Source organism: Bacillus sp. C28GYM-DRY-1 (genome assembly GCF_030519405.1).
Lineage (GTDB): Bacteria > Bacillota > Bacilli > Bacillales > Bacillaceae > Bacillus > Bacillus spizizenii_A.
This window is the reverse complement of record NZ_JAUMKF010000021.1, coordinates 1-57,671: the sequence shown is the minus strand read 5'-3', so window position 1 is coordinate 57,671 and position 57,671 is coordinate 1. Positions and strand designations below refer to the sequence as shown.

61 protein-coding genes, 2 pseudogenes and 1 other annotated feature (1 of these 64 running past the window's edge) are annotated in these 57,671 nt (G+C 43.6%); of the genes and pseudogenes, 49 read left to right on the top strand and 14 right to left on the bottom strand.

The window, feature by feature from the left end; translation table 11 throughout:
• On the bottom strand, positions 1-5 hold the 5' portion of the coding sequence (locus Q3W56_RS17200; RefSeq protein ID WP_019716135.1) for a GlsB/YeaQ/YmgE family stress response membrane protein. 241 nt of this gene lie to the left of the window's left edge; the window shows 5 of its 246 coding nt (coding positions 1-5); it begins with the start codon at positions 3-5; its stop codon lies beyond the left edge, outside the window.
• A gap of 512 nt (positions 6-517) precedes the next feature.
• On the opposite strand from Q3W56_RS17200, the gene qoxA reads away from it, so the two are divergent.
• From qoxA to qoxD, 4 genes are read left to right on the top strand one after another with little or no spacing between them, the layout of a single operon-like run.
• A complete protein-coding gene (gene qoxA, locus Q3W56_RS17195) occupies positions 518-1,483 on the top strand; it encodes a cytochrome aa3 quinol oxidase subunit II (RefSeq protein ID WP_302896287.1) in 966 nt (321 codons plus the stop codon).
• 27 nt (positions 1,484-1,510) lie between these two features.
• Entirely contained in the window at positions 1,511-3,460 is a 1,950-nt protein-coding gene (qoxB, locus tag Q3W56_RS17190; RefSeq protein WP_302896286.1) for a cytochrome aa3 quinol oxidase subunit I, read from the top strand.
• A 13-nt stretch (positions 3,461-3,473) separates the two neighbouring features.
• Complete coding sequence (gene qoxC, locus Q3W56_RS17185) at positions 3,474-4,088, top strand: cytochrome aa3 quinol oxidase subunit III (protein ID WP_302896285.1); 615 nt, start codon at positions 3,474-3,476, stop codon at positions 4,086-4,088.
• A 1-nt stretch (position 4,089) separates the two neighbouring features.
• Positions 4,090-4,464 carry a cytochrome aa3 quinol oxidase subunit IV gene (gene qoxD, locus Q3W56_RS17180; RefSeq protein ID WP_302896284.1) on the top strand — a complete coding sequence of 125 codons (375 nt, stop codon included), beginning with the start codon at positions 4,090-4,092 and terminating at the stop codon, positions 4,462-4,464.
• A gap of 254 nt (positions 4,465-4,718) precedes the next feature.
• Here the strand turns inward: qoxD and ywcE are convergent, their stop codons facing one another.
• Positions 4,719-4,985, bottom strand: coding sequence for a spore morphogenesis/germination protein YwcE (gene ywcE, locus Q3W56_RS17175; protein ID WP_080010364.1), 267 nt, complete (start codon positions 4,983-4,985; stop codon positions 4,719-4,721).
• A 508-nt stretch (positions 4,986-5,493) separates the two neighbouring features.
• Between ywcE and rodA the strand changes: the two genes are divergently transcribed.
• From rodA to Q3W56_RS17160, 3 genes are all read left to right on the top strand, one after another.
• On the top strand, positions 5,494-6,672 hold the full coding sequence (rodA, locus tag Q3W56_RS17170; protein WP_302896283.1) for a cell shape-determining peptidoglycan glycosyltransferase RodA: 1,179 nt from the start codon (positions 5,494-5,496) through the stop codon (positions 6,670-6,672).
• Between the two features lie 105 nt (positions 6,673-6,777).
• Positions 6,778-7,527 (top strand): oxygen-insensitive NADPH nitroreductase, encoded by a 750-nt coding sequence (gene nfsA, locus Q3W56_RS17165; RefSeq protein WP_302896282.1) that lies wholly within the window; start codon positions 6,778-6,780, stop codon positions 7,525-7,527.
• Positions 7,528-7,702: 175 nt separating this feature from the next.
• The gene (locus Q3W56_RS17160; RefSeq protein WP_302896281.1) at positions 7,703-8,704 is read left to right on the top strand and encodes an LLM class flavin-dependent oxidoreductase; all 1,002 of its coding nucleotides are present in this window, start codon (positions 7,703-7,705) and stop codon (positions 8,702-8,704) included.
• Positions 8,705-8,741: 37 nt separating this feature from the next.
• Here the strand turns inward: Q3W56_RS17160 and vpr are convergent, their stop codons facing one another.
• Entirely contained in the window at positions 8,742-11,162 is a 2,421-nt protein-coding gene (gene vpr, locus Q3W56_RS17155) for a serine protease Vpr (protein ID WP_302896280.1), read from the bottom strand.
• Between the two features lie 529 nt (positions 11,163-11,691).
• On the opposite strand from vpr, the gene Q3W56_RS17150 reads away from it, so the two are divergent.
• A complete protein-coding gene (locus Q3W56_RS17150) occupies positions 11,692-11,994 on the top strand; it encodes a hypothetical protein (protein ID WP_029317142.1) in 303 nt (100 codons plus the stop codon).
• 39 nt (positions 11,995-12,033) lie between these two features.
• Positions 12,034-12,864, top strand: a complete 831-nt coding sequence (sacT, locus tag Q3W56_RS17145; RefSeq protein ID WP_302896279.1) for a sac operon transcriptional antiterminator SacT — start codon at positions 12,034-12,036, stop codon at positions 12,862-12,864.
• Between the two features lie 39 nt (positions 12,865-12,903).
• On the opposite strand, the gene Q3W56_RS17140 is transcribed toward sacT, so the two are convergent.
• A complete protein-coding gene (locus Q3W56_RS17140) occupies positions 12,904-13,674 on the bottom strand; it encodes a formate/nitrite transporter family protein (RefSeq protein WP_302896278.1) in 771 nt (256 codons plus the stop codon).
• 300 nt (positions 13,675-13,974) lie between these two features.
• Between Q3W56_RS17140 and scrA the strand changes: the two genes are divergently transcribed.
• From scrA to Q3W56_RS17125, 3 genes are all read left to right on the top strand, one after another.
• On the top strand, positions 13,975-15,360 hold the full coding sequence (gene scrA / locus Q3W56_RS17135; RefSeq protein ID WP_019716124.1) for a PTS system sucrose transporter subunit IIBC: 1,386 nt from the start codon (positions 13,975-13,977) through the stop codon (positions 15,358-15,360).
• Positions 15,357-16,796 (top strand): sucrose-6-phosphate hydrolase, encoded by a 1,440-nt coding sequence (gene sacA, locus Q3W56_RS17130; protein WP_302896277.1) that lies wholly within the window; start codon positions 15,357-15,359, stop codon positions 16,794-16,796. Before scrA ends, sacA begins: the two co-directional genes overlap by 4 nt.
• A gap of 93 nt (positions 16,797-16,889) precedes the next feature.
• A complete protein-coding gene (locus Q3W56_RS17125; RefSeq protein WP_019716122.1) occupies positions 16,890-17,138 on the top strand; it encodes a hypothetical protein in 249 nt (82 codons plus the stop codon).
• A 34-nt stretch (positions 17,139-17,172) separates the two neighbouring features.
• Here Q3W56_RS17125 and Q3W56_RS17120 read toward each other — a convergent pair whose 3' ends face one another.
• Positions 17,173-17,988, bottom strand: coding sequence for a bifunctional hydroxymethylpyrimidine kinase/phosphomethylpyrimidine kinase (locus tag Q3W56_RS17120; protein ID WP_302896276.1), 816 nt, complete (start codon positions 17,986-17,988; stop codon positions 17,173-17,175).
• Between the two features lie 143 nt (positions 17,989-18,131).
• Between Q3W56_RS17120 and Q3W56_RS17115 the strand changes: the two genes are divergently transcribed.
• From Q3W56_RS17115 to Q3W56_RS17095, 5 genes and pseudogenes are all read left to right on the top strand, one after another.
• Positions 18,132-18,470, top strand: a complete 339-nt coding sequence (locus tag Q3W56_RS17115; RefSeq protein WP_010329020.1) for a PadR family transcriptional regulator — start codon at positions 18,132-18,134, stop codon at positions 18,468-18,470.
• Positions 18,463-19,097 (top strand): annotated as a pseudogene (locus Q3W56_RS17110) (permease prefix domain 1-containing protein). The gene Q3W56_RS17115 and the pseudogene Q3W56_RS17110 overlap by 8 nt, the downstream one beginning before the upstream one ends.
• Before the next feature lie 47 nt (positions 19,098-19,144).
• Positions 19,145-19,678 (top strand): hypothetical protein, encoded by a 534-nt coding sequence (locus Q3W56_RS17105; protein ID WP_302896275.1) that lies wholly within the window; start codon positions 19,145-19,147, stop codon positions 19,676-19,678.
• An 89-nt stretch (positions 19,679-19,767) separates the two neighbouring features.
• Positions 19,768-20,574 carry a glycosyltransferase family 2 protein gene (locus tag Q3W56_RS17100; protein WP_302896274.1) on the top strand — a complete coding sequence of 269 codons (807 nt, stop codon included), beginning with the start codon at positions 19,768-19,770 and terminating at the stop codon, positions 20,572-20,574.
• Between the two features lie 14 nt (positions 20,575-20,588).
• A complete protein-coding gene (locus Q3W56_RS17095) occupies positions 20,589-21,266 on the top strand; it encodes a uracil-DNA glycosylase (protein WP_019716116.1) in 678 nt (225 codons plus the stop codon).
• Between the two features lie 26 nt (positions 21,267-21,292).
• On the opposite strand, the gene Q3W56_RS17090 is transcribed toward Q3W56_RS17095, so the two are convergent.
• Positions 21,293-22,663: an aldehyde dehydrogenase gene (locus tag Q3W56_RS17090; RefSeq protein ID WP_302896273.1), complete on the bottom strand. Its 1,371-nt coding sequence runs from the start codon at positions 22,661-22,663 to the stop codon at positions 21,293-21,295.
• A gap of 168 nt (positions 22,664-22,831) precedes the next feature.
• Here Q3W56_RS17090 and Q3W56_RS17085 point away from each other — a divergent pair, with 168 nt between their 5' ends.
• The 3 genes from Q3W56_RS17085 to Q3W56_RS17075 all read left to right on the top strand — a co-directional run bounded on the left by Q3W56_RS17085 (position 22,832) and on the right by Q3W56_RS17075 (position 24,923).
• Positions 22,832-23,149, top strand: coding sequence for a YwdI family protein (locus Q3W56_RS17085; RefSeq protein ID WP_302896272.1), 318 nt, complete (start codon positions 22,832-22,834; stop codon positions 23,147-23,149).
• Positions 23,150-23,167: 18 nt separating this feature from the next.
• On the top strand, positions 23,168-24,475 hold the full coding sequence (locus tag Q3W56_RS17080; RefSeq protein WP_302896271.1) for a purine/pyrimidine permease: 1,308 nt from the start codon (positions 23,168-23,170) through the stop codon (positions 24,473-24,475).
• A gap of 76 nt (positions 24,476-24,551) precedes the next feature.
• Entirely contained in the window at positions 24,552-24,923 is a 372-nt protein-coding gene (locus Q3W56_RS17075) for a DUF423 domain-containing protein (RefSeq protein ID WP_268399656.1), read from the top strand.
• Positions 24,924-24,966: 43 nt separating this feature from the next.
• On the opposite strand, the gene gerQ is transcribed toward Q3W56_RS17075, so the two are convergent.
• Positions 24,967-25,515: a spore coat protein GerQ gene (gerQ, locus tag Q3W56_RS17070; RefSeq protein ID WP_302896270.1), complete on the bottom strand. Its 549-nt coding sequence runs from the start codon at positions 25,513-25,515 to the stop codon at positions 24,967-24,969.
• Between the two features lie 319 nt (positions 25,516-25,834).
• Between gerQ and spsA the strand changes: the two genes are divergently transcribed.
• From spsA to Q3W56_RS21055, 17 genes and pseudogenes are all read left to right on the top strand, one after another.
• Positions 25,835-26,605: a spore coat dTDP-glycosyltransferase SpsA gene (spsA, locus tag Q3W56_RS17065; RefSeq protein ID WP_302896269.1), complete on the top strand. Its 771-nt coding sequence runs from the start codon at positions 25,835-25,837 to the stop codon at positions 26,603-26,605.
• A 4-nt stretch (positions 26,606-26,609) separates the two neighbouring features.
• Positions 26,610-28,022, top strand: coding sequence for a CDP-glycerol glycerophosphotransferase family protein (locus tag Q3W56_RS17060; protein WP_302896268.1), 1,413 nt, complete (start codon positions 26,610-26,612; stop codon positions 28,020-28,022).
• A gap of 32 nt (positions 28,023-28,054) precedes the next feature.
• A complete protein-coding gene (locus Q3W56_RS17055) occupies positions 28,055-29,224 on the top strand; it encodes a DegT/DnrJ/EryC1/StrS family aminotransferase (protein ID WP_302896267.1) in 1,170 nt (389 codons plus the stop codon).
• Positions 29,225-30,127, top strand: coding sequence for a GNAT family N-acetyltransferase (locus Q3W56_RS17050; protein WP_302896266.1), 903 nt, complete (start codon positions 29,225-29,227; stop codon positions 30,125-30,127).
• Positions 30,094-31,215, top strand: coding sequence for an N-acetylneuraminate synthase family protein (locus Q3W56_RS17045; RefSeq protein ID WP_302896265.1), 1,122 nt, complete (start codon positions 30,094-30,096; stop codon positions 31,213-31,215). The genes Q3W56_RS17050 and Q3W56_RS17045 overlap by 34 nt, the downstream gene beginning before the upstream one ends.
• Positions 31,208-31,930, top strand: coding sequence for a glycosyltransferase family protein (locus tag Q3W56_RS17040; protein ID WP_302896264.1), 723 nt, complete (start codon positions 31,208-31,210; stop codon positions 31,928-31,930). The genes Q3W56_RS17045 and Q3W56_RS17040 overlap by 8 nt, the downstream gene beginning before the upstream one ends.
• Before the next feature lie 2 nt (positions 31,931-31,932).
• Positions 31,933-32,961 carry a PseG/SpsG family protein gene (locus Q3W56_RS17035; protein WP_302896263.1) on the top strand — a complete coding sequence of 343 codons (1,029 nt, stop codon included), beginning with the start codon at positions 31,933-31,935 and terminating at the stop codon, positions 32,959-32,961.
• A gap of 12 nt (positions 32,962-32,973) precedes the next feature.
• A complete protein-coding gene (locus Q3W56_RS17030; protein ID WP_302896262.1) occupies positions 32,974-33,714 on the top strand; it encodes a sugar phosphate nucleotidyltransferase in 741 nt (246 codons plus the stop codon).
• Entirely contained in the window at positions 33,714-34,661 is a 948-nt protein-coding gene (gene rfbB, locus Q3W56_RS17025; protein WP_302896261.1) for a dTDP-glucose 4,6-dehydratase, read from the top strand. The genes Q3W56_RS17030 and rfbB overlap by 1 nt, the downstream gene beginning before the upstream one ends.
• Positions 34,662-34,674: 13 nt before the next feature.
• Positions 34,675-35,526: a dTDP-4-dehydrorhamnose reductase gene (rfbD, locus tag Q3W56_RS17020; protein ID WP_302896260.1), complete on the top strand. Its 852-nt coding sequence runs from the start codon at positions 34,675-34,677 to the stop codon at positions 35,524-35,526.
• Entirely contained in the window at positions 35,519-35,974 is a 456-nt protein-coding gene (locus Q3W56_RS17015; protein ID WP_019716101.1) for a dTDP-4-dehydrorhamnose 3,5-epimerase family protein, read from the top strand. The genes rfbD and Q3W56_RS17015 overlap by 8 nt, the downstream gene beginning before the upstream one ends.
• A gap of 319 nt (positions 35,975-36,293) precedes the next feature.
• Positions 36,294-36,758, top strand: a complete 465-nt coding sequence (gene bslB, locus Q3W56_RS17010) for a biofilm surface layer hydrophobin BslB (protein ID WP_019716100.1) — start codon at positions 36,294-36,296, stop codon at positions 36,756-36,758.
• 176 nt (positions 36,759-36,934) lie between these two features.
• Complete coding sequence (gene rocG / locus Q3W56_RS17005; protein WP_302896259.1) at positions 36,935-38,209, top strand: glutamate dehydrogenase; 1,275 nt, start codon at positions 36,935-36,937, stop codon at positions 38,207-38,209.
• 238 nt (positions 38,210-38,447) lie between these two features.
• A complete protein-coding gene (gene pruA, locus Q3W56_RS17000; RefSeq protein WP_302896258.1) occupies positions 38,448-39,995 on the top strand; it encodes an L-glutamate gamma-semialdehyde dehydrogenase in 1,548 nt (515 codons plus the stop codon).
• A gap of 311 nt (positions 39,996-40,306) precedes the next feature.
• Positions 40,307-41,545 carry an MFS transporter gene (locus Q3W56_RS16995; protein ID WP_302896257.1) on the top strand — a complete coding sequence of 413 codons (1,239 nt, stop codon included), beginning with the start codon at positions 40,307-40,309 and terminating at the stop codon, positions 41,543-41,545.
• A 129-nt stretch (positions 41,546-41,674) separates the two neighbouring features.
• Positions 41,675-41,848, top strand: a pseudogene (locus Q3W56_RS16990) (transposase); the annotation flags it as partial.
• Positions 41,849-41,871: 23 nt separating this feature from the next.
• Complete coding sequence (locus Q3W56_RS21055) at positions 41,872-41,964, top strand: hypothetical protein (protein WP_368045776.1); 93 nt, start codon at positions 41,872-41,874, stop codon at positions 41,962-41,964.
• Positions 41,965-42,357: 393 nt separating this feature from the next.
• On the opposite strand, the gene Q3W56_RS16985 is transcribed toward Q3W56_RS21055, so the two are convergent.
• Together Q3W56_RS16985 and hemQ are read right to left on the bottom strand one after the other, a co-directional pair.
• On the bottom strand, positions 42,358-42,555 hold the full coding sequence (locus Q3W56_RS16985; RefSeq protein ID WP_302896256.1) for a helix-turn-helix transcriptional regulator: 198 nt from the start codon (positions 42,553-42,555) through the stop codon (positions 42,358-42,360).
• A gap of 147 nt (positions 42,556-42,702) precedes the next feature.
• Positions 42,703-43,467, bottom strand: coding sequence for a hydrogen peroxide-dependent heme synthase (gene hemQ, locus Q3W56_RS16980; RefSeq protein WP_302896255.1), 765 nt, complete (start codon positions 43,465-43,467; stop codon positions 42,703-42,705).
• A 273-nt stretch (positions 43,468-43,740) separates the two neighbouring features.
• On the opposite strand from hemQ, the gene pta reads away from it, so the two are divergent.
• The 8 genes from pta to Q3W56_RS16940 all read left to right on the top strand — a co-directional run bounded on the left by pta (position 43,741) and on the right by Q3W56_RS16940 (position 50,757).
• The gene (gene pta, locus Q3W56_RS16975; protein WP_019716094.1) at positions 43,741-44,712 is read left to right on the top strand and encodes a phosphate acetyltransferase; all 972 of its coding nucleotides are present in this window, start codon (positions 43,741-43,743) and stop codon (positions 44,710-44,712) included.
• Positions 44,713-44,857: 145 nt separating this feature from the next.
• Positions 44,858-45,757 (top strand): cysJI operon transcriptional regulator CysL, encoded by a 900-nt coding sequence (gene cysL, locus Q3W56_RS16970; protein WP_302896254.1) that lies wholly within the window; start codon positions 44,858-44,860, stop codon positions 45,755-45,757.
• A 47-nt stretch (positions 45,758-45,804) separates the two neighbouring features.
• Entirely contained in the window at positions 45,805-46,650 is an 846-nt protein-coding gene (gene ywfL, locus Q3W56_RS16965; protein WP_302896253.1) for an octanoyl-[GcvH]:protein N-octanoyltransferase, read from the top strand.
• Positions 46,651-46,818: 168 nt separating this feature from the next.
• The gene (locus Q3W56_RS16960) at positions 46,819-47,721 is read left to right on the top strand and encodes a carboxylate/amino acid/amine transporter (RefSeq protein WP_302896252.1); all 903 of its coding nucleotides are present in this window, start codon (positions 46,819-46,821) and stop codon (positions 47,719-47,721) included.
• Positions 47,722-48,007: 286 nt separating this feature from the next.
• Positions 48,008-48,190, top strand: coding sequence for a hypothetical protein (locus Q3W56_RS16955; RefSeq protein WP_302896251.1), 183 nt, complete (start codon positions 48,008-48,010; stop codon positions 48,188-48,190).
• Between the two features lie 51 nt (positions 48,191-48,241).
• Complete coding sequence (locus Q3W56_RS16950) at positions 48,242-49,186, top strand: DUF6895 family protein (RefSeq protein ID WP_302896250.1); 945 nt, start codon at positions 48,242-48,244, stop codon at positions 49,184-49,186.
• Complete coding sequence (locus Q3W56_RS16945; protein WP_302896249.1) at positions 49,161-49,925, top strand: hypothetical protein; 765 nt, start codon at positions 49,161-49,163, stop codon at positions 49,923-49,925. The genes Q3W56_RS16950 and Q3W56_RS16945 overlap by 26 nt, the downstream gene beginning before the upstream one ends.
• Entirely contained in the window at positions 49,915-50,757 is an 843-nt protein-coding gene (locus tag Q3W56_RS16940; protein ID WP_302896248.1) for a hypothetical protein, read from the top strand. Before Q3W56_RS16945 ends, Q3W56_RS16940 begins: the two co-directional genes overlap by 11 nt.
• A 20-nt stretch (positions 50,758-50,777) precedes the next feature.
• Here Q3W56_RS16940 and Q3W56_RS16935 read toward each other — a convergent pair whose 3' ends face one another.
• The 5 genes from Q3W56_RS16935 to zapB all read right to left on the bottom strand — a co-directional run bounded on the left by Q3W56_RS16935 (position 50,778) and on the right by zapB (position 54,560).
• A complete protein-coding gene (locus Q3W56_RS16935) occupies positions 50,778-51,731 on the bottom strand; it encodes an ABC transporter permease subunit (RefSeq protein WP_302896247.1) in 954 nt (317 codons plus the stop codon).
• Complete coding sequence (locus Q3W56_RS16930; RefSeq protein WP_302896246.1) at positions 51,728-52,657, bottom strand: ABC transporter ATP-binding protein; 930 nt, start codon at positions 52,655-52,657, stop codon at positions 51,728-51,730. The genes Q3W56_RS16935 and Q3W56_RS16930 overlap by 4 nt, the downstream gene beginning before the upstream one ends.
• Before the next feature lie 117 nt (positions 52,658-52,774).
• On the bottom strand, positions 52,775-53,314 hold the full coding sequence (locus Q3W56_RS16925) for a DUF1700 domain-containing protein (RefSeq protein WP_302896245.1): 540 nt from the start codon (positions 53,312-53,314) through the stop codon (positions 52,775-52,777).
• Positions 53,315-53,318: 4 nt separating this feature from the next.
• Entirely contained in the window at positions 53,319-53,627 is a 309-nt protein-coding gene (locus Q3W56_RS16920; protein WP_302896244.1) for a PadR family transcriptional regulator, read from the bottom strand.
• A 153-nt stretch (positions 53,628-53,780) separates the two neighbouring features.
• A complete protein-coding gene (zapB, locus tag Q3W56_RS16915) occupies positions 53,781-54,560 on the bottom strand; it encodes a cell division protein ZapB (RefSeq protein ID WP_302896243.1) in 780 nt (259 codons plus the stop codon).
• Between the two features lie 213 nt (positions 54,561-54,773).
• On the opposite strand from zapB, the gene Q3W56_RS16910 reads away from it, so the two are divergent.
• The 4 genes from Q3W56_RS16910 (at position 54,774) to Q3W56_RS16895 (ending at position 57,258) form a co-directional block, all read left to right on the top strand.
• Positions 54,774-54,998 (top strand): YuzB family protein, encoded by a 225-nt coding sequence (locus Q3W56_RS16910; protein WP_003222050.1) that lies wholly within the window; start codon positions 54,774-54,776, stop codon positions 54,996-54,998.
• Positions 54,999-55,159: 161 nt separating this feature from the next.
• Positions 55,160-56,461, top strand: a complete 1,302-nt coding sequence (locus Q3W56_RS16905; protein ID WP_019716089.1) for an HD domain-containing protein — start codon at positions 55,160-55,162, stop codon at positions 56,459-56,461.
• Positions 56,462-56,496: 35 nt separating this feature from the next.
• Positions 56,497-56,997, top strand: a complete 501-nt coding sequence (locus Q3W56_RS16900) for a YwgA family protein (RefSeq protein WP_019716088.1) — start codon at positions 56,497-56,499, stop codon at positions 56,995-56,997.
• A 138-nt stretch (positions 56,998-57,135) separates the two neighbouring features.
• Positions 57,136-57,258: a hypothetical protein gene (locus tag Q3W56_RS16895; protein WP_268399626.1), complete on the top strand. Its 123-nt coding sequence runs from the start codon at positions 57,136-57,138 to the stop codon at positions 57,256-57,258.
• A gap of 112 nt (positions 57,259-57,370) precedes the next feature.
• Positions 57,371-57,592, top strand: a binding site (T-box leader).
• Positions 57,593-57,671 lie beyond the last annotated feature (79 nt).

Here is a 57,671-nt window from a genome sequence, read left to right as displayed (position 1 = left end):
CTCATATACAACACATCCTATTTTATATTTATTTGCTTTTATCATTCCTCTTTTTTGTAGAGGATAAACAATTGGATGCTCTCATAAAAAAAGGGAACAGTTCAGAGCATATCGCCGCTCTATTAAGCCTTTTCTTTCAAAATTGGTTGCGTTAAAATGGTAGCCGTGTGAAAAGCTGCTAGACAAGGAAAAAATAATTCCTTACTAGAAAGTTTAACAAAATGAAACTTTTGATTGACCTAAGTTTTTTATTATGGTAAACCTTTATTTGTCAGAATTAGTTCTTCATCATCTTTCTTTACTTATATGCGGAAATAACTAGAAACTTTTCATCTTAAGCGATAGATGTGAATAAAGTTGGAGCGATTTTTGTCGATTTTATGACATTTAAGCGAAAATGGGATGAAGTTTATAAAAAAATAAAGCTAATAAGTGAACTTTTTGATAGCATAACAAAGTAGAGAAAAGATTTTGAGGAAGTATGCACTTCAGATTTATTACATCAATAGGAAGGATGGTGATCTTCTTGTTCAGAGCATTAAAACCATTACTTGTATTAGCGCTGTTAACTGTGGTTTTCGTCCTTGGGGGATGCAGCAATGCTTCAGTACTAGATCCGAAAGGGCCTGTAGCTCAACAGCAAACTGATTTAATCCTGTTATCTATCGGATTTATGCTGTTTATCGTTGGGGTCGTCTTTGTTCTATTTACCATTATTTTAGTAAAATACCGCGACCGTAAAGGCAAAGATAATGGATCTTATAACCCAAAAATTCACGGTAACACGTTTTTAGAAGTAGTCTGGACAGTGATCCCAATTTTAATCGTCATTGCACTTTCTGTGCCAACCGTACAGACGATATATTCGTTAGAAAAAGCTCCTGAAGCAACAAAGGACAAAGAGCCTCTTGTTGTTTATGCTACTTCGGTAGACTGGAAATGGGTATTCAGCTACCCTGAGCAGGATATTGAAACGGTCAACTATTTAAACATTCCTGTCGACCGCCCGATCTTGTTCAAAATTTCATCTGCAGATTCAATGGCTTCGCTTTGGATTCCTCAGCTTGGAGGACAAAAATACGCGATGGCAGGAATGCTGATGGATCAATACCTACAGGCTGATGAAGTAGGAACTTATAAAGGTCGCAACGCGAACTTCACAGGTGAACATTTTGCCGACCAAGTGTTTGATGTAAATGCAGTAACAGAAAAAGACTTTAACAGCTGGGTGAAAAAGACTCAAAATGAGGCTCCTAAGCTGACAAAAGAGAAGTATGATCAATTGATGCTTCCTGAAAATGTGGATGAATTAACATTCTCTTCTACTCACTTAAAATACGTTGATCACGGACAAGACGCAGAATACGCGATGGAGGCCCGTAAACGCCTTGGCTATCAAGCCGTTTCACCGCACTCTAAAACAGATCCGTTTGAAAACGTAAAAGAAAATGATTTTAAGAAGTCTGATGATACAGAAGAATGATATTGATCAGGAAAGGAGGAAGCCCGCATGAAATTCAAATGGGATGAATTTTTCGTAACAGGTGACCCATTAATTCTGGGCGCACAAGTTTCCATCGCTCTATCTACCATTGCCATCATATTTGTACTGACCTACTTCAAGAAGTGGAAATGGCTCTGGTCTGAATGGATAACAACTGTTGACCATAAAAAACTCGGAATCATGTATATTATTTCTGCTGTAATTATGCTATTCCGCGGCGGTGTCGACGGTCTGATGATGCGTGCCCAGCTAGCGCTTCCGAATAACAGTTTTTTAGACTCAAACCACTATAATGAAATTTTTACGACTCACGGTACGATCATGATTATCTTCATGGCGATGCCATTTTTAATCGGTCTTATTAACGTTGTTGTACCTCTTCAAATCGGTGCTCGAGACGTTGCATTTCCTTACTTGAACAACCTGAGCTTCTGGACGTTCTTTGTAGGGGCGATGCTTTTCAATATTTCTTTCGTAATCGGAGGTTCTCCGAACGCAGGCTGGACAAGTTACATGCCGCTTGCAAGTAATGATATGAGCCCTGGGCCGGGTGAGAACTACTACCTCCTCGGACTTCAGATTGCCGGTATCGGTACCCTGATGACAGGGATCAACTTTATGGTGACAATCTTAAAAATGAGAACAAAAGGCATGACATTAATGCGTATGCCAATGTTCACATGGACAACACTGATCACAATGGTTATTATCGTGTTTGCGTTCCCTGTACTTACAGTAGCTTTAGCACTTTTATCATTTGATCGTTTGTTCGGTGCTCACTTTTTCACATTGGAAGCAGGCGGTATGCCGATGCTTTGGGCTAACTTGTTCTGGATTTGGGGACATCCTGAAGTATATATCGTTATTCTTCCGGCATTCGGTATTTTCTCTGAGATTATCTCAAGCTTTGCAAGAAAACAATTGTTTGGTTACACAGCGATGGTTGGTTCTATTATCGCCATCTCCGTATTGAGTTTCCTAGTTTGGACTCACCACTTCTTCACAATGGGGAACAGTGCGTCCGTTAACTCTTTCTTCTCAATTACGACAATGGCTATCTCGATTCCGACCGGGGTTAAAATCTTTAACTGGCTCTTTACCATGTATAAAGGCCGAATTAGCTTTACAACGCCTATGCTGTGGGCGCTTGCGTTCATTCCTAACTTCGTAATCGGCGGAGTTACAGGGGTTATGCTTGCGATGGCAGCAGCGGATTATCAATACCATAATACGTACTTCCTTGTATCTCACTTCCACTATGTGTTGATTGCAGGTACTGTATTTGCTTGTTTCGCCGGATTTATTTTCTGGTATCCAAAAATGTTCGGCCACAAGCTGAACGAAAGAATCGGAAAATGGTTCTTCTGGATCTTTATGATCGGGTTCAATATTTGTTTCTTCCCGCAATATTTCTTGGGGCTTCAAGGCATGCCTCGCCGTATTTACACTTACGGACCGAATGACGGCTGGACAACATTGAACTTTATTTCAACTGTCGGAGCTTTCATGATGGGTGTAGGATTCTTAATCCTTTGCTATAACATCTACTACAGCTTCCGCTACTCAACTCGTGAAATCAGCGGAGATTCATGGGGTGTGGGACGCAGTCTTGATTGGGCGACTTCTTCTGCGATTCCGCCGCACTACAACTTTGCGGTGCTTCCTGAAGTCAAATCTAAGGATGCATTCCATCAAATGAAAGAAGAAAAAACCGAGTTATACCCTGAAAGCAAATTCAAGAAAATCCATATGCCAAGCAACTCTGGCAGACCGTTCTTAATGTCTGTTGCCTTCGGTATCGCCGGCTTTGGGCTTGTCTTTGAATGGTACTGGATGGGCGTAGTCGGATTGATCGGAGTCCTGCTCTGCATGGTTCTGCGTTCATTCGAGTACGACAATGGCTACTACATTAGTGTTGATGAAATAAAAGAGACGGAAAGAAAGATTTCCGAATAAGGAGGCGTGAGTTATGGAACATGCAGAACACGGCAATTCTAACGCGCCTATGGAATATCAATCCGAAACCGGCAGACTTAATATACTCGGGTTTTGGATCTTTTTAGGGGCAGAAATTGTGTTGTTCTCAACACTATTTGCAACCTTCTTCGTTCTTCAAAACAGAACAGCAGGAGGTGTCTTACCGGACGAACTGTTTGAAGTGAATCTGGTAATGATTATGACGTTCTTGCTGCTTATCAGCAGCTTTACCTGCGGGATCGCTGTTCATGAAATGCGCCGCGGAAGTTTAAAAGGCGTCGTCATTTGGACAATTATCACTCTTCTACTCGGCGCCGGCTTCGTCGCATGCGAGATCAACGAGTTTGTCCACTATGTACATGAAGGAGCATCTCTCGGTACAAGTGCGTTCTGGTCTGGATTCTTTGTTTTACTTGGAACTCACGGAACTCACGTAACAATCGGTATTTTCTGGATTACAGGCATCCTGATTCAGTTGAAGAAACGCGGCTTAACTCCGCAAACTTCATCTAAAATCTTTATCTCAAGCTTGTACTGGCACTTCTTAGATGTTGTATGGATTTTCATCTTTACAGGTGTCTATCTCATGGGATTGGGGGGTCTGTAAAATGGCAAACAAATCTGCTGAACACAGTCACTTTCCATGGAAGCACATTGTAGGTTTTGCACTTTCTATTGTTTTGACCCTGCTGGCTCTATGGGTTGCAGTGTATACTGAATTGAGTCCATCAGCAAAACTTTGGATCATTTTCGGCTTCGCCTTCATTCAGGCGGCGCTTCAGCTCCTCATGTTCATGCACATGACAGAGAGCGAAAACGGCAGTATCCAAGTCGGAAACACGCTGTTCGGATTCTTCGGCGCGATCGTTATCGTACTTGGTTCCATCTGGATTTTCGCAGCTCACTATCACCATGGTGACCATATGGACGGAAATCCTCCTGGAGGCGCTGAACACTCAGAGCATTCAGGCCACAACGAATAATACAAAAACCCTCTTCGTTAGAAGAGGGTTTTTAGTATAAGCTAAAATCCCGAAATGAAATTTTGTTTTTGAATTTTCATTGGACGAGCAGTGGAGCACTTTTCACAGGATGTGGTGATGGCGGTGTTTAAGGCCAAGACGCCTGGGCGATTAGCCATAACCCGTGAGCACCAACGCGCAGGACTGACAACGAATGCGCGGGCTTGTCGACACACTGAAACCCCTCTTCGTTAGAAGAGGGGTTTATGCTGTTTTCAGCTGTTGCTTCGCTTTCTGCGAAGATACGGAAGACCGTAAATGATAAACGCGGCGATATGAGCGACAATGACGTTGACGGCAAACAAGATAATCATGAGAGTGTGTCCTAGTGGAGAAAGGCTTTCTGTTGCGTAGAAGAAGAAGAATACCCACATTAAGATGATTGGCGGAATAGCAGAGAGTGCGACTTTTTTGTTATCAAGCCATATAAAGAGTGGTGTTGCGCTGGCAACCAATAAATAAGCAAAAAACATGTCCATCATACCCGTCTCCTTTCATTTTGTGATAACGTTTACAAAAATGAAATAGAGGAACTGAGTTGTGTCTGTTTTATGGTTGTTTTGTGAACATTCTGTTACAATTATTATACCATGTTTTCCAGAAATTGATACGTGTTTTTACAGAAATGGACTGGATCTATCGTCTTATTTTTTAGATTCATTTGCTAGGAGAAAATATAGAGATCGAGCTTAGGTATTTCTTTGAATTAAAATGATTTAAAGGAAACAGTAAGTTGTATGAGCGTTTTAGGAACGACACACATTTTTACATTCACTTTTAAAAACCCATTGGAATAGGGTTTTTTTATTTCGAAAGTTTTGTGTCAATCGAAACATTTCGGTTTATGATACGTCATATTTCGTGTAGCTGAAAAAGTGTCGTATGCGCGCAAAAAACATAAATGGAAGCGAGCTTCACGTGTCATCTTGAACGTGGTTCATGTATAATAAACATTAGTGATTTTCCGATGAAAATGTAAGGCGGGATAGAATGAGTCGATATAAGAAGCAGCAAAACCCCTTTTATCAGGGGGATTTGATTTTTATATTTGGTGTGTTTTTTATTATAAGCGTAGTATCAATTTATGCTGCTGGTCAATTTGGACAGTATGGGAACACGGATTGGATACAGCAAATTGTGTTTTATTTATTGGGAGCTGTTGCCATCACAGTGCTATTGTACTTTGATTTAGAACAGCTTGAAAAATTAAGTTTATATATTTTTATCATTGGTATTTTATCTTTGATTATTCTTAAGATCAGTCCTGAGTCCATCGCACCTGTCATTAAAGGCGCAAAAAGTTGGTTTAGGTTTGGGAGAATAACCATACAGCCGTCAGAGTTCATGAAGGTTGGTTTGATTATGATGCTAGCTTCAGTCATCGGAAAAGCCAATCCTAAAGGAGTCCGGACGCTTAGAGATGATATTCACCTGTTATTAAAGATTGCGGGTGTCGCAGTTATCCCTGTTGGTCTTATCCTGATGCAAGATGCTGGGACTGCGGGAATATGTATGTTTATCGTTCTTGTAATGGTTTTTATGTCAGGGATCAATTGGAAACTGATAACAATCATTGCTGGTTCAGGTATCTTACTCATTTCATTAATTTTATTAGTAATGATAAACTTTCCCGACGCTGCTAAATCAGTCGGAATACAGGAATATCAAATTAAGAGGGTTACTTCTTGGGTTTCTGATTCAAATGACACACAGAATGATGATAGCGGGTGGCAAGTTGATCAAGCTATCATGGCTATAGGATCTGGTGGCATTTTAGGAAATGGCATTTCTGATTTAAAGGTTTATGTTCCAGAAAGTACAACTGACTTCATCTTCTCTATAATAGGTGAATCCTTTGGATTTTTAGGCTGTGCCTTTGTCGTCATCATGTTCTTCTTCTTAATCTACAGGCTTGTCGTTCTGATTGACAAAATACATCCGTTTAACCGTTTCGCTTCTTTCTTTTGCGTTGGCTATACGGCGTTAATAGTGATTCACACATTCCAGAATATCGGAATGAACATCGGCATTATGCCTGTTACCGGGATTCCGTTGCTGTTTGTCAGCTACGGGGGAAGCTCTACACTTTCCACGCTGATCGGCTTCGGGATTGTGTATAATGCAAGTGTGCAGCTGACGAAATACAGAAGTTATCTCTTTAATTCATAATATGCAGACAGCCTTGAAAAAGGCTGTCTTTTTTATTAAAGAGCATTTCGCTTTTGAGTTGACTATTTTTCGGATATGATAAAAAGAGATAAGGAGGTTCTTGTGATGAATAACACAATCGAAACCATTTTAAATCATCGGTCGATCCGGTCTTTTACTGATCAGCTTTTGACAGCTGAAGAAATTGATATATTAGTGAAGAGTGCGCAGGCTGCGTCTACGTCCAGTTATGTTCAAGCGTATTCGATTATTGGGGTTTCCGATCCTGAGAAAAAACGTGAGCTGTCTGTGCTTGCCGGAAATCAGCCTTACGTTGAGAACAACGGGCACTTTTTTGTATTTTGCGCGGACTTGCACCGCCACCAAAAACTGGCTGAGGAAAAAGGCGAAAATATTTCTGAGCTGCTCGAAAATACGGAAATGTTTATGGTTAGCCTGATTGATGCGGCACTGGCAGCTCAAAACATGAGCATTGCCGCAGAATCAATGGGGCTTGGCATTTGTTATATCGGCGGCATTCGGAATGAATTGGACAAGGTGACAGAGGTGTTGCAAACGCCTGACCATGTGCTTCCGCTTTTCGGTCTGGCAGTAGGCCATCCTGCAAACCTATCCGGCAAAAAACCGAGATTGCCTAAGCAGGCTGTCTATCATGAGAATACGTATAATGTAAACGCAGATGATTTCCGCAAAACCATGAATGCGTATGATCAAACCATTTCTGATTATTATAGAGAAAGAACAAACGGACAGCGGGAAGAAACGTGGTCTGATCAGATTTTGAACTTTATGAAGCAGAAACCGCGTACCTATTTAAATGACTATGTAAAAGATAAAGGCTTTAATAAAAACTAAAGTAAACCTCTCCGCTTCGGAGAGGTTTTTATGTTTCACGTGTAACATATTCCGACAAATAGAGACATGGTATCACAAATAATTAGCGAATGATCGGGAAACACTGATAAGCAGTGTGAGCGGCTTCGGAGAAAAAATAAGGGATTAGTGATACGATGAGGATGAGGTGGTAGGGATGATTTCATTAAGTATATTAGATCAATCTCCAGTATCTGAGAAAAGTTCTGCAGAAACAGCCTTACAGCAAACCGTTGCGCTTGCGAAAGCTGCTGAGGACCTTGGATATAAGAGATTTTGGGTGTCTGAGCATCACTTTTCAAAGCGGCTGGCAGGATCAAGCCCTGAGGTGCTGATTAGTCATATAGCAGCGAAAACGGAGCGAATCCGTGTTGGATCAGGCGGAGTCATGCTGCCGCATTACAGCGCTTATAAAGTAGCAGAGAATTTCCGTGTGCTGGAGGGGCTGACACCGGGAAGAATTGATCTGGGGCTTGGCAGAGCACCAGGTGGAATGCCGATTGCATCATGGGCGCTCAATGACGGCGGGAAGCGCAATGCCGATCAGTATCCGCAGCAAATCAAGGAACTAACCATGTATTTGCATGATTTGGCGGATGACAAACATCGTTTTCCGAATCTGACGGCCGCGCCGCATATTTCCACCGCGCCGGATGTGTGGCTGCTTGGCTCATCTGGAGAAAGCGCGCTGCTCGCCGCTGATTCAGGCGCTGGCTATATGTTTGCCCACTTTATCAATGGAGAGGGCGGAGAGGATACTGTCAGACAGTATAAGAGACGATTTAAACCGTCTGTGTTAGGTGATACGGCCCGAGCGGCAGTTGCTGTTTTTGTTCTTTGTGCTGACACGGAGGATAAGGCAGAGGAGCTTGCAGCCGTGCTTGATTTTACGATATTGGCAGGGGAGCAGGGCATTCCTTTAGAAGGAGTTCCTTCGTATGAAGCTGTTCGGGAAAATACGTACTCCCCCTATGAACAGAGACGAATTGCGGATAACCGAAATCGAATGATTGTCGGCACGAAAGAACAGGTGAAGGAGCAACTGTTAGCTTTGAGTAAGGCGTATGGAACTGAGGAAATCATGGCGGTAACCATTACGCATAATTTTGAAGATAAGCTCCGTTCTTACCGCTTGTTGCAGGAGGCATTTGCGAATTAATCTGAAGAAAGCCCCGCCGATTCGGCAGGGCTTCTTATTATTCAACGATAAAAGGCTCTTCAGTCAGAACTTGGCTTGATTTGCCTTTGTTTGCGGCATAGGCGAGCAAGTAATATTCTCCGGCAGGAAGCTTGGTTCCGCCATTGATCGTGCCGTTCCAGTCAAAGTACTGGTAGCCCTTATCTTGATTTTTATAAATGCCGGCTTGGCCTGCAAAATCAAGGTTGCTGTCATAGACAAGGAATGCCAGCTCTTCTGCTCCTGCAGGAAGGTAGGTTTCAATCTGATAGGTGCCTTGTACAGACCCTTCGCTGACGGAGACAGATGTTACTCTCGGATAATCCGGCTCTTTAACAATTAGCAATGTAGGTACCTTGGCGACGGTTTTTCCGCCTTCTCTGACGATAACCGTTCCTTCATAGGTGCCAGCTTTTGTTTTCTTTTTATTGACCTTCACTTTTGCAGTGGCTTTTCCGGTTTTATGTGCCGGAATCACAACTCGGCTTGTGCCGGATGTGGAGATGCCGCTGTCGTTAAATGAGTATTCAAGTGTGTATGACTTTCTAATGGAAGATTGGTTTTCAATCGTAAACGTTTCTTTTTTCGTTTCGTTTTCGCTTTCCTTCAAGAACGTGCCGTATGAATAGCTTCCAGGTGAGACGAGCGAGTCGGCTTTGATCGCGTTCATGATTCTCGCGCTGCCTGCACCTTGGGCGTTATGCGGATACACTTCTCCGTCGCCATCCTTTAAGGTGACAGCAGTATTCATGATGGCGGCTTTGATCTGTTCAACGCTCCATTTTGGTTTGGCTTGTTTGATAACGGCAACCGCTCCGGCAATATGAGGAGAAGCCATGCTTGTTCCTTGTTTTGATCCGTACCCGTATGGGTTGTTAGGATCGTGTGTCGGAATGGTGCTGACGATATTGACGCCTGGTGCGGAAATATCAGGCTTAATCATCCATGTATCCATAACAGGGCCGCGTGATGAGAAATCAGCCACTTGCTCACCGAGCGATTTTGAGACACTTAGCCCGAATGTTGCTTTCGTTTCACCGGCTTTCACGGCGCTGACGAGTTTTTCACCGTCTTCTAATGAAAGCTTAATTGTTGGCACAGACATGCCTGGCACATCGGATTCAATTTCTCCAGAGAGGTTGTTATACACAACCATGCCGATGGCGCCGGCTTTTTTTGCATTATCGGCTTTATCCACAAACGAAATGCTGCCCCGTTTGACAACGGCGACTTTGCCTGTCAAATCTTTTCCTTCAAAATCCTTTTCTTCGCCGATTCCCGCTTCAACAAGCTCAACTTCTTTGTTATTAAGCGCTTTGACGTCGTCCTCTTTGTCATAGCCCATCACTTTTGCTGAAGCGTAGGAGCCGAAAGTGACGGCATATTCGTTGAGCGGCAGCTGGGTCGCACCGACGGAAATCGCTTCTCTTGATGTGCCAGGCGATCCGACTGTCCAGCCGTTCGGTCCGCTGTTGCCGTTTGACGTAACCGCGACAACGCCTTCTGACATGGCCCAGTCAAGCGCTGTGCTTGTCGCCCAGTCCGGGTTGTTTAAAGAGTTTCCAAGAGACAGGTTCATCACATCTGCTCCGTCCTGTACAGCACGTTCCACGCCGGCAATGACGTTTTCCGTTGTGCCGCTTCCGCCAGGGCCTAACACGCGGTAAGCGAGAAGTGTGGCATCAGGCGCAACCCCTTTAATCGTTCCGTTTGCGGCTACAGTTCCGGCTACGTGTGTTCCGTGGTCTGTTGCTCCGCCCCTCGGATCACCTGTTGGTGTTTCTTTTGGATCGTAATCATTGTCTACAAAATCGTATCCTTTATATTGTCCGAAGTTTTTCTTCAGATCAGGGTGATTGTATTCAACCCCGGTATCAATAATGGCTACCTTGACGCCTTTTCCTGTATAGCCTAAATCCCATGCATCGTTTGCTCCGATATACGGCGCGCTGTCATCCATTTGCGGAGATACGGCGTCCTCGGAGATCGTGACGTCTTTATCCTTCATATTGTCTGTTTTATACGTGACGTTCGGGTATACTGCCTTAACATCTTTTACCGCGAGAAGTTTTGGAATCTCATTAGCTGGGAGCTTCATAGAAAAGCCTGAGAATACCTGCTCATATTCCCGGTTTACTTTCCCGTTTTTCACCGCTTTGACGGCTTTGTTTTTTGCTTTGGTGCGAGCGGTTTTCAGCTTGCTTTTCGTTTGGCTTTCTCCCGCTTCCTTCGCCTCTGCCAAGGATTTTTCTTTTAATTCCACGATAACGGTTGTTTTTTTGCTTGTTGTCATATCGATATCACCGAATATCTCGGCTTTTTCCATGTCAGCCGATATTTTTGAAGAAGCCGGAGCTGCCTGTACTCCTGTCATACCTGTGGATAACGTAAAAAATACAACAAAACTTAGAAGCAGAGAGCGAATGATCCCCTTATTCAATGTGTTTCCCCCTTTGTGTTTTAGAAAAAATGTTAAAGACCTAGTATATATTTCTTGAAAATTCAAAAAAATCCTTGTGTCATTTGGACTGTTTACTGGATTTTGTTTGTGTACAACGAAGGAGTTATACACAGAACCCTGTGCATAAGTGAATAAACCTGTGTATATATATAGTTGGGAATGTACGTTCTTATACAAAATATAGAAGGGGTTTGTGGACATGTGGATATCTATTGTGATTAAGTTGTTCTTATCTTTGGGATAACTTGTGTATAAAGTTTTTAAAGCATTTCTCCAATTTTCATTTCAATTCTTTCAGCTTTCAACAAAACTTCTAAAAACTAGTTGGTTTTTTCACTCATATTGTGACAAAGAATTCTCTTTCCGCAGTCTATTATAGAGTCATGAGTTTTGCTAGAGCCGCTAGTTTGCGAGAAAAGAAATCGGCCGTCTTTTCCCGCGGGCTGCGGCTGAGAAAACGGGCTGCTAAAAGGCTGCCTGCCAAAAAGAAGCGGAGGGATGTTTTTCTATGAAACGTTTGCTTGTATCTTTACGGGTGTGGATGGTCTTTTTGATGAACTGGGTGATGCCGGACAGAAAAACTGCGGCTGCCGCGGTCTATTCGGCGCAGCGTACATACCAAAGGAAAGCGGCGGTGCAGGCCGCGGGACTTGTTTCGTTTTATGAGTGGCGGATGGCTGTGAATGAGGAAGAAAAACAGAAAGCGAAAGCCTCGGCGCTTTATAAAAGAAGATGTTTGCAAGCCTTCAAGGAATCGCCAAAGCAGGAGAGAGCTGGCCCGCATCTTTACATGGCGGTCAAAAGGAGGTAAAATCCCAGTCAAAAGCTAATTGGCGGGAGAGATAGCCTCTTGAAAATCTATAAAGTACTAAACAACAATGCGGCTTTAATAATAGAGGGTGATCAGGAAAAAATCGTGATGGGTCCGGGAATCGCTTTTCAAAAAAAGAAAAATGACCTCATCCCTTTAAATAAAGTGGAAAAGATCTTTGTCGTGCACGACGAGAATGAAAAGTTTAAACAAATCCTGCAAACGCTGCCGGAGGAGCATATTGAAATAGCTGAGGATATCATCAGCTATGCGGAAGGGGAGCTCGCGGCGCCGCTGAGCGACCACATTCATATCGCGCTTTCTGACCATTTGTCCTTTGCGATCGAAAGGATTCAAAATGGGCTGCTTGTGCAGAATAAATTGCTGCATGAGATAAAAGCGCTCTATAAAAAAGAATACGAGATCGGCCTGTGGGCGATCGGACATGTAAAAGAGACATTGGGCGTGTCTCTTCCTGAAGATGAAGCGGGTTATATTGCCCTTCACATCCATACGGCGAAGATGGATGCGGAGAGCATGTATTCAGCGCTGAAGCATACGACCATGATCAAAGAAATGATAGAGAAAATAGAACAATATTTTAATAGAAAGGTGGATGAAAACAGCATTTCCTATCAACGGCTCGTCACGCATTTGAGATACGCAGTCAGCCGGTTGGAATCAAATGAAGCGCTCCATCGTATGGACGAGGAGATGCTTTATTTCATCCAAAAAAAGTATTCATTTGCCTATCAATGTGCGCTTGAGCTGGCGGAGTTTTTAAAAAGTGAATATCAATTACATTTGCCGGAGTCCGAGGCCGGCTATATCACGCTGCATGTCCAGCGTCTTCAAGATCTCTCGGAATAACCGCTTTGACTTGCAGAGAGTGATCTCTGGAAGTTTTTTTTATTTATCGGGATTGAGCGTGTAGTACATCCAGCCCATCATGACCATTCCCGCGGTCAGGTTGCCGAGTGTAACGGGAATTAAGTTTCTGACTGCTCCCATTACTGTCACTGTATCAGGGTGCTCGATCAAAAGTGAGATGGCAAATGTGCACATATTGGCAATGCTGTGTTCAAAGCCGGAAATAAAGAAGCAGAAAACAAAAAGCATCATGGTAAAGAGCTTTGCCCCTTCTCCTTTAAGAGACATTGGAATGAAAAAGGCGAGGCATACAAGCCAATTGCACAGCATTCCTCTGACAAACAGTTCGGAAGCGGGCGGCTCCATTTTGTGCTCTGCCAGATGAATCAAAAAGGAATGAACAGAAGCCTCCTCAAAAAGTCCTGTCGCGCTGATCAGAATGGCAAATAGAATGGCGCCGATCAAATTGCCGGCATAGCTTGTCATCCACATGTACAGGGTGTCTCGCCAGCGAATTTTTTTTTGGAGCGCGGTATAAGTGAAATAAAAAGTGTTGCCGGTAAATAAATCTCCGCCTCCGTAAGCAATCAGCAGAATAGCGGCCCCGAATGTGACAGCGGCTGCCGGAAAAGCAAACGGAGAATCAGCCATAGTGAAATAACTGCCTGTTTTGCTTGCGGCTGTAATGCCGAATCCAATAAACATGCTGGCCAAAATGGATCTGAGCACATAACGGATTTTGCTAGAAACAAATATGTTTAGTTTGTTCAAAGCGTACTGTTCAACTTTTTGCAATGCTTGAGTTTCCATTGTTTTTTCCTGCTTTCTTTGATGGTTGAGCATAGTATAGCACGTTATTGTGAAATATTTCACAATTAATTTTTACGAATTTTTGTCTAATTGTTTTATCAAACTATTTAACTAAAAAACAGTTGACGAAAACGCTATCATGATTTATGATGAAAGCGTATTCTTAATCTAAATAAGCGGGATTGTGACTGGTAAAGCAGGCAAGACCTAAAATTTGCGTAAATGAAAAAGGATCGCTGTGTCCTTTATTCGTTGGCGAATTTTAGGTCTTTTTTGTTTAAAGAAAAGGGGGAGAAACAGATGGATTACAAAGAGACTGCAAAACGCCTCATTGAACTTCTCGGGGGAAAAGATAACATTATTAGCGCGGCTCATTGTGCAACAAGACTGCGTTTAGTGATGAAAGATGAATCAAAGATAGATCAAGCACAAGTAGAAGAGCTTGATGGCGTAAAAGGCGCGTTCAGCAGCTCTGGCCAGTACCAGATTATTTTCGGAACAGGCCTTGTCAATAAGGTGTACGATGCTTTTTCTAAGGAAGCCGATATTGAGCGTGAAGAACACGTAAATCACCAGGATGCAGCAAAAGAAAAATTGAATCCCGCTGCGAGATTTGCGAAAACGCTTTCTAATATTTTTGTTCCAATCATCCCGGCTATTGTGGCCAGCGGCCTATTAATGGGATTATTGGGTATGGTCAATGCGTTTCATTGGATGAGCAAGGATTCTGCGCTGCTCCAGCTGCTCGACATGTTCTCAAGTGCGGCATTCATTTTCTTGCCGATTTTAATCGGGGTCAGTGCTTCAAAAGAGTTTGGAAGCAACCCTTACTTGGGAGCAGTCATCGGAGGTATTATGATTCATCCGACACTTTTGAATCCTTGGGGGTTGGCCGAAGCAACCCCTGATTATATGCATCTGTTCGGGTTTGATATCGCGCTTCTCGGCTATCAGGGAACTGTTATTCCTGTCTTGTTGGCGGTTTATGTGATGAGCAAGGTAGAGAAATGGACAAGAAAAGTAGTTCCGCATGCGGTAGATTTGCTTGTTACACCTTTTGTTACAGTGATTGTCACCGGGTTTGTCGCTTTTATCGCGATTGGTCCTTTGGGCAGAGCGCTTGGCTCCGGGATTACGGTTGCTTTAACTTATGTATATGACCATGCCGGTTTTGTTGCGGGTCTGATTTTCGGGGGCATGTATTCACTCATCGTTTTGACAGGCGTTCATCACAGCTTCCATGCGATTGAGGCAGGGCTTATTGCAGATATAGGCAAAAACTACTTGCTGCCAATCTGGTCAATGGCGAATGTCGCACAGGGCGGCGCCGGCCTTGCCGTCTTCTTTATGGCGAAAAAGGCAAAGACAAAAGAAATCGCGCTTCCGGCTGCATTTTCCGCTTTTCTCGGCATTACTGAGCCAGTCATATTCGGAGTCAATCTTCGCTACCGAAAACCGTTTATCGCTGCGATGATCGGCGGTGCATTGGGCGGTGCATATGTCGTCTTTACACATGTTGCTGCAAACGCTTACGGGTTAACGGGGATACCGATGATCGCCATTGCTGCGCCGTTTGGCATTGGCAACTTGATTAACTATCTGATTGGAATGGCCATTGCAGGAGTGTCAGCGTTCATCGCAGCGTTTATCATGAAGATTAATGAAGATGAGGGGAGAAAAAAATGACATCACATGATCAGGAGCTTCGTCGCCGGGCATATGAAGAAGTGGACAAAAAAGAGCGGATCGCTAACAGCGATCCGCATCGCCAGCATTTTCATATCATGCCGCCGGTTGGGCTGCTGAATGACCCGAATGGCGTATTGCATTGGAAGGGCAGCTATCATGTGTTTTTCCAGTGGCAGCCGTTTCAGACAGGGCATGGAGCGAAATTTTGGGGGCATTATACGACACAGGATATGGTGAATTGGAAGCGGGAAGAGATTGCGCTCGCTCCAAGTGATTGGTTCGATAAAAACGGTTGCTACTCGGGCAGCGCTGTCACCAAAGACGGCCGGCTTTATCTGTTTTACACTGGAAATGTCAAGGATCACGATGGGAATCGAGAGACGTATCAGTGCCTTGCTGTATCTGACGACGGGCTGACCTTTGAGAAAAAGGGTGTCGTCGCCCGCCTCCCGGAAGGATACACGGCGCATTTTCGCGATCCTAAGGTATGGGAGCATGAAGGCACATGGTATATGGTAATCGGTGCGCAAACAGAGAATATGCAAGGACACGCTGTGTTGTTTGCTTCTGGTAACCTGACAGAATGGAAATTTCTCGGCCCGATAACCGGCGCAGGCTTCAATGGGCTGGACGATTTTGGGTACATGTGGGAATGCCCTGATTTGTTTTCTCTTCAAGGGTCCGACGTGCTGATCGTCTCACCTCAAGGGCTTGAGGCTGATGGTTTTCGTTATCAGAACGTATATCAATCAGGTTATTTTGTCGGTCGTCTCGATTATAACAAGCCTGAACTGAAGCATGGCGATTTTACAGAGCTTGATCAAGGCTTTGATTTTTACGCGCCACAAACACTTGAAGATGATCAGGGAAGGCGCATTTTATTTGCATGGATGGCTGTGCCTGATCAGGATGAAGGGTCTCATCCGACGATTGACTATCACTGGATCCACTGTATGACCTTGCCGAGACAGCTGACGCTATCAGGCCAAAAGCTGATTCAGCAGCCGCTGCCTGAGTTGAAAGCCATGCGCAGGAATGAGAAGAAAATGCAAATCGACATGCATGGATCATCTGGTACGCTTCCAGTTGAAAATCCTGAAAGAGCTGAGATCTTGATCGAAGACATTGATACACAGTCCGGCTTTTCAATCAGTATCCGTGGAGCGGCTGCGTTCTCCTTTGATAAGGAGGAGGGCATTGTGACGCTGGAGCGAACGAGCTTCGACGAAAAACGAACAGAAGCCAGACATTGCCGCATCAAGAATTTGCATACTGTGCACATGTTTATTGACGCGTCATCTGTAGAAATTTTTATCAATAATGGGGAAGAGGTCTTTAGTGCAAGATATTTTCCTTTCCCGGGAAATCATGAAATAACAGCCAACTCGACCGGAAAATCTAAAATGGACGTCGTAATTTGGACACTTATGTAGAAAATCCTTCTATTTTCTTATGTGAAAGCTGTGCCATCTGTGCTATTCTTCAACGATAACCTACTATTTTTTTCTGTAAAAGGAGTTGTTTTCTTGAATATACATGAACAGAAGATAACACCGGAATGTTTGGAAAAGGCTGCGGACCAAGTTGAAGATAAGCGGGAAGAATATAAGGATGTACTGCTTCAGCTGAAAAAAATGCTTGGCGGGACAACACCGCATAGTGAAACGGCAGAAATTCTTTCGCGAGCATATGAGCAAATGAAGGAATATGCACTTTTTATTCAGTCGATTGAAGCATTTTTGAGGAAATCTGCGAATAATTTAAAAGTCAAATAAACAGGCTGCCTCTGTGTAAGGCAGCCTGTTTTGTTTATGATTGTTTATTCAGGCGTAGCGCAGAATGCTTCGTAGGTCCTACATACTGGTTTAGCGGGAAGGATTCTTTAATGGCAGCAGTAATGAATTCTTTCGCTGCGTAAATGGCTTCTTTAACTTCTGCGCCTTTGGCGAGCTCCGCTGTCACTGCTGCTGAGAAGGTACAGCCTGCGCCATGTGTATAAGGTGTATTGATCATTTCGCTTTCAAGGACTTCCGCGGTTTCTCCGTCATAGAGAACATCAACGGCTTTTTCGTGTTTAAGTTTGCCCCCGCCGGTAATAACAACATATTGAGCGCCGAGTGCGTGAATTTTTTTCGCGGCTTCGATCATATCGTCAACTGTTTTTAATTCATCCATGCCGCTGAGCTGGCTGGCTTCAAACAAATTCGGCGTAATGACTGTGGCTAGCGGCGCTAGTTGTTCACGCAGGGCTTGGGCGTGCTCCGGATAAAGGACTTCATTTGCTCCTTTGCAAACCATGACTGGGTCAATGACCACATTTTTTAATTGTTTTTCTTTGATCGTTTTTGCCGCAAGCTCGATAATATCAACGGTTGGCAGCATTCCTGTTTTCATGGCGTCCACTCCGATGCCGTCCGTAATCGTTGCCAGCTGGGCGCGGATTGTATCAATATCGATCGGGAACACTTGATGGTCCCAGCTGTTGTTCGGGTCCATCGCAACGACCACCGTTAAAGCGGTCATCCCGTATACGTTTTTTTCTTGAAATGTTTTTAAATCAGCTTGAATCCCAGCGCCGCCGCTGGAATCTGAGCCGGCAATGGTGAGTGCTTTATGCATAGACATGTCTTGAACCTCCATCATGTTTTGTCTTTCATTATAGTTAGATTTTCTCTGTATCACAATATAGAAGACCTATAGGAATCATTTGACAATACCAATGAGCTTTCGTAAAATGCTACATAAGAAAACTAGGTAGGGGTTTTGTGATGTTAAATCGTGAGCTGGTGAAGGGCAGCACTGTTATTTTGATATTGACGCTTCTGAACGATCGGCCGATGTACGGCTATGAGCTTGTAAAAGAAATGGGAAGCCGCAGCGGAAATGAACTGCAGATGAAAGAAGGGACCTTGTATCCTTCTCTTCACAAGCTTGAACGTCAAGGGTTTATTTCTTCATATTGGGAGAAGCAGGAGAAAGGGCCGGACCGTAAATATTACCGGATTACAGATGAAGGCAAAGAGGTGCTTGCGGAACGCACGAAGGAATGGAGTATATTTTCTGCTATGATGAACCGAATGCTGAAGCGGGGCGGGCAGAATGGATAAAGAAACGTATTTATTTGAAATCAAAAACGGGCTTAAGAAAATCCCTGAGGCGAGGCAGTAGTAGAAGAGATTGAGAGCCATATTGAACACCATTTGTTCCACTCTTTTCAGGAAGGGAAGAGTGAGGCGGAAGCCATGCAGGCGTTATTACATGATTTCGGGACGCCTGCTGACATTGTTCATTCGTTTAAAAAAGAACAGCCTGTAACGTTCCGTTCGTTTTTGATGTTCCATCTTTTCTGTAACAGCGCACTACTCGCTGTCGGCATTGCGATTACGATAATGCATGTATGGCTTGAATCACCGACTGTTCATGCGATATGGAAAGGCCTTTCTGTTTCTGTATGGCTGATCTTAGCTATATATGTCATCTACTGGATGCTGATTGGGTATCAAGGAGTGAGGGAGTTTGGTAAACGCGGAGAACAGCTTGTTTTATATACGATTCTAATCTCTATGGTGCCAAACATCGTTTTTATGCTAACTTTTCTGTTTAATGTCATCCCTGCTCCACTGTTTGAATCCATGCTGACACCTGGGTTTGTTGGAACTTGTGCTTGTGCAACGCTGTTATTTCCGTTATTTGGCCAAATGGGGTGTTATATTGGCAGGCGTCAGCTTGCCTGATTTTTTAGGTGCATACATAGGATTACTATGTAAGGATGGTGTTTGTTGTGAAGCTTAATTCTTGTTTGTATGGTTTTGTAGCTCATGGAGCAGTATTTTTACTTACTGGCGGCTGTATGCTCTTGGCTATGGCAGCCAGCTTGCCTATCGTTTTTCTGTTTGATTGGCTGCCTGATGTTGTATTTACAACCGGTGCTATTCTTTTTCTGTTATGTTCATATGCTTACGTATGGTTTTTGGGAGTCAGGTTTGCATATAATCAGAAAATGCGCCTGTTTGATGTTCAATTAGGGTCCTTTGTGTTGCTGGCCTTCATGGTATCTTTGTATTTACTAGATGGATCAAGTATGACAGACATAGTAAGGAATTGGGACGATGGAGGCTGTGCTTTTGTTCCGCCGGCTTTTTCATTCTTATGCTTTACTTATGCGCTGGTGCTGCTGCCGGTTTATCAATCTAAGCTGTGGCATCTGATCCTTCCGAATGGCGTCCGCCTGAAAGATTTCTTTCATGTCTTTGGAGATCTGACACTGATCATGGTGCTTCTGATTGGTGCCACTTTACTGTTTCTATCATTCTAGTTTGCCGTTTCGGTAGGATATTCCCACTGATCTCCTGTTCAATATATGTTTTAATAGTACATGACTATGAAAATGAGAAGGAGAGCATCATGAAAATTTCTATTGTAATTGTGACCTATAATCGGATTCCGGCTTTGTGTGAGCTTCTGGAGTCGATTTCGCAGCAGACCTTGAAGCCGTACGAAATTATTATTGTAAATGATGCCGGGGAATCGGTCGTGCCGGTCAAAGCACTGTATCGGGAGCTTCCGATTGCCGTCATCAATTTAGAAAAGAACTCGGGGCATGTGGCTGCGAGAAATGCTGGTGTAAAAGAGGCATCTGGCGATTGCATTATGCTTTGTGATGACGATGATTTCTTTACACCGGGGCATGTGGAGAGAATGGCGAAGGAAATAGAAACGGCAGATTTTGTTCATTCTGATGCGGAAATTGTCTCGTTTGAAGAGAAAAATGGAACAAGATATCCAGTTTCGCGGAAGCTGTTTGCTTATACCGCTGACTACGAGGATATGAGAGTGTTCTCTACATACGTGCCGTCGGGCAGCATGTACAGACGTTTTCTGCATGATGAAATCGGGTATTTCGATGCTGATGTGCACAATTATTGGGATTGGGATTTTTATTTGCGCGCGGCGAAGGAGTACCGGGTGAAGCGTGTCCCTTGCGCGAGTGTGATTTATGCCTTCAGTGACGCGGGAGACAATCAGTCCGCGGACCTTGGCGCTAAACGGAAACAATATTTGGATCGTTTAAGTGAAAAGCACGGACTCGGGGAACTGCCGACGAAAAACTTTGCCGTCCTGCTTGAAGAGCCTGATATGAAAAGACGGGAAGCACAAAGTGAGATCGTTTGGGATGGGAAACCTGTCTATTCCAGACTTCATCGTTCGTGAGGGAGGCCTGAACCTTGAAACAGCTTTTACAGGACAGCTGGTGGAATCAGCTGAAGGAAGAGTTTGAAAAACCATATTATCATGAGCTTAGAGAAATGCTGAAGAGGGAATACGCGGAGCAAACGATTTATCCGGACAGCCGGGATATTTTTAATGCGCTGCATTATACCCCGTACGATGATGTCAAGGTCGTCATTCTCGGCCAAGATCCGTATCACGGGCCGGGACAGGCTCAAGGTTTAAGCTTCTCCGTAAAGCCGGGTGTGAAGCAGCCGCCTTCATTAAAAAATATCTTTCTAGAGCTGCAGCAGGACATCGGGTGCAGCATCCCGAATCACGGATCGCTTGTCAGCTGGGCAAAGCAAGGGGTTCTATTGCTGAATACTGTGCTGACAGTAAGGCGCGGACAGGCAAATTCCCATAAGGGAAAAGGCTGGGAGCATCTGACGGACAGGGTTATTGATGTTCTGAATGAAAGAGAGCGGCCGGTTGTCTTTATTTTGTGGGGGCGGCATGCTCAAATGAAAAAAGAACGGATCAACACGTCCAAACATTTTATCATTGAATCTACGCATCCCAGCCCGTTCTCTGCAAGAAACGGATTTTTCGGGAGCAGGCCGTTCTCCCGGGCGAATGCATGCTTGGAGAAAATGGGAGAGGCCCCGATTGATTGGTGTATACCAGATTTGTAAAAAAAAGCGCAGGTGTTCTGCGCTTTTTATTTAAGTACTTTCCGAATCAGTCTCAGCCCGTTTTTGGAGGAAGGATAACGAAATGAGAAGTCGAAGCGGTTCGTTTGTTTGACGACGCTTTTTTTGTGCGTAAATGTGTTGAAACTGTCAAATCCGTGATAGCTGCCGATGCCGCTTTCTCCGACGCCGCCGAATGGCAAATACGGTGTCGCGACGTGCATTAATGTATCATTGACACAGCCTCCGCCAAACGACAGGTTTTCTAAAACTGCCCGCTCGATTTCTTTATGTGTGGTGAAGACATACAGAGCGAGCGGCTTTGGGCGTGATTGGACTTTCTCAATGACTTCGCTGATATCGCTGTATGTAAAGAGTGGAAGAATCGGCCCGAAAATCTCCTCCTGCATTACTGAAGAGTCATCCTTCACTTGCTCAAGAATTGTCGGCGCTATTTTGTAGTGTTCAGAATCAAACTGTCCGCCTGTGAGCGGGACGCCATCATTCAGAAAGCTGAGCAGCCGCTGATAGTGGCGCTCACTGACGATTTTGCCGTACTGCGGATTACGTTCGGGCTGAGGGCCGTAAAATGTAATGATTGCACGTTTCATTTCTTCTATGAGCTTGTTTTTGACGTCTTCGTGGACAAATAAATAATCCGGAGCGATGCAGGTTTGTCCTGCATTCGTGAATTTCCCGAAGATAATGCGTTTGGCGGCAAGCCGTATGTCAGCATCCTTATGGACAATGCACGGGCTTTTGCCGCCGAGCTCCAAGGTAACGGGAATTAATTGTTTGGCAGCAGCCTCCATGACAATTTTTCCCACGGCAACGCTGCCGGTAAAGAAAATATAGTCAAAGGGCTGCTGTAATAATGCTGTGCTGACGTCAGGCCCGCCTTCTGCCATAGCGACATAATCATTCGGAAAAACGCTGCTAATGAGCTTGGAAAGAACGGCCGAAACAGCCGGCGTATATTCTGAAGGTTTGATAACGACCGTGTTCCCGGCGGCAATAGCTCCAATCAAGGGAGATAGCGCCAGCTGCAGGGGATAATTCCAAGGTGCAATCACCAAAACGGTTCCATACGGCTCAGGGATGATGATGCTTTTGGAGCCTAGATGAGTCAGCGGCGTTTTGACTCGTTTCGGCTTGATCCATTTCCCCAGCCGTTTCATCACAAAGCTGATTTCCTCCAACACAATTCCAATTTCTGTCGTGTACGCCTCCTGTTCAGATTTGTGGAGATCCTGATAGAGAGCGGCTGTTAAATCGGCTTCATGTGTTTTAATCGCTTGTTTCAGCTTTTGCAAAATATCAAGTCTCGATTCAAGCGGTCTCGTATGCCCCGCGGCAAAATAGGCTTTATGCTTGCTGACGATAATGGGGATGCTGTTCATTCCGTCGCTCCTTTTTTTGTAAGGTATGGTGATTTATTATGTGAAAAAGCTCTTCTGCTTGTCAAATGCGTAAGGTTGGTCAGAAAAAATAACAAACTCTTATCTGCGCTTGGGGCAGGAATTTGATAAAATGCAGGAAGACGACATTTATTTTTTGGAGGGTTCTTGATGAACATTCATATATCTGCTTTGATTCAAAAGATGGAAGAGGAGCTGAAAAAGGCAAAGACAGCTGAACGGGATGAGGAGCTAAAGCGTTACGTAGCGGTTGTCCGTTCTTTGTGTGACGTCGTGCTGGATCAGCCGGAGACCGCGAGCGCGCCCCGCATACAGCCAAGCAGCACGCCGAGTCCTGCCGCACTGCCATCAGCAGACCAGCTGATGATGGAAAAAATGATGGGAAGCGCGGGATTAAACAAATATCGAAAGCAGGAAAAAGAGAAGCAGGAAGAAGACGGAAACGGAGAGTCTCTATTTGATTTTTAATGAGAAAGGTTGAGCTACGTGAAATTGGTTCTTGGTGCGCTGCAATGGACAGCGTTTATCATTGCTGCGGCGATTGTTGTTCCGGTGGCGGTTGCCCAGTCGTTTCATCTGAATCACTCTGATTCTGCGAGATTGATCCAAAGCACTTTTTTTGTCCTGGGAATTGCCGCCGTCATTCAGTGTGTGAAAGGCCACAGACTGCCGATCAATGAAAGCCCCGCGGGCTTGTGGTGGGGAGTGTATACAATTTACGCCGGGCTGACGGGAACTGTGTTTGCGACATATGGGGACACACTGCGCGGTTTGCAGGGCGCTCTTCTTGTAAGCGCTGTATGTTTCTTTTTGTTAAGTGTCTTCAAGGTCATTGACCGGCTTGCCGCCTTGTTTACCCCGGTTGTAACTGGCGTCTATTTATTGCTGCTTGTGATGCAGCTGAGTCAGCCCATCATAAAAGGGATTCTCGGAATCGGCTATCGTAAGGACAGTGTGGACGGTCTTGTTTTTGGCTTGGCACTTGTTGTTGTTGCTGCTGCCTTTATAATGACAAATTCGAACATCATGTTTTTCAAGCAGTATTCCATTCTATTGGCCCTGTTTGGCGGGTGGGTGCTGTTTGCGGCTGCCGGAGCGGCAAAGCCGATTGAATTGCCGGATCGTTTGTTTCAGCTGCCTTCTCTGTTTCCTTTTGGCACCCCGGTATTTAACAGCGGACTGATCATTACATCCATTTTTATTACCATCTTGCTGATCGTAAATATGCTGGCGAGCATGAAGGTTGTGAACATCGCTGTGAAAAAATTCGGCAAACAGCCGGATGAATGGCATCATGAACGACATGCCGGTTTTGCCGCCTCATTCAGCCATCTGCTGAGCGGTTTGACTGGAGCCATTGCCCCGGTTCCGATTTCGGGAGCCGCAGGTTTTATTGAGACGACGAAAATGTCTTCTAAAAAACCGTTTATGATTGGCAGTATATTGGTTGTCGTGATCAGCGTGATCCCGTTTTTTATGAATGCGTTTGCGAGCCTTCCGTCACCCGTTGGATTTGCGGTAAACTTTGTTGTGTTCTCCGCCATGGGAGGTCTGGCCTTTGCAGAATTTGATTCATATGAGAAAGCAGAACGGAAAAGGGTGCGGTCTGTAATCGGCATCTCGCTGCTAACAGGGGTCGGTATCATGTTTGTTCCTGAAACTGCATTAAAGGGATTGCATCCGGTATGTATTTCTTTGTTAAGCAACGGGCTCGTATTAGGGACGCTTGCTGCGATAGCAGCAGACCAGTTTCAGCTTTGGCGCAGAAGAAAATCCGACAATCTCGTGTCATAGGAGAACAAACGTTGAATTTTGGTGCAGCTGCGATAAGATAAATAATATCAGTTTAACGAAAAGGCGGGAGAGACAGATGAAAGTTTTTATCATACTAGGAGCCATAAACGCTCTGCTTGCCGTGGGACTCGGTGCATTTGGCGCTCACGGATTAGAAGGGAAAATTCCTGATAAATATCTTCAGGTTTGGCACACAGGCGTGCAGTATCATATGTATCATGCCCTTGGACTTTTCGTTGTCGCGTTTCTTGCCGATAAATTATCCGGCATCGGCAGTATCACGACAGCTGGCTGGCTGATGTTCGCGGGAATTGTGCTGTTTTCCGGAAGCTTATATATTCTTAGTGTGACGCAAGTCTCCATTCTTGGGGCTATTACCCCGCTCGGCGGTGTGGCGTTTATTATTTCTTGGATTATGATCGTTGTCGCAGCCGTCAAATATCTATAAACAAAAAAGCCAATCCTCATGATATGAGTGATTGGCTTTTTCTTTATCTTGGCGAATAGGAAGACATGGAGTATGGATACGTATACGCAATTTCTTCATCAAATGTAACGTAATCGAGGTAGATTGTCAGTAGCAGATAGCGTGTTCCTGATTTCGGGTCGCTGAGGATAATGTGATCCCGTCCCGCAGCCTCAATGACGCCGCGAAAGATCTTCGAGCCCCATTCTTTGCTGTTTTCAAATGTCATATAAATGGTGGCCGTTTTTCCCCGGTTTAGGCGTAAAATATTCTCAATGTAAGATTCCTCAACAGGCAGCATGCCGGGAACGTTTTGGCCCGGCGCTGATGATGTCGGACCCGATGGGATTTGAAACCCGCCACCCTGTTGCTGCTGGCCTGGGAAGCCGAAGCCCTGCTGTCCTTGCTGTCCTTGCTGCCCCTGCTGCATGGGCATCATTGGCTGCATCCCCATCATCTGCATTTGTCCGCCTTGGCCTTGCTGCGGGTACGGATTGGCGCCGTACTGAGGCTGATACCCCTGCATATTATCAAATCCCTGCATTGGCTGATACTGATTTTTTTTCGGTTTCATATCGTTCCTCCTTTTTATGAAAACCAATCAAAACATGTTCCGGATGTATAGATGAACGCTCCGCGATGACTCACCTCCGATGGAAAACGATCTTAGTCGCTGGTGCGATTTTTATCTCTTTCACCTTATGAGGCAGATGCTTGGAATATGCGGAAAAAGAGCAGCAGACGGCACAGGTTTTGATCCAGGCAGCTGCTGTTTCTTATTTAGACATACACAAACTTTTCGATATTGGTTTGTACCCCTAGCGCAACTTGCGCATAAGCAACATAAGATACGTTAGGTTCAGGTGTGAAGTTTCAAGAAGGAGGTGTAGGGTTTGCCGAAAGTATCAGTCATTATGACGAGCTTTAACAAAAGCGATTATGTGGCAAAGTCCATTTCTAGCATACTCTCACAAACGTTTTCAGATTTTGAATTGTTTATTATGGATGACAACTCCAATGAAGAGACGCTGAATGTCATCCGTCCTTTTTTGAATGATAACCGAGTGCGGTTTTATCAAAGTGATGTATCTGGAGTAAAGGAAAGAACGGAAAAAACGAGGTACGCGGCGCTGATCAATCAGGCACTTGAGATGGCGGAAGGTGAATATATCACTTATGCAACGGATGACAACATCTATATGCCGGACCGGCTCCTGAAAATGGTGCGAGAGCTCGATGCCCATCCTGAAAAGGCTGTGATTTACTCAGCCTCCAAAACCTATCATTTAAACGAGAATGGCGGCATTGTAAAAGAAACTGCCAGACCTGCCGCTCAAGTGACATGGAACGCGCCGTGCGTCATCGATCATTGCTCGGTGATGCATAGGTGTTCTGTGCTGGAGAAGGTAAAGGAGAAGTTTGGCTCGTATTGGGATGAAAGCCCGGCGTTTTACCGGATCGGTGATGCCCGGTTCTTTTGGAGGGTCAATCATTTTTATCCGTTTTATCCGCTTGCAGAGGAGCTTGATCTGAATTATATTACCGACCAATCGATTCACTTTCAGCTGTTTGAAGCAGAAAAAAATGAATTCGTCCGGAACCTTCCTCCGCAGCGCAATTGCCGCGAGCTGCGTGAATCATTAAAAAAGCTTGGGATGAGGTGAGAGCTTGTCGGCCTATTTAAGCAATTATTGGGTGCTGTACCGGAAGTATGTAGAGCTTTTTGACAGACTGCGCTACAAGGAGATTCCACTTGGACTTATCAGTAATTTTTATCAATACATCAGCCCTGAGCTGAGGGTAATGATGGAAGAAGAGCCAGAGTTATTCGGAGCGGTGGACCAGTATATTGATGACGAGCAGATTCAACCGTTTTTTGAAGAAAAAATACAGAATATCGGTAAAACAAATGACAAACCTGTTAAGGGAAAAGTCATTTTGCACTTTGATTATCTGCGTTTTTCAACTGAAAATTACCAGCAATTTAATCCGGGGAAAACAGCGGTCTTGGCAAAATGGAGCCTGCCGGATTATTGCGGGCTGCCTGTCATCTGTAAGCGTGATCTTGCAGAGTCGGGCCAAAAAGGCGATCCGAAGCCTTATGTTAAAAAAGCCATGTCAATTTTATCCGCATTTGACGATCATCCGGCATTCGGAGATCAGGTGTTTCGTGATCGGCTTTGCAAGGATATTCCTTTATTTATGGAAGCCATTGATGCGGTCGAGGCCTTGTTTGCCAAAGAGAAGATTTCTGCTGTTGTCGTCGGAACGACAGAAGACATTTACAGCCGGGTGCTTGCTCTCATGTGTAGAAGAAGGGGGGCAGTCAGTATTTGTCTCCAGCATGGGGCGCTGATGGGCGATGAAGCCTTTTTGCCTATATTTACAACTTACCAGGCTGTGTTTGGCGCTTATGAAGCGGAATGGTTCAAACAAAAGGGCTGTAAGCCTGAGCAAATTCTCGTAACGGGACATCCCCGCTTCGATCAGATTTTTAAAAAACCCCCTATGGATATGTTCATGTTCTATCGAAAACTTGGATTTCATCCGTCTAAAAAAATCGTTCTCATTGCGACCCAGCCTGCTTCAGAAAATTTCTATACCGATGTGCTAAAAGGACTTTCCAATCAAAAGCAGCTGCAAATTATCATCAAACCTCATCCTTGGGAGATTGGAAAAAACAAGCTTGATCTGTATCACGCTGCGGCGAAAAAACATAAAGCATGCAGGGTCATCACAAAAGAGCTGGATCTGTATGATTTGCTGCCGTATGCTGACGTTGCAGTGACGCAAACCTCAACGGTCGGACTTGAAGCCATGCTGTTTCAAAAGCCTGTGCTAATTGGGAAATCATCCGGAAACCGCACATATCCGTATTATGAATCTCTTGGTGATTTTATGTTTGATCAGCCAGATGAACTGGTGCGCACCTTGATTGAGGTTCTTCGAAGTCCCGCCGTGCATAAAAAAGCAGAAGAGGCGCGTCTGGCATTTACAAAAGCCAATTATCCGGTGGCAGAATCAACAAACGCTTTATTTACTGAACTGAAAGCCAAAACAGGGGTTGATTACAGGCGTTAAGATACTGAATAAAATGATAGGAGCGCAAAGAAATGGTGCAGAAGAGAAATCATTTTCTTCCTTACTCATTGCCATTAATCGGAAAGGAAGAAATTCAGGAGGTTACAGCAACGCTTGAATCGGGATGGCTCTCCAAAGGCCCGAAGGTTCAGCAGTTTGAAAAAGAATTTGCCGCGTTTGTCGGGGCGAAGCACGCCGTGGCGCTGAATTCATGTACCGCTGCTTTATTTTTGGCTTTGAAAGCAAAAGGAATCGGGCCGGGTGACGAGGTCATTACCTCTCCGCTTACGTTCAGCTCGACCGCCAATACGATTATTCATACAGGAGCGACGCCTGTGTTTGCGGACATTGACGAAAACACGCTCAATATTGACCCGGCAAAGCTTGAGGCGGCCGTCACACCGCGTACGAAAGCAGTTGTGCCCGTTCACTTCGGCGGGCAGTCCTGTGATATGGATGCGATCTTGGCAATTGCCCAAAAGCATGGCTTGTTCGTGCTGGAGGATGCGGCCCATGCTGTGTATACGACGTATAAGCAAAGAATGATCGGTTCTATCGGGGACGCGACGGCATTCAGCTTTTACGCCACTAAAAACCTGGCGACAGGGGAAGGCGGCATGCTGACGACAGACGATGAGGAGCTTGCCGATAACATCCGGGTGCTGAGCCTTCATGGCATGAGCAAAGCCGCATGGAACCGTTATTCTTCAAATGGCAGCTGGTATTATGAAGTCGAATCGCCCGGCTATAAGATGAACATGTTTGATTTGCAGGCTGCTCTCGGACTTCATCAGCTGAAACGGCTGGATGATATGCAGAAACGGAGAGAAGAGATTGCCGCCCATTACCAAGCCGCTTTTCAGCAGATACCGGGGCTGATCACACCGTTTGTTCATGATGACGGCAGGCACGCCTGGCATTTATATGTTCTGCAAGTTGATGAAAAACAGGCCGGTGTCACGCGCAGCGAAATGATTACGGCATTAAAGGATGTATACAATATCGGCACAAGCGTTCATTTTATTCCGATACACGTTCATCCGTATTATCAAAAGCAATTCGGATTTAAGGAAAAGGACTTTCCGATTTCCATGAATTATTATAAACGAACCCTGTCGCTCCCGCTCTATCCATCAATGTCCGACGAGGATGTAGATGATGTTATTGAAGCTGTGCGGGATATTGTAAAAGGGGCTGGTTAAGTGTACACGGTAAAAGAAAATGTCGCCAAAGAGGAGATTGAGAATTTTCTCCAAAGCAGGCAGCTTACACTGGACGTTCCGTATCAATTTTCCCTCGGTCTTTTTGAAAACAGCAGGCTCCAAGGCGTCTTGCTGTACGAAAATTCTTTGTGGGAAAGCCAGATGCTTCATAAGAAAGTTATGAACGTCAAACTTCTTGCGGCAAACAGCGCCGGGCAGCTGAAGAGTCTGTTTGAAGCTTTTTATTCTGTGCGCCAAATGGATGAAACGGATTTTATTTTTGTTCGTGTTCCGGCTGAAGATATCAGAGCCGCGCATGTGATACAGCAGCAGCCATCCTCTTACTTTGTCGGCAGTTTGCTGAAGCTGGCGAAGCCCCCGTCTTTTTATGATAAAACAGCGCCGTTTTTTGAACTGGGCCCGCCTGAGCCTGGAGACACAGAAGCGATATGTGAGCTGGCCCGAGACTCGTTTACAAAAAGCAGATATTTTCAAGATCCTCATCTCAGCAATGAAGCAGCAAACAAAATTTTTCAGGAGTGGACACGAAACAACCTGAATGGAAGGGCGGCTATAAACATTGCCGCTAAGCATAATGGCGAGGTCATCGGCTATCTTCAGGGCTTATTAAGAGAAGATGAATGTATTCTCGATTTGATGGCTGTAAAGCCGGGATTTGAAGGAAAACGTATCGCGTTTCATTTAGTGGCGAATTTCATAGAACAACCAGAGACCCAGAAGCATAAAACGGTAACAGCGGGGACGCAGCTTCACAATGTAAGGGCAATCCGCCTTTATGAAAGAATGGGCTTCACCGCTGAACAATCATATTATTATTATCATATTTGGCCGGGCAAGGAGGCGAAAGAATGGCAGAGTTTCAGATCGCGAATAAAACTCTAGGCAAAGACGCGCCTGTATTTATTATTGCCGAGGCGGGAATTAATCATGATGGAAAGCTTGATCAGGCATTTGCGCTGATTGATGCAGCAGCAGAAGCTGGAGCGGATGCTGTGAAATTCCAAATGTTCCAGGCTGATAAGATGTACCAGAAAGATCCTGGTTTATACAAAACAGCGGCGGGTAAGGATGTCTCTATTTTTTCTTTAGTGCAATCAATGGAAATGCCGGCTGAGTGGATTTCTCCGCTATTGGATTACTGCCGCGAAAAGCAGGTGATTTTTTTAAGCACAGTATGTGACGAAGGGTCAGCCGACCTGCTTCAGTCCACCTCGCCGAGCGCTTTTAAAATCGCATCCTATGAAATTAACCATCTTCCGCTGCTCAAATATGTCGCCCGTATGAACAGGCCGATGATATTCTCGACAGCCGGAGCGGAAATTTCTGATATTCACGAAGCTTGGAGCACCATCAGGGCGGAGGGCAACGATCAAATTGCCATTATGCATTGTGTGGCGAAATACCCTGCGCCGCCGGAGTACAGCAACCTCAGCGTCATTCCGATGCTTGCCGCCGCTTTTCCTGAGGCGATTATCGGCTTTTCTGATCATAGCGAGCATCCGACAGAAGCGCCGTGTGCCGCGGTTCGGCTCGGAGCAAGACTGATAGAAAAGCATTTTACGATTGATAAAAACCTGCCGGGCGCCGACCACTCGTTTGCGTTAAATCCGGATGAATTGAAAGAAATGGTCGAAAGCATCAGGAAAACAGAGGCCGAGATGAAACAAGGAATCAGGAAGCAGGTTTCTGAAAAACTGCTTGGCAGTTCATACAAAACAACGACCGCCATCGAAGGAGAAATTCGAAGTTTTGCATACAGAGGAATTTTTACAACGGCTCCGATTCAAAAAGGTGAAGCTTTTAGTGAAGAAAATATTGCAGTGCTTCGCCCCGGGCAAAAGCCGCAGGGGATGCACCCGAGATTTTTTGAGCTGCTGACCGGCGGCGTTCGGGCTGTAAGAGACATTCCGGCCGACACAGGCATTGTTTGGGATGACATTTTATTGAAAGAAAGCCCGACTCATGAATGACATTCTCTTTATCATTCAAGCCAGAATGGGTTCTACACGGCTTCCGGGAAAAGTGCTGCGTCGGCTCGGATCCAATCGCTTACTCGATATAATCGTTCACCGTGTCCGGCAAAGCGCGTTTTATCAAATGGATCAGGATAATCTTGTCATCGCCACGTCCGATAAAGAAACTGACGACATATTAGAGGCACACTGTATTAAACATGGCTTTCGCGTTTTTCGCGGCAGCGAGGAACGTGTTCTCGACAGGTTTGTGAAGGTCATTGAGGCTGTCAAACCGACAGTTGTCGTCCGGTTGACAGGTGAAAATCCGTTTGTTGATCCGGAGCTGCTCGATATGATGATGAAGGCGCATCTTAATCAAGGAGCGGATTATACGTATATTCTGAATACCCCGTTAGGGATTTGTGGCGAAGCGGTCAGCGCCAAGCTGTTAACAGACATCAGCCGCATTCAGGCGTTGGAGGATCAATATCAGGAGCATGTCACGTTATATGTAAGAGATCATCCAGATCTTTATCGCGTTCAGTTTTTAGAGGCGCCGGAACCATTTCGCGGCCCTCAATACCGGCTGACCATTGACACAAAGGAAGACTATGAATCAATAAAGGCCCTTTATCAAAAAGCAGGCGAGCGCCTTGATGTATCCGCCTCAGAGCTCATTAGCCTCCTGAACCGTAATCCTGATGCGGCAAATGAACGAAAGGCTGAATAGCCATGCATATTGGGATTGTCGCAGACGGGGGTTATGAAAAGGGCATGGGCCATGTTGTCCGGATGAAGAGACTTGCTGATGAACTCAAACAGTGCGGCTTGATTACGTTTTACACGAATCAGGAGTCTGAACCATTTCTTCATGAAGAGCATTGGCATGTCATCGTAAAGCCGGAGCTGCAGCAGCACCAATTTATTCTCCGGGAAATAAAAAGCAAGAAACTTGATCTGCTTTTGTTTGATATTCTAGGCGCACCTGTTGAGCTGTTAAAGAAAATAAAGGCGGAAACAGATGCAAAAATTGTACTTTTTGAAGAGAAAAACGCCAAAGCGATTCAACAAAGTGACGCAGTCATCAACGGAATTTACGGCGATATCAGCAGCAGGGTGTACGATCAGGGAAGCACCCGCATCTATGAGGGGCCGGATTATCTTATTCTTCACCCCGCCTTCCAAACCGCAAGAAATAATTACACAATTAAGAGAAAATGCCGCAATATCGTTGTTGCATTAGGAGGAAGTGATCCGAAGCAGCTTGTTTTTAAAGTGTTGGCTGCAGCCGGCCATGTCCCCGCCATGAAAGGCAAAAATATGATGTTTGTGATGGGGAGCGCTTCACCGCATCAGGACGCGGTTCGAAGGCAGATTCAAAAGAAGCCGCAGTACACGGTGATCGGGCAAACTAATGATATGGCGGGTATGTTGAAACAAGCGGATGCAGCCATTGTCGCCGGCGGCATCTCCCTGTACGAAGCCATCTGCATCGGCGTGCCGTGCCTAGTTCTTTCTCAGGTTGAGCACCAAACGGCAACAGCCAAAACATTTGCTGAGCTAGGCGCCGCTCTTGATCTTGGCTTGGGAGAGCTTGTATCGGATGAAACGCTTACCTATCAGATATCACGGATCATCAGCAATTATCCTCTTCGTCTTTCTTTGCATAAGGCAGGAAGACCGCTCGTGGATGGCAAAGGCATCAAGCGCGTATCAGCGATTCTTAAAGATTTGTATGATCAAGATATAAAAAACATGTAAGGAAGTGTTAATGTGAAAGGTGTTATTTTAGCCGGTGGAAACGGCTCACGCCTTATGCCCTTAACCAAGGCCGTTAACAAGCATTTGCTTCCTGTAGGCCCTTATCCGATGATTTACTGGTCGGTCATGAAGCTGGAGGAAGCCGGTATAAATGATATTTTGCTCATCAGCCAAAAAGAGCATATGCCGCAATTTTATAAACTGCTTGGGGACGGGGAAGAGCTTGGCGTCACAATCACTTATCAGGTTCAGCCAGCCGCATCAGGCATTTCGGATGGGCTGTCTTATGCAAAACGCTTTACGAAAAAAGAGCCTTTCATTTTATTATTAGGTGATAATATATTCGAAGATTCATTAAAGCCTTTTAAGGAGCGTTTTGAACAGCAGGGAAAAGGAGCAAAGGTGCTGCTGAAAGAAGTTGATGATCCGGAACGCTTCGGGATTGCTGAGATTGATGAGAAAAACAAGCGGATTTGTTCTATTATTGAGAAGCCCGCACACCCGCCGACCAACCTTTGTGTAACCGGCATTTATATGTATGATGCGGAAGTATTTTCGTATATTGAACAAATATCACCGTCGAAGCGCGGAGAGCTGGAAATTACCGATGTGAATAATCTATACATCGAAAACAGCCAGCTTACGTATGATGTGTTATCAGGCTGGTGGGTCGATGCAGGAACTCACGATTCGCTTCATCACGCCTCTCAGCTTGTACATCAGGCTCTACAGAAGGGACAGGACGAAAAGTGATGGCAAAATCATATTTAATTACGGGCGGGGCCGGCTTCATCGGGCTCACGTTTACAAAGCTCATGCTGAAGGAAACGGATGCACGCATTACCGTTTTAGATAAATTGACGTACGCCAGCCACCCGCAGGAAATGGAAAAACTAAAGGCAAACAGCCGATTTCGCTTTGTAAAAGGGGATATCAGCGTTCAGGAGGATATCGATCGGGCGTTTGATGAGACCTATGACGGCGTGATTCACTTTGCTGCGGAATCGCATGTGGACAGAAGCATTTCCCAAGCGGAGCCGTTTATCACCACAAATGTCATGGGGACATACCGATTGGCTGAAGCGGTCTTGCAGGGAAAAGCCAAGAAGCTAATTCATATTTCAACAGATGAGGTGTACGGAGATTTAGAAGCGGATGATCCCGCATTTACTGAAACGACGCCGCTTTCTCCTAATAACCCATACTCTGCCAGCAAAGCAAGCTCTGATTTGCTCGTGTTATCGTATGTAAAAACCCACAAGCTTCCGGCCATTATTACAAGATGCAGCAACAATTACGGCCCCTACCAGCACAGCGAAAAAATGATTCCGACGATTATCCGACATGCGAAGCAAGGTCTACCGGTTCCGCTGTACGGTGATGGGCATCAGATCCGAGACTGGTTGTTTGCGGAGGACCATTGCCGCGCCATCAAGCTGATTTTAGAAAAAGGAACCGACGGTGAGGTGTATAACATCGGCGGCGGAAATGAACGCACGAATAAAGAGCTGGCGAGCATCATCATGAAGCATCTGGGCTGTGAGGAATTGTTCGCCCACGTGGAAGACCGAAAAGGGCATGACCGGCGCTATGCGATCAATGCATCTAAGCTGAAAAACGAACTGGGCTGGCGGCAGGAAGTACCGTTTGAAGAAGGCATTGAACGTACGATTCGCTGGTATACAGACAATGACCGATGAGAAGGTGATCTGATTGACAAAGGTGTTGGTGACTGGTGCGGGAGGACAGCTTGGCCTGGAACTGTGCCGCCAGCTGAAGCAAGCCGGATATGAGGTCATTGCGTTAACAAAGAAGATGATGAACATTGCTGACCAGCGCTCAGTACGGCATTCGTTCGGCCATTATCAGCCGGATATCGTGGTCAATACGGCCGCGTTTACGTCGGTTGATAAATGCGAGACAGAACTTGATTTAGCGTACTCGATTAACGGAATCGGCGCTTATTATACAGCGCTGGAGGCAACCCGCATCGGCGCTCAATATATTCATATCAGCACGGACTATGTATTTGACGGGAAAGGTACCCAGCCATACAGGGAAGACGATGCCCTCGATCCGAACACCATCTACGGCAAAAGCAAAAAGCTCGGAGAAGAACTGATTCGATTAGCAACAAAAGACAGCACGATTATCAGAACATCGTGGGTGTACGGACATGGCGGCAGCAATTTCGTTCAGACCATGCTGAGACTTGCTGAAACGAAACAAGAGCTGAGAGTTGTAAGCGATCAAATAGGTTCGCCGACTTATACGAAGGATTTAGCAGAAGTGGTTATCAAGCTGTTCAGCCATCCGCCGGGCATCTATCATGTCAGCAATTCAGGCGTATGCAGCTGGTATGAATTTGCGAAGGCCATTATGGAAGAAAGCGGACTGGACACAGTCATTTTGCCTGTCACGACTGAAGAATACGGAAATAAAACGCCCCGTCCGGCTTACTCTGTGCTAAGCCATCGAGCCGTTGAAGAAGCCGGCATTCGCCCTCGCCATTGGCGGGAAGCACTTCGGGAGTATTTGCAGGAGAGGAGCAGTGCGCGTGATTGAAGGAGTCAAGGTGAAAAAATTGACGAAGCATAGTGACGACAGGGGCTTTTTTGCTGAACTGGTTCGGGATGATGAGAATCTTCTTGAGCATTTCGGGCAGGCCTCTTGGTCGAAAAGCTATCCGGGAGTAATTAAAGCATTTCATTATCATGAGAAGCAGGATGATCTCTGGTTTTTCCCAACCGGTCACGCCCAGGTTGTCCTTTACGATTTGCGTAAGGACTCAAAGACAAAAGGAGAAACTGACGTCTATTATATGGGCGAAGACAATCCGATGCTGTTACTGATTCCAAAAGGGGTCGCCCACGGGTACAGAGTGCTGGGAGAAACACCGCTGACGATTATCTACTTCACCACCATGTCGTATAATCCGGATCAGCCTGATGAAAAAAGAATTCCGTGGAATGATGAGACGATCGGTTTTAACTGGAATACCGAATTTAGATAAAGAAGAAACGTGGTCAATCGAAGAGCGGAGGCATCTTCGCCTTTTTTTGTCCCTTTTTTCAATATAGGATAAACGGAAGAAGTCAACAGGTGGATGTGACTAGTAAAAGAGTAAATTGTCCATTCGAACCTTGTATAACTAGGATGAAATTCTTAAAGAATCGCAAGTGTTAAAATCCTTAAAAAACATTTACTTCCATGGAAAATGATGATAGATTGATCTTGAAGAAGAAGTAAGATAATTCGCGAATGACAGCAAAACACTTTTTCTACAGAGGACGCTCTGGCCAATACCGACAATGAATTGAGGGGGAAATGTTATGTTAAAAAGAACTTCATTTGTATCTTCATTATTCATCAGTTCAGCTGTCTTACTATCAATCTTGCTGCCTTCAGGCCAAGCTCATGCGCAGTCTGCATCGATTGAGGCTAAAACGATCAACAGCACAAAAGAGTGGACCACTTCTGATATTGAAGTAACATATAAACCAAATGCGGTGCTTTCTCTAGGAGCGGTAGAATTTCGTTTTCCTGATGGGTTTCATGCAACGACAAGAGATTCAGTGAATGGAAGAACACTGAAAGAAACACAGATATTAAACAATGGAAAAACAGTCAGACTCCCGCTTACGCTTGATTTGTTAGGCGCAACAGAATTTGACCTCGTCATGGTGCGCAAAACGCTTCCGCGTGCAGGCACTTACACGATTAAAGGCGATGTGGTAAACGGGTTGGGAATCGGCAGTTTTAATGCTGAAACGCAGCTGGTAATTGAGCCTCGTTAATAAATAGATGTGATCAGAGACTGAGATGTTTTCAGTCTCTTTTTTTGTTGATTAAAAGACTGGTACGGATCTTGCATGATTATAAGGATGAATCCAATGAAGAAAGGAATTGGCCGGCTGTTTTTTAAAAGCGCTTACATTTATGGCCGGTCAGAAAAACAATGAGGTGAAAAAAGATGTCAGCAAAGCAAGTCAAGAAAGATGAGGAAAAAGAAGGTCTTAACTTATTTCTGTCTACCCAAACGATCATTAAGGAAGCCCTTCGGAAACTTGGCTATCCGGGCGATATGTTTGAACTTATGAAAGAGCCGCAGAGAATGCTCACTGTCCGCATCCCGGTAAAAATGGATAACGGCAGCGTCAAAGTGTTCACAGGCTACCGGTCGCAGCACAATGATGCGGTCGGCCCGACAAAGGGAGGCGTGCGTTTTCATCCTGAAGTCAATGAAGAGGAAGTCAAGGCATTATCCATTTGGATGACGCTCAAGTGCGGAATTGCCAATCTTCCATACGGCGGCGGAAAGGGCGGTATTATTTGTGATCCGCGCATAATGTCATTTGGAGAACTGGAAAGGCTGAGCAGGGGATATGTCCGTGCCATCAGCCAGATCGTGGGCCCGACAAAGGATATTCCGGCTCCCGATGTCTACACCAACTCGCAAATTATGGCGTGGATGATGGATGAGTACAGCCGGCTGCGGGAATTCGACTCTCCGGGCTTTATTACAGGAAAACCGCTTGTTTTAGGCGGATCGCAAGGCCGGGAAACGGCAACGGCACAGGGTGTCACGATTTGTATTGAAGAGGCGGTTAAGAAAAAAGGAATCAAGCTGCAAAACGCGCGGATCATCATACAGGGTTTTGGAAACGCGGGAAGTTTTCTTGCCAAATTCATGCACGATGCGGGCGCGAAGGTGGTCGGGATCTCGGATGCCCATGGCGGGCTCTACAACCCGGACGGCCTTGATATTCCTTATTTGCTCGATAAGCGGGACAGCTTCGGCATGGTTACCAACTTATTTACAGACGTCATCACGAATGAGGAGCTGCTTGAAAAGGATTGCGATATTTTAGTGCCTGCGGCAATCGCCAATCAAATCACAGCCAAAAACGCACATAACATTCAAGCGTCAATCATCGTCGAAGCAGCGAATGGACCGACAACCATTGATGCCACTAAGATCCTGAATGAAAGAGGCGTGCTCCTCGTGCCTGATATCCTGGCGAGTGCTGGCGGCGTCACGGTTTCTTATTTTGAATGGGTGCAAAACAACCAGGGATATTATTGGCCAGAAGAAGAGGTCGCAGAAAAACTGAGGAATGTCATGGTCAATTCGTTCGAAACTATTTATCAGACAGCAGCAACACATAAAGTCGATATGCGTTTGGCGGCTTACATGACCGGCATCAGAAAATCGGCAGAAGCATCACGTTTCCGCGGATGGGTTTAAATTTGGAGGGGGAGATATTCTCTTCTGGCGCAAAAAAATTTTGCGCTTAACCTATCCGGGAAGAGTGAGACCTGCAAATAAAATTTGCGTTTCATTATCGGAGAAAGAGAAAGGTGTGGACTATGAGATCAATTACCGTTCGATTCAACAAGTTTTTTCAGCAAAAGACAAAAAAACGGCATGATTCTTGCATTTTTATATAAGAAAACATATTTCATGACCATGAGGGGGACTACATATGACAGTATCATACGCGCACGAACCATTTACTGATTTTACGGAGGTAAAGAATAAAACAGCATTTCAAGAGTCATTGGCATTTGTAAACACTCAGCTCGGCAAGCATTATCCGCTAATCATAAATGGAGAAAGAATAGAAACGGACCGCAAAATTGTTTCCATTAACCCGGCAAATAAAGAAGAGATTGTTGGGTACGCGTCTACAGCGGATCAAGAGCTTGCTGAAAAAGCGATGCAAGCCGCATTGCAGGCATTTGAATCTTGGAAAAAACAAAGACCGGAGCACCGCGCGAATATCCTCTTCAAAGCAGCGGCTATTTTACGTAAAAGAAAGCATGAATTTTCAGGCTATCTTGTAAAGGAAGCGGGAAAACCGTGGAAGGAAGCTGATGCGGATACAGCTGAAGCGATAGACTTTTTAGAGTTCTACGCGCGGCAAATGTTAAGCCTCAAGGAAGGAGCTCCGGTGAAGAGCCGTGCAGGCGAGTTCAATCAATACCATTACGAAGCGCTTGGCGTCGGCATCGTCATTTCTCCATTTAATTTCCCGCTTGCGATTATGGCTGGTACAGCGGCGGCTGCAATTGTGACAGGAAATACAATTCTCTTAAAACCGGCAGACGCAGCCCCGGTAGTAGCTGCAAAATTTGTCGAGGTCATGGAGGAAGCGGGCTTGCCAAACGGCGTCTTGAATTACATCCCGGGAGATGGAGCGGAGATCGGTGATTTCTTAGTGGAACATCCGAAAACACGGTTTGTCTCATTTACAGGGTCCCGTGCAGTCGGCTGCCGGATTTATGAGCGTGCCGCCAAAGTGCAGCCTGGCCAAAAATGGCTGAAGCGGGTAATTGCTGAGATGGGCGGAAAAGACACAGTGCTTGTCGACAAGGACGCTGATCTTGATCTTGCTGCGTCTTCTATCGTGTATTCAGCGTTTGGATATTCAGGTCAGAAGTGTTCAGCAGGTTCCCGCGCAGTCATCCATCAGGATGTATATGATGAAGTAGTGGAAAAAGCTGTGGCGCTGACGAAATCGCTGGCTGTCGGCAATCCGGAAGATCCTAATACGTATATGGGTCCCGTGATTCATGAAGCGTCCTACAATAAAGTCATGTCATATATTGAAATCGGCAAATCTGAAGGCAAGCTGTTGTCCGGCGGTGAAGGCGATGATTCAAAAGGCTACTTTATTCAGCCGACGATTTTTGCAGATGTTGATGAAAACGCCCGCTTGATGCAAGAAGAAATTTTTGGCCCGGTTGTTGCGATCTGCAAAGCGCGTGATTTTGATCATATGCTTGAGATTGCCAATAACACGGAATACGGTTTAACAGGCGCTCTGCTGACAAAAAATCGCGCGCACATTGAACGGGCGCGTGAGGATTTCCATGTCGGGAACCTATATTTCAACAGAGGCTGTACCGGGGCGATTGTAGGCTATCAGCCGTTCGGCGGTTTTAATATGTCCGGAACAGACTCAAAAGCAGGCGGCCCGGATTATTTAATTCTTCACATGCAGGCGAAAACAACGTCCGAAGCTTTTTAATGTAGAGAAACAAACCGTACGGTTCTGTAGCGAACTGCACGATTTCGGCCAAGGCGTACGCAATAGAAAAGCTCTCCGGAGAACCGGAGAGCTTTTTTACGATTTCATCCAATCATCGGAGGATATCGGCTTTTTTCCCTAGTACCATTAAATTCAGTCGTGGTTTTTAAATGGAATATAGAAATCTATTTTAATATTTGAATGAAAACACTAAATACAATAAAAATTTCATTCGAAATGCTAAATGTGAAAAAACAATGCTAGAATTAATTTAACTTTATGAAGATGATGGAAGAGGTGTTGGAGCGAGAATGAACAGCAAACAAAACAATGACATCAAAACAAAACATCATTTTCCGCTAATGTTAGCGCTGGCTTTAACGATGGGGGTATTTGCGGCCGGATCTGAAGAGCTTGTGATCTCACCGCTGCTGCCGGATTTGGCAAAAGCCTTCCATTCAGATGTCAGTGTCCTGGCGTTATCTATCAGTATTTACGGTGTTATGATTTTTATCGGTGCGCCGCTACTGGTTCCTTTAGGTGATAAATACTCCAGAGAACTGAGTTTAATGGCAGGGCTTATCATCTTTATCATAGGAACAGTAATATGCGCTTTGGCTCAAAATATCTTTTTCTTCTTTTTAGGACGTGCGCTGTCGGGGTTGGCTGCGGGAGCGTTTGTGCCGACCGCTTATGCAGTTGTAGGAGATCGTGTTCCTTATACATACCGGGGCAAGGTGATGGGACTGATTGTATCAAGCTGGTCGCTGGCACTGATCTTCGGTGTGCCAATCGGAGCATTTATCGGCGGCGTCTTGCATTGGAGATGGACATTTTGGATCTTCGCCTTGATGGGCGTTCTGGTTGTGCTGCTGATCCTGCTTGAAATGCACCGTCATGCCGAACATAAAAACAGCGGCAAGGAAGAAAAAGAAGAGCCGGCTGGAACATTCCGGGATGCGCTGAAAGTCCCGCGAGTACCCGTTTATATTACGATAACCTTTTGTAATATGATTGGTTTTTACGGTATGTATTCATTTTTAGGCTCCTATCTCCAAGACGTCTTTACCGGAGGAAATACAGCTGCGAGCTTATTTATTATGATTTACGGCATCGGTTTTTCCATGAGCGTTATTACAGGAAAGATTGCTGATCGAATCGGAAAAATGCGCTCCCTTTTTATTGCACTGGGGGTCATCAGTGTGCTGTTGGCATGTTTAGCTTATGCACCGGCTTCAATGATTCTGTTAATTGTCAGCCTGTTTATTTGGGGAGTAATGCAAAGCTTGACGGTGACACTGCTTAGCACCATTTTGAGTGACTGCTCAGAACATCATCGCGGAAAAATCATGGTGTATTACAGCCTTGCCTCGAATCTCGCTGTGACACTAGGATCTGCTTTGATGGGGCCTGTATATGTAGGATACGGGTATGCAGCCGTTGGATTGATTTGCGCCGCCATTACAGTGCTCGGATTTGCACTCAGTGTATTCGCATATAAAAAGCACGGTAAACATGAGCAGAAAGCCGACCATTCCTTATTTCAATAAACAAAGTTTCTAATAACAAAAACCCTTTCTTAAGGGTTTCAGCTTGTAGACAAAGTCTAAGAATTAGACCAAGTCTACAAGCTTTTTTTGTATAATAGTAAGGACATCAATTTTTCATGGGGGATTAAAATGTTATCAAAACATGTTGAAGATGGAAGAAATCAAATTGAAATGGTTGCGCTAGATCAACTTGTTCCTAATGATCATCTGGTAAGGAAGATTGAACAAGCGATTGATTTTACATTCATCTACGATTTAGTAGAAGATAAATATTGTTTAGATAATGGTCGACCGAGTATCGACAATTAGGTTATTCTCAAAGAGCTATTGAATATCATATAGCAAAAATACGCAAAAAGTTAAATGTACGATCTCGAGTTGGAATTATAGTAAAAGCTTTCAAAAAAGAATTAATTTAACTTTCTGTATTTATTGTTAGTATTTCTTATTTAGAATGAGAATTGAAATAAATGCTGTACTTATAACTAACGAGGAAAATAAGAGTAAAATCTGTTCTTTGTCTAGGTTGATTAAATTAAAATAAAAAATTGTCAAGAAGATGCAAAGATAAATTAAAGTCAGCATAAAAGTATAAGCTAAGCTCTCCTGTATAATAAACTTTCCTCGTTCATCTCTTTTTAATGGTAAGGATGGGAAGGTAGCCCAAAGAACATAGCTTATGATTGAAAGAGTTAACGTGGAAAAAGTTATTGAGGGTAGTTTTGTTTGTGTAAATATTGATAGTATGATGAAAGCTCCCGAGACGATGATGAAAAAAACAAATGATATTAAAAAAAAGTTTTTCTTCATTTCTATTCCTCCTCTAAAAAAAATATATTCTCTACACTTTCTCTGAAAATCTTTGCTATTTTCAAAGCTAAGGGCAGGGAGGGATTATATTTCCCATTCTCAATTGAAATGATAGTTTGTCTGGACACTTTTAATTTCAAGGCTAAAGTTTCCTGTGAATAAGAATGCCTCTGTCTAATTTCTTTTAACCGATTTTTCACTCATATTTCACCTCATTTCGAAAAGACAATTGCCTGAAGTGTAAAGCTTATTTTACGTAAAGTATACTTTACATCACTTCTAATATTTTGTAAATGTTTTTCTTTTTATAAAAAAGCCTGATTTTAAAATCAGGCTTTAACGACTTGTTACACGTGCAAATACTGCGGAAGCGTGTCAAGAGATAATCGGTTGCCGACAAAGAATGAACCGAATTCGCCGTAGCGAGCGCTGACTTCGTCAAAACGCATTTCATACACAAGCTTTTTGAATTGAAGCACATCATCACTGAATAATGTAACGCCCCACTCGTAATCGTCAAAGCCGACTGAGCCGGTGATGATCTGTTTGACTTTACCCGCATAGCTGCGGCCGATTAAGCCGTGGCTTCTCATCAAGTTTCTGCGTTCTTCCATTGAAAGCATGTACCAGTTGTCATTGCCGGATCTTCTTTTATCCATTGGATAGAAGCATACATATTTTGACTCAGGCAGTTCAGGGTAAAGGCGTGCACGCACGTGCGGATTTTCATAAGGATCGCCGTCACCGCTTGCCAAGTAGTTGCTCAGCTCTACCACTGATACGTAGGAATAGGCCGGAATGGTGAACTCAGCAAGTCTTGATTTATTGAATTCGAGCTCAATTTGATTTAATTCTTCCATTGTAGGACGAAGAATCATCAGCATAAAATCAGCTTTTTGGCCGACGATGCTGTAAAGGGTCTGTGATCCTTTTCCTTCTTTTTGGGCTATACCCCATTTTTCAAGCAATCCTGTGAATTCATGTATGATCGATTGGCGCTCATCACTGGACAGCAGCTTCCAGGAAGTCCAATCCATTGTGCGAAAATCATGAAGCGCATACCAGCCGTCAAGCGTTTTCGCCGCTTCATTGGTCATTTGCTGTTCACTCATTTATCTTCACTCCTATGATCTATTTACTTATGATTGCCTTCACTATATCATAGTTTATCCGATTCTACTGTGGAGAAACCTTGAACATCTCTTTCGTATAACTTCATAAAAATAAGAGAAGCTATAAGGAAAGAATGAGCCGCTTAAATTAATTAGAAAAATAAGATTTTTTCATGAAAGCGCTATAATGAAAGTTGGCTGTTTGAATTTGATTGGAAGAAGAGTATGCTAGTAAAAGAAAGCGTTTTTGTAACATTTTGAGGAGGTTTTATTGTGGCAGATTTATTTTCAACAGTGCAAGAAAAAGTAGCTGGAAAAGACATTAAAATTGTATTTCCTGAAGGCTTAGACGAGCGTATTTTAGAAGCGGTCAGCAAGCTTGCAGGAAACAAAGTGCTGAATCCGATTGTGATCGGCAATGAAAATGAGATCCAAGCAAAAGCAAAAGAACTGAACCTGACGCTAGACGGCGTTGAGATTTATGATCCTCATACATATGAAGGCATGGAAGACCTTGTACAAGCATTCGTAGAACGCCGTAAAGGCAAAGCAACAGAAGAACAGGCTCGAAAAGCGTTATTAGATGAGAACTACTTCGGTACAATGCTGGTGTACAAAGGCCTTGCACACGGACTTGTAAGCGGAGCGGCTCATTCAACTGCCGACACTGTCCGCCCGGCTCTTCAAATCATCAAAACAAAAGAAGGCGTGAAAAAGACTTCCGGCGTGTTCATTATGGCTCGCGGAGAAGAGCAATACGTATTCGCGGATTGCGCAATCAACATTGCGCCTGACAGCCAAGATCTTGCCGAGATTGCGATTGAAAGTGCCAATACGGCAAAAATGTTCGACATTGAGCCTCGCGTGGCAATGCTAAGCTTCTCTACAAAAGGCTCAGCAAAATCTGACGAAACAGAAAAAGTAGCGGATGCGGTGAAAATCGCGAAAGAAAAAGCGCCTGAACTGACACTTGACGGCGAATTCCAATTCGATGCTGCATTTGTTCCATCTGTAGCTGAGAAAAAAGCGCCGGATTCCGAGATCAAAGGGGACGCTAACGTATTCGTATTCCCAAGCCTTGAAGCAGGGAACATCGGCTACAAGATTGCTCAGCGTTTGGGCAACTTTGAAGCGGTAGGACCAATCCTGCAAGGTTTGAATATGCCTGTAAACGACCTTTCAAGAGGATGTAACGCTGAAGATGTTTACAATCTCGCATTAATTACAGCGGTGCAAGCACTGTAAGAAAATGAAGACGATGGCAGCTCTCTTCCGGAGGGCTGCCTTTTTTGCGTCTCCGTATAGCCTTCTTTACCAAGACAGATGATATGAGTACAATAAAGAAAACTGATCATAACCATATATCTTATTAATGACAGGGGTGGGGTTTTTGTATTATGACGTCCTGAAAACGTTTATAGCGGTAGTAGAAGAAAAAAACTTCACAAAAGCGGCGGAAAAGCTGATGATCTCCCAGCCCAGCGTCAGTCTCCATATTAAAAATCTTGAGAAAGAATTTCAAACGGCTCTCTTGAACCGGTCGCCAAAACACTTTACAACAACGCCGACAGGAGACATTTTATATCAAAGAGCAAAGCAAATGGTATTTCTATACGAGCAAGCAAAGGCTGAAATCTATGCGCATCATCACTATGTGAAAGGCGAATTGAAAATTGCTGCCAGCTTTACGATCGGAGAGTATATTCTTCCGCCGCTCTTGGCCCAGCTGCAAAAGCTGTATCCAGAGCTGAACCTCGATGTCATGATTGGCAATACAGAGGAGGTCAGCGAGCGTGTGCGGATGCTTCAGGCTGATATCGGACTGATTGAAGGACATACAAACGAAAACGAGCTGGAAATTGAACCGTTCATGGAAGATGAAATGTGCATCGCAGCGCCGAATCAGCATCCGCTGGCAGGACGAAGAGATATTCCGATCAGCGATTTGCAAAACGAAGCATGGGTGACAAGGGAAAAAGGCTCCGGGACGAGGGAATATCTCGATCATGTGCTCAGCTCAAACGGGCTGCGGCCGAAGTCGATGTTCACCATCAGCAGCAATCAAGGGGTAAAAGAAGCGGTGATCAGCGGCATGGGGCTGTCGGTTCTATCCAGAAGCGTGCTGCATAAGGATTTGATTCACCGTGACATTTCAATTCTCCATATAAAAGATTTCTCGTTAAAGCGCAAGCTGTCTTACATTCATTCTCCTCTCATGGAGAATACAAAAAATAAAGAAATTTTTATCACGATGCTAAAAAGCAATTATCAATCACAGCGGCTAAAATGATATAATAGTTTTCGTGCATAAGCCTAACATGAAAGGGTTTTACATAGATGGCAAACCAACCGATTGATTTACTGATGCAGCCGACATGGAGAGTTATTGACCAATCCAGTCTCGGCCCTTTATTTGATGCAAAACAATCCTTTGCGATGGATGATACGCTGTGCATGTCTGTCGGAAAAGGCGTGTCGCCGGCGACAGCGCGCTCATGGGTTCACTACGATACAATTGTCCTTGGAATACAGGATACGCGCCTCCCGTTTTTGCAGGACGGTATCGCCTTCCTGGAGAACGAAGGGTACCGTGTAATTGTACGAAATTCCGGCGGTCTTGCCGTCGTTTTGGATGAAGGCGTTTTAAATATTTCTCTCATATTCGAGGACGAAAAGAAAGGCATTGATATAGATAAAGGATACGAAGCGATGGTTGAGCTGATGAGACGGATATTGAAACCGTACAACGCTAAGATCGAAGCCTATAAAATTGAAGGATCCTATTGTCCCGGGAGCTATGACCTTAGCATAAATGGCAAAAAATTCGCCGGCATCTCTCAAAGGCGCGTTCGAGGCGGAGTCGCTGTTCAAATTTATCTTTGCGCGGATAAAAGCGGCAGTGAAAGAGCTGATGTGATCAGACGATTCTACCAAGCAGCGCTGAAGGACAAACGAAACGATAAAAAAGGCGTCTATCCGGAGATACGTCCGGAAACGATGGCGTCCTTAAGCGAGCTACTGCAAACAGACATCTCCGTACAAGACCTAATGTTCGCTTTACTGACAGAATTAAAAGCGTTAAGCACCCATCTTTACTCAGCCGGACTGTCCATTGATGAGGAAATGGAATTTGAGAAAAACCTCGTCCGGATGGCTGAGCGGAATGCAAAGGTATTTGGGTGAATGTTCTTCGCATGCCAGCTGTATGGCCGGCATGCATTTTTTATATCAAGCGGTATGTTATCCCCAACAATCTTATTTTCAGATAAATCCTTCTTACATTCAGATAACCCTGACAAAAAGAAAAACGATAAAATGACATCAGCATCCATATACAAAGGGGAGAGGCAGATGAAAGGGAATGTTTACAGCCTGTTTGTGCTGATCGCGGCTTTCTTCTGGGGAACCACGGGAACTGTCCAGGCGATGGCTCCAGAAAGCTCCACACCGCTGGCATTCGGAGCGTTCAGATTATTAATAGGAGGAAGCGCCATGCTGCTTGCGGTTTGGATCAGCCGAGAGCTTCACGTGAAAAATTGGTCATGGCCGCTCGTGTTAGCGGCAGCGGTTTGTATGGCGTGTTATCAGCCGCTGTTTTTCACAGCCGTTAAAGAAACAGGAATCGCGGTGGGCACTGTAATTGCGATCGGCAGTGCACCTATCATTGCCGGAAGCATGGAATGGGCCGTATTGAAAAAACGTCCGCGAAATTCTTGGTGGATCGCGACTGTGCTGGCTTTAGCCGGTTGCTGGCTCCTGTTTTCCGATGGTTCCAATGTTCGAGTTGATGTGGCTGGCGTTCTTATGGCGCTTGGAGCGGGTGCTTCTTTTGCGGGCTATACGCTTATCAGTAAAGCGATGATGAAAACCCAGCCTCCGCGAGCGACTTCCGCCGTTGTTTTTATGATTAGCGCCATCTTGCTGACGCCGCTTTTATGGCAGTCAGATATCTCGTGGATATTGACCCCGAGAGGATTGGGGACGAGTCTTTACATCGGTCTAATAGCGACATGTGCCGCATACTTTTTGTTTGTGAAAGGCCTTACCGGGGTTCCGGCCTCGGCGGCGGTCACGCTGTCTTTAGCTGAACCGCTGACGGCCTCATTGCTGGGCGTGTTTTTCATAGGAGAAATACTTTCACTTTCCTCGTGGCTCGGCATTGCACTGATGATGCTCGGGCTTCTGGTCATTTCCGCTGCGCCTCGGAAACAAAAAACGGCTGAGGCTGACCATAGACTTAATAAATCTATATAATATTGGTTATACAGGAAGTGGTAGCAAATTTAAAACATCCTATTTTCTAAGTGGAAAATAGGATGTTTATTTTGTTGAAATTTTATCCTGAAAGATGCAGGGCATGTTAGGTTGATTCTGTAGATGTATATTGAAGATGGTTGATTGATCATTATAACCTAAGGGGATTCGTCAGAAAAAATACAAAAATTAGAAGAGGAAAGACGGAAAAATATTTACAATATATTACTTTAACAGTAATATATAATTGCAGGTTCCAAAAAATATATAAAAAGGGGATATTTGTATGGATTTTAAAAAAATGTTAAGTGAAAAAAGAATTACAATTCCTACACATCAATTGGCAGGAGACGTTGAACAATCGGGAGGCGTCATTGCTTGGAGCGGCTGGGTTTTAGTGAGAGATTGCAAACAAGAGGATCAAAATTCGTTTGGCTTACAGCCAACTAAGTTAATAACACAGGAATAGAAAAACTATAAAAATTTTGGAACCTGCAACTTAATAAAGAGGAGGGAAAAGATGCAAAATTATGAGCATATAAAAGAGATTCAATCTCTTTCTCTCAAATGGATCATAAACCATTTGGAATATTTTGATATGAGGCATAAAGTATCACGTGGTTTTCGATGGAGAATTAAGACTTTTGTAGAACTCATCTTTTTGACAAACTATTTAGTGAGAAATAGATTACATTATGATCATGATGTTGAAAAATTAGTGGATTTTATATCTGTAAGACTTCAGGATGATCAACTGGAGGAATTTATTCATTTCGATCCTGATGGGTTAGCTGGTTTAGCGATAGCTGGTGAGTTCTTATGCCTTACTGAACAAACTACACAACACTCCATTATAAGAGAGCTTAACAAGTTTACAGCTTTTAATTTTGACAACAGCCTCGCAAAAATACCATTCCGTAAGATGGATTTAAGTTACAGTCTTAATCGAGCAGGGGTTCCTTCGACTATTCCTGATTTATACTCACTGTATAGTTTTACTGCGGCGGGACAAGATATTCCTAATACATATATGACAGACACAGATGCATACAGTATAACACATACAATATTCTACATAACTGATATGGGGCATAAATGCCCTGAGATACGTGAAGCAGAGTTAGAAACATTAAAAGCAAAAGTGCTTAAGTTTTTAAGTATATATATATGTCTTGAGAATTTAGATATAATTAGCGAACTGATTATGTGTTGTGTTTTTCTAAATATAGATATAACACAAGAAAATATTATGCCCCTTTATAAAGCAGCATGGAAAAAAATCTATTCAGGTCAAATGACAGACGGTAGCATCCCAGGCATTACTTATGATGTAAATAAAGCAAATGGAAAGGAGTATGTGTTTACACATTGTTATCATACAACCTTGGTTACCGTAGGTGCTGCTTGTGCCTGCTTGTATGGAGGAGGGAGAACAGCAAATGCAGACATTATTGACACAAACTAAAGATTTTTTGTCATCGTTTTCAAGTGAGGAATGCTACACAGTTGAAAATATCAGATTGTTATCAAAATTCTGTAAATATTATTATATTCTTTCAGAATCATCAGAGATAAAAGAAGAAGTGAAGTTTGCCGCTAACGAACTTGTAAGAGGAGACAATTGGGAAGATCTTATCCATTGTAATTATGCTATGTTGACTGAATTACTTTATGTTTATTTATTGGCAAGAACACCCACTGCTCATTTGCAATGTTATGATCAGTCTGTTTACCATGCATTGCAGAATAGTTATATATATAGAAAAGAATGGCCTTATTTTAAATATGCAGAAATAGAATTTTTACTGAATGAATTAGAGGTCAAAGGAAATCAAAAGAAGATGTCTTTTTATGAAACCTTTTTCTTCAAACCCTTATATGACGCTTCGTGGAAAAGAACAAGTGAAAATGAACTAGAGTTTTTTGAGTATAGTTATGTTCAACTCGCCAGAGAGAGAGAGGCGTTTGATCAGAAAGCTCAAAATTCAGTTAAAAAATGGGTGTTCTATGCAATAGCTGGTCAGAAATTTGATCTGTTATGCAAAATGGTATATATACTCTCATTTCTCGACCCGAACTTTTATGGCTTTAAAGCTGCGTTTCATGTTTTAAACAAGGAAGAATTATCAATTGAAATGGCTCCTATACTGTTGCCGGCTTTAGAAAATTTAAAAGAAAGAGATGAGTGCTTACATGTTAACTGATACATATCAATTTGACTTAAAGAAAACAAACGAATGGCTATGCGGGTATATAAATACAAACCTGAAAAAGGTTAAACCGAATGATCCTGATGAAGTGCTGTATATTTTAGGCGCAATGATGATGGACATACGATCGAATTTTAACACAATAGAACAATTGATTAAAATACTAGATGAGGAATTCTCTAAACGTACAGATGAAGTTCATCCATTATTATTTGCCTATACGCTGCACTTATATAAAAGATTGGGAGACTCAAAAAGCACTTTTTTTCACGAAGGTTATTTGAACATGATACGCAGTCTCAAAGAAGAATATCAAAAGGGCAGTCCTTCAATGATTGTATACACATTACTGGCGTATTTTAATTTGATATCAACAGATGAGTTACTAGTACAATTAAATAATTATTTACAGATAAAAGATGAACTTTTAACTTCGAATGAACAATATCTCGAAGAACACCTAGAAGTACTGTATACTATTGCTTTTTTACAGTTAAAAGATGTACAGCCTTATGTAGTTAAGAGGTTCCAAAGCTCTGATTATGCTTATTCAGGGTTGATGTTGGCAGCTTGCAGGAACTATCAAATTGATGATGTTGCAAAATATATAATAATAATGGAGTATTTACAATTCGATCACGACTTTTTTATAGAAGAGGGTAAAAACTTCCTCAAATTTCAGCAACGCATTGATGGAAGTTTTGGTTATCTAAATCCTTTATTCATTGATAAAGGAGCTAACAGATTAGATCAAGAATATTTTTTGCCGATGACACATTATGCTATAGTTGCTTTATCATGTACATTTAAAAATGCCAGCAATTGATGCCGGCATTTTTTTAGTGTCTAGGTTGCAATTTCGCGTTTTTGAAAGACATAGAAAGAGATAGCAATAAATAATAGAAAATAAACAGACAAAATGATTAAAGAAAATGGGATGCTCAGATTTGCAATTGCTACTCCGGCACTTTTATTTAAATAAGCAACTAGGTTTAAATGAGGAAAGAGTGTGAACTTATACCAGGCATATTGAGAAAGCATATCGGTTCCACCTAAGATGCTGCTCCCAAACAACAGTAAGATGGATAAACACAATGATAAAGATTGGTTGCGAAGGAGTACTGATAAAGTAAATGCGATTGTCGTAATCATGATAACTGTGATAAAGCGCAATAACAGAACCGTCCATGCAGATGAAACGGAGCCCACGGTATATAACTGGTCATCTAAGCTAGTATACAAAAGAGGGTATGAGGCATTATCAAAACCAAACAGGATTCCGCCTATACTGAGGCAGCTTACGGCATAGAATATAAAAATCATAACCGTAAAGAAAAGTGAAGCTAAGAATTTAGACGTTAATATTCTCCACCTTCGATTTGGCGTAGTAGCAATAAATTTAATCGTGCCAAGGCTGAATTCTTGTGAAACAATACCGCTGACTGTTAGCACTGCAGCTAAGCTAACGAAAATTTCTAAACCGTTTGAAGTAACTGTGCTTGTAAACCTCCATGTATTCCATTCATAAGGATTAATGTTGTGCTGTAAATAATAATCCTTATTTTTGACATCAGGTGAATAATATAGACCTGTCGTCTCTGTTGTTTTTTCAGCTTCCTCTTGCTTTTTTTCTTCAAGAAGCTGTTGTTTCCATCCATTTTCATTTGTGTCAGGTAGAACGTTTTTCATAATTAGACCTGTAAACATTACAATGGAAGCCAAAATAGCTAATGAAATGATTGTACTTTTTCTGAAGGTGATTTTTTTAAATTCATTCCATGCTAAATACATTATATTCATACAGCATCCTCCTGATTATGGTCTGTCATCAGCAAGTACTTTTCTTCTAGGGATAACGCTTTTAAGGAAATATAATAAATGAGGATATTTTGTTCCACAAGTTTTTTGATTATATAAGGAATACTACCTTCAGGTGCTTCGATTTCTAATACATTGTTCTCGCTTTGTTTAATGAAGAAGGCATCTTCTTGCTTGTCGACTATTTCCTTCGCTGCATCTGGATAATCTACTTTTATGCTGAACTGTTTTTTTTCTGAGGTTTTGTCTCGTCTTTTGATCTCTTCAATGCCGATGATCTTGCCTTTCTTAATGAATGCTACGCGATCACACAGCTCCTCCATTTCTGACAATAGATGACTAGAGAGTATTATTGAAACGCCTTCATTTGCTAATTGATTGAGTATCTCGCGTAGCTCGATCATTCCTTTAGGATCTAATCCGTTCATTGGTTCATCCAATATTAATAATTTAGGATGGTTTAATAAAGCGTATGCAAGGCCTAACCTCTGTTTCATGCCTAATGATAAATGTTTTACTTTTTTATTTAAAGCATGTTCTATCCCTACTTTGGCACAAATATGATAAATGTCTTCATTAGTAATTGAGGAACTTCTTAATTTGGAAAAATACTTTAAGTTTTGCAAACTGGTCATATTCGGGTACATATCAGGACCTTCAATAATAACACCAATATTCTTCATAAAGTATTCAAAATCACGGTCTGATTTTCCGTAAAACGAAATTTCACCTTCTGTTTTCTTGATGAGCTGTACAATCATTCGGAAAATTGTTGTTTTCCCAGATCCATTAGGTCCTAAAAGGCCGAAAATTTCACCCTTTTTCACTTTAAAAGATACAGAGTCAACGATTGTGGTGTGTTTGATTCTTTTCGTTACTTGGTTTAAAACCAGTGAATATTCAGACATTTTTACTGCTCCCTTCTGTATTTTAGTGAGGATAAAAACCATCAAACCCGAAAAACAAACTTCCAATGAGGCCCACTGCTATTAAAATGATTGAAATGCTGTAAAATAATTTCCGTTTCAATATGATCCCTCTCTCTTTACGATATTGATGTTCCACTTAAGATACCGTAAGCATAATGGCAATAGGAGCTTAGATAAATCAATGCCGAGCCTAAATAATAGTAATCCTGTTCCAAGCAATATCATGCTATTGAAAATAGCGGACATCAGTGGGGCAATTGTATACACAAAAAACGAACTTGCAATGAGTAAGATGCCAATCACTACTACGGAAAGTATAACGGAAACAATCAATAAAAAAGGAGCGAAAAGTAGTAAAAAGTTCAGTAAGCTCATTCCTAAGAGCAGTGTAAATACTTTAAAGATTGAATACCATGTCTTTTTTTCGCTGGCTTTATTAATAAATAAGTCTGCTTCCAAGGTTCTGGCCAAGGCTTTGGGAGTGCCAAGGCTCTGGATAATTTGTTCTTCATGTTTACCTTCTGATTTTCCAGAATGGAACAGCTCGAGGATATCTTCAATTATCTCTTTCTGGTCATGTTTAGGCATATGTTTTATTTCTTCCTTGAGCTGTTTTACGTAATCATCCATCGTCATGTCGTCACCCTCCTATAATTTCCTGAACAAAATTGGTTAACAAAACCCATTCTTCTTTTAAAGTCTGATAATGATCTAACCCTTTTTCTGTGACTGTATAATATTTGCGTGAGGGACCTTGTTCAGACTCAGCTATATATGTGTTAAGACAATCATTTTTGGTCAGTCTGCGTAGAATTGGATAAATTGTCCCTTCGGAAACTGGAAACTTCGTGCTTAACATTTTGATAATCTCATATCCATATAAGTCTTGTCGCAGCAATAAGGAAATAACACACAATTCTAAGGCTCCTTTTCTTAATTGGCTATTCATGGACCTTCATTCCCATCATTGAGAAATAATGTATTTTCTACATTGTAATACACAGTAGTGGGCATTGCAATGTAAACGAGAAAATTTTTATAAATATGGGTATTTTTGATTTGGAACAAAAAAGATCCCCATTAACCAGGGGACCTTTATTATTTACTCTGCCATTTTTTCTAAATTGCCGTTTCGGTCCATTTTGAAGGACGGAGAGGCATGTTCATCTTCTTCAAATAAAACTAGCTTTCTGGCTCTATTCATAATTTTCACCAAGGTTTCATAATCTTCTTGAATCGTCTTATGATCTTTTTCAAGCTTTTGTACTTCTGCCTCAAGCTGTTCCGTTTTGCTTTGCAATTCCTGATTTTCTTTCTTTAAACGCTCATTTTCCATTTTTAAAGCTGATGAATGCTCGTTATTGCCATCGTAATTCTGCAGGAAACGAATCACATCGTTCATTGTCATCTCAGGTGCAGCTGCAGGGGGTTGGGGAGACAATAAGTGTGATAGACTAGCTAACTCTTCCTTAAAGCTTTCATCCACAAAAGGCATGTGTTCGCCTGACATGAAAGGCTGCTGCTCATTTTCAGCTGAAGGTGCGTCTGTTTTAACAGTCTCCTCTGGAGCGGAATCTTGAATGATTTCAGGTTCAACCGCAGGAGGCTGATATAATAACCTTTTTTTCGCAGGCTGCCCGTTTCCGAGCGCTCTCATCCGCTGTTTTCGTTGTTTTTTCGCAAGCTGAAGCGCTTTTTCATATTGATGGCGAACTACCGCGTTCCATCTGAATCCGCAGGCTGCAGATGTCCGGTTTAATTTATCTCCGACTTCTTCAAAGGCGTTCAGCTGAGTGCTGCCCTCCCTCACATGCCGAAGCACTGTTTCGGCTAAAAGCAGATCGTTTTCCTCTGACCAAGCGTCTTGTCGCTGTTTTGTCATTTATCTCAACTCCCATTTTTCTTTTCATGGTATTAGAATGTCCAGTTTGGAAAATATTTATACAAGTTGGCTGAAAGACTAGGAGATACGAAGGATGGAGCGGCTTGCAGGAACAGCCGAATCCTTGTAAAATGAAGAGCGATGTGATTTTTTTGAAAAGTGATTTTAGGTTATTCACATAGATGAACATAGAAATGAAGGGAAGCGTACGTCATGGCTAATGAATTTCGAGTGTGTGATGATTGCCAAGCCACTAATATCAAAACATTGCTGCCGCGTTTAAAAGAAGTGGACCCGGACGCAAAGGTTGAGGTAGGATGCCAATCTTATTGCGGACCCGGACGGAAAAAATCATTTGCTTTTGTGAACAATCGCCCGCTGTCAGCTCCGACAGAGGATGAGCTGATTGACAAAGTAAAAAAGAAAATAAAAAAATAAAAACATATTTTTTCATAGCCTCGGCCCTCAGGTCAGGCTTTTTTGCTTCACATAACGTGTTTTTCGTAGAGATGGAACAAATCGCCGGGCAAATTCAAGGATGTTTTCAAAGAATAGAGTCGATATAATAGAAACACGGCTAAAAAAAAGAGGGAATGACGATGGCGTATCCAAATGGAAAATTATCAGAAGAAAAAGTGTTTAAAGATCCGGTGCACCGCTATGTTCATGTTCGGGACAAGCTGATATGGGATTTGATTGGAACCCGCGAATTTCAGCGTCTCCGCAGAATTAAGCAGCTCGGCACGACGTATTTGACGTTCCACGGCGCTGAGCATAGCCGGTTCAACCATTCTCTCGGTGTCTATGAAATTGTCAGGAGAATGGTTGATGACGTCTTTAAAGGCCGCCCTGAATGGGATGACAGTGAGCGAGAACTCTGTTTGGCCGCGGCGCTGCTTCATGATCTCGGGCATGGGCCGTTCTCGCATTCATTTGAAAAAGTCTTTCATCTAGACCACGAAGATTTTACAAGAGATATCATTTTGGGGGACACAGAGGTCAATCAGGTGCTCAGAAAGGTGAGCCCGCGTTTCCCGCAGGATGTTGCTGAAGTCATTGCCAAAACATATAAAAATAAGCAAGTGGTCAGCCTGATTTCGAGTCAGATAGACGCAGACCGCATGGATTACCTGCAACGCGACGCATATTATACGGGCGTCAGCTACGGGCATTTTGATATGGAGCGGATTCTTCGGGTGATGCGCCCGCGCGAGGATCAGATCGTCATTAAGGAAAGCGGGATGCACGCTGTCGAAGACTATATCATGAGCCGCTACCAAATGTACTGGCAGGTGTATTTCCATCCTGTGACAAGAAGCGCAGAGGTAATTTTAACGAAGATTCTTCACAGGGCGAAGCAACTGCACGATGAAGGCTATGTCTTCACTCACGCTCCGGTTCATTTCTATTCTATTTTTGAAGGGAAATTGACGCTGGAGGATTATGTGAAGCTGGATGAGTCTATTATTTTGTATTACTTCCAGGCCTGGGAGGATGAAGAAGACGCGATTTTATCCGATTTGTGCCGCAGATTCATTAACCGCCAGTTGTTCCAATACGTTGAATTCAATCCGAATGAAGAAATGTCGGCTTATTTTGAGCTGACTTCATTGTTCAAAGAGGCGGGAATCGATCCGAGCTATTATTTGGTTGTCGATTCTTCTTCAGATTTGCCATACGATTTTTACCGTCCGGGAGAGGAAGAGGAGCGTCTGCCGATCCATCTCTTGACGCAAAATGGCCAAATTAAAGAGCTGTCCAGACAGTCAGCTATCGTGGAATCCATCTCCGGAAAACGGCGGACGGACCACAAGCTGTACTATCCGAAGGACCTGATTTGTGACGGCTCTGAACATCCGGAAGCGAAAATGAAAATCCGGCAGCTGCTGGGACTGACATAGAAACTGGAAAGAAGGAAAAAGGAGATGTCGGGAATTTGTTGAAAGAACATGCAAAACTGATGAAGGTGTTCTCGGATTCTGGAGAAATCATCGGGCGGAAGAAGCTGCAGAAAATGATTTATATTGCGAAGAAAATGCAGTTTCCTTTCTATGAGAAATATGATTTTCACTTTTACGGACCATATTCAGAGGAACTGACGCTCCAGATTGAAGAGCTGTGCAACCTTGGATTTCTGCATGAGGTGAAGGAAAAAAAGGGCGGCTACTTTCAATACCGTTATTCGCTGACTGAGACAGGCTCCGCATTTTTAGACCATGCTGATCTGGATATGCCGGATATCAAAGGCTATATCGACAGTGTCAACAGCCGTTCATCACGGTTTTTAGAGCTGGTTTCTACGATCCTTTACTTTGACGGGCTTGAGGCCGAGGAAAAGAAAGAAAAAGTCTTTACAATCAAAAGCAAACAAAAATATACAAACGAAGAATATGACGAAGCGCTTCGATACATAGAAGAACTGAAGCAAATTTGTTAACCATACCAAGCAAAAGAAATGCTCCGTTTCTTTTGCTTTTTTTTAACAAAACCGTTTGCGGTTTCAGAAAATGTATTGTAAAATATATGAAATCATTAAACAATCAGTAATGTATACAGGCTTTGATAAGGACATGAGGTGCTTTTTACGGTTTCCAGAGAGGGAAGGACAGCTGAGATCTTCCTAACGCAGGGAAAGCAGCTTACCGCCTTTGAGCCGTATCGGGGAAATCAAGTATCTGGTACCGTCATGCTGCGTTAAAGCACCTTAAAGCCGATACACCATGTGTGTTGATCGGGAATTTGGGTGGAACCACGGGTACATTACACACTCGTCCCTTTTAGAGGGATGGGTGTGTTTTTTTATGAACTAAATATATGCGATGAAAAGGACATGGATGATCATTACGGTTTTCAGAGAGGGAAGGAAGGGTGAGAGCTTCCCAGCTTAGGATAATCATTTACCGCCTTGGAGCAGCATTGGGGAACTGAAGTATCCAATGCCGTCTATGCTGCGTTACAGCACCGAGCTGACAATATATCGTTTGTCGGGAATTTGGGTGGAACCACGGGTACATTACACACTCGTCCCTTTTAGAGGGATGGGTGTGTTTTTTTATGAACTAAATATATGCGATGAAAAGGACATGGATGATCATTACGGTTTTCAGAGAG

What these genes read in the sequence shown, in the direction of transcription:
- ywcE (WP_080010364.1), bottom strand. Translation starts at nt 4,985, where the DNA reads ATGATGGACATGTTTTTTGCTTATTTATTGGTTGCCAGCGCAACACCA.
- Q3W56_RS17140 (WP_302896278.1), bottom strand. Translation starts at nt 13,674, where the DNA reads ATGGAAACTCAAGCATTGCAAAAAGTTGAACAGTACGCTTTGAACAAA.
- hemQ (WP_302896255.1), bottom strand. Translation starts at nt 43,467, where the DNA reads ATGAGTGAACAGCAAATGACCAATGAAGCGGCGAAAACGCTTGACGGC.
- Q3W56_RS17090 (WP_302896273.1), bottom strand. Translation starts at nt 22,663, where the DNA reads ATGAACAGCATCCCCATTATCGTCAGCAAGCATAAAGCCTATTTTGCC.
- rodA (WP_302896283.1), top strand. Translation starts at nt 5,494, where the DNA reads ATGAGTCGATATAAGAAGCAGCAAAACCCCTTTTATCAGGGGGATTTG.
- Q3W56_RS16940 (WP_302896248.1), top strand. Translation starts at nt 49,915, where the DNA reads ATGTTAACTGATACATATCAATTTGACTTAAAGAAAACAAACGAATGG.
- Q3W56_RS16920 (WP_302896244.1), bottom strand. Translation starts at nt 53,627, where the DNA reads ATGAATAGCCAATTAAGAAAAGGAGCCTTAGAATTGTGTGTTATTTCC.
- Q3W56_RS17100 (WP_302896274.1), top strand. Translation starts at nt 19,768, where the DNA reads ATGAAAATTTCTATTGTAATTGTGACCTATAATCGGATTCCGGCTTTG.
- gerQ (WP_302896270.1), bottom strand. Translation starts at nt 25,515, where the DNA reads ATGAAACCGAAAAAAAATCAGTATCAGCCAATGCAGGGATTTGATAAT.
- qoxC (WP_302896285.1), top strand. Translation starts at nt 3,474, where the DNA reads ATGGAACATGCAGAACACGGCAATTCTAACGCGCCTATGGAATATCAA.
- zapB (WP_302896243.1), bottom strand. Translation starts at nt 54,560, where the DNA reads ATGACAAAACAGCGACAAGACGCTTGGTCAGAGGAAAACGATCTGCTT.
- Q3W56_RS16955 (WP_302896251.1), top strand. Translation starts at nt 48,008, where the DNA reads ATGGATTTTAAAAAAATGTTAAGTGAAAAAAGAATTACAATTCCTACA.
- Q3W56_RS16995 (WP_302896257.1), top strand. Translation starts at nt 40,307, where the DNA reads ATGAACAGCAAACAAAACAATGACATCAAAACAAAACATCATTTTCCG.
- Q3W56_RS17160 (WP_302896281.1), top strand. Translation starts at nt 7,703, where the DNA reads ATGATTTCATTAAGTATATTAGATCAATCTCCAGTATCTGAGAAAAGT.
- rocG (WP_302896259.1), top strand. Translation starts at nt 36,935, where the DNA reads ATGTCAGCAAAGCAAGTCAAGAAAGATGAGGAAAAAGAAGGTCTTAAC.
- Q3W56_RS16960 (WP_302896252.1), top strand. Translation starts at nt 46,819, where the DNA reads ATGAAAGGGAATGTTTACAGCCTGTTTGTGCTGATCGCGGCTTTCTTC.
- Q3W56_RS17075 (WP_268399656.1), top strand. Translation starts at nt 24,552, where the DNA reads ATGAAAGTTTTTATCATACTAGGAGCCATAAACGCTCTGCTTGCCGTG.
- qoxD (WP_302896284.1), top strand. Translation starts at nt 4,090, where the DNA reads ATGGCAAACAAATCTGCTGAACACAGTCACTTTCCATGGAAGCACATT.
- Q3W56_RS17045 (WP_302896265.1), top strand. Translation starts at nt 30,094, where the DNA reads ATGGCAGAGTTTCAGATCGCGAATAAAACTCTAGGCAAAGACGCGCCT.
- Q3W56_RS17120 (WP_302896276.1), bottom strand. Translation starts at nt 17,988, where the DNA reads ATGTCTATGCATAAAGCACTCACCATTGCCGGCTCAGATTCCAGCGGC.
- Q3W56_RS16935 (WP_302896247.1), bottom strand. Translation starts at nt 51,731, where the DNA reads ATGAATATAATGTATTTAGCATGGAATGAATTTAAAAAAATCACCTTC.
- Q3W56_RS17115 (WP_010329020.1), top strand. Translation starts at nt 18,132, where the DNA reads ATGTTAAATCGTGAGCTGGTGAAGGGCAGCACTGTTATTTTGATATTG.
- rfbB (WP_302896261.1), top strand. Translation starts at nt 33,714, where the DNA reads ATGGCAAAATCATATTTAATTACGGGCGGGGCCGGCTTCATCGGGCTC.
- Q3W56_RS16905 (WP_019716089.1), top strand. Translation starts at nt 55,160, where the DNA reads ATGGCGTATCCAAATGGAAAATTATCAGAAGAAAAAGTGTTTAAAGAT.
- Q3W56_RS17055 (WP_302896267.1), top strand. Translation starts at nt 28,055, where the DNA reads ATGGTGCAGAAGAGAAATCATTTTCTTCCTTACTCATTGCCATTAATC.
- Q3W56_RS17040 (WP_302896264.1), top strand. Translation starts at nt 31,208, where the DNA reads ATGAATGACATTCTCTTTATCATTCAAGCCAGAATGGGTTCTACACGG.
- sacA (WP_302896277.1), top strand. Translation starts at nt 15,357, where the DNA reads ATGACATCACATGATCAGGAGCTTCGTCGCCGGGCATATGAAGAAGTG.
- qoxB (WP_302896286.1), top strand. Translation starts at nt 1,511, where the DNA reads ATGAAATTCAAATGGGATGAATTTTTCGTAACAGGTGACCCATTAATT.
- ywfL (WP_302896253.1), top strand. Translation starts at nt 45,805, where the DNA reads ATGGCAAACCAACCGATTGATTTACTGATGCAGCCGACATGGAGAGTT.
- nfsA (WP_302896282.1), top strand. Translation starts at nt 6,778, where the DNA reads ATGAATAACACAATCGAAACCATTTTAAATCATCGGTCGATCCGGTCT.
- scrA (WP_019716124.1), top strand. Translation starts at nt 13,975, where the DNA reads ATGGATTACAAAGAGACTGCAAAACGCCTCATTGAACTTCTCGGGGGA.
- Q3W56_RS16945 (WP_302896249.1), top strand. Translation starts at nt 49,161, where the DNA reads ATGCAGACATTATTGACACAAACTAAAGATTTTTTGTCATCGTTTTCA.
- Q3W56_RS17035 (WP_302896263.1), top strand. Translation starts at nt 31,933, where the DNA reads ATGCATATTGGGATTGTCGCAGACGGGGGTTATGAAAAGGGCATGGGC.
- bslB (WP_019716100.1), top strand. Translation starts at nt 36,294, where the DNA reads ATGTTAAAAAGAACTTCATTTGTATCTTCATTATTCATCAGTTCAGCT.
- pruA (WP_302896258.1), top strand. Translation starts at nt 38,448, where the DNA reads ATGACAGTATCATACGCGCACGAACCATTTACTGATTTTACGGAGGTA.
- Q3W56_RS17150 (WP_029317142.1), top strand. Translation starts at nt 11,692, where the DNA reads ATGAAACGTTTGCTTGTATCTTTACGGGTGTGGATGGTCTTTTTGATG.
- Q3W56_RS16930 (WP_302896246.1), bottom strand. Translation starts at nt 52,657, where the DNA reads ATGTCTGAATATTCACTGGTTTTAAACCAAGTAACGAAAAGAATCAAA.
- Q3W56_RS16925 (WP_302896245.1), bottom strand. Translation starts at nt 53,314, where the DNA reads ATGACGATGGATGATTACGTAAAACAGCTCAAGGAAGAAATAAAACAT.
- Q3W56_RS16950 (WP_302896250.1), top strand. Translation starts at nt 48,242, where the DNA reads ATGCAAAATTATGAGCATATAAAAGAGATTCAATCTCTTTCTCTCAAA.
- Q3W56_RS17085 (WP_302896272.1), top strand. Translation starts at nt 22,832, where the DNA reads ATGAACATTCATATATCTGCTTTGATTCAAAAGATGGAAGAGGAGCTG.
- Q3W56_RS16910 (WP_003222050.1), top strand. Translation starts at nt 54,774, where the DNA reads ATGGCTAATGAATTTCGAGTGTGTGATGATTGCCAAGCCACTAATATC.